At 43.1% G+C, this 57,671-nt stretch carries 49 protein-coding genes (2 of these 49 running past the window's edge); 5 read left to right on the top strand and 44 right to left on the bottom strand.

All coding sequences use genetic code 11. The features are described 5' to 3' along the window. The 23 genes from ACOAOT_RS11090 to ACOAOT_RS11200 all read right to left on the bottom strand — a co-directional run. A protein-coding gene (locus ACOAOT_RS11090; protein WP_420217017.1) for an FAD-dependent oxidoreductase crosses the window boundary here: on the bottom strand, positions 1–463 show its 5' end (the start). Its footprint begins 1,181 nt before the window's first position; the window shows 463 of its 1,644 coding nt (coding positions 1–463); it begins with the start codon at positions 461–463; its stop codon lies beyond the left edge, outside the window. Between the two features lie 12 nt (positions 464–475). Next, positions 476–1,039 carry an alkyl hydroperoxide reductase subunit C gene (gene ahpC / locus ACOAOT_RS11095; RefSeq protein WP_104438460.1) on the bottom strand — a complete coding sequence of 188 codons (564 nt, stop codon included), beginning with the start codon at positions 1,037–1,039 and terminating at the stop codon, positions 476–478. Between the two features lie 226 nt (positions 1,040–1,265). Then, on the bottom strand, positions 1,266–1,508 hold the full coding sequence (locus tag ACOAOT_RS11100; protein ID WP_420217018.1) for an RDAC family protein: 243 nt from the start codon (positions 1,506–1,508) through the stop codon (positions 1,266–1,268). Between the two features lie 8 nt (positions 1,509–1,516). Next, entirely contained in the window at positions 1,517–2,608 is a 1,092-nt protein-coding gene (gene trpS, locus ACOAOT_RS11105; protein WP_420217019.1) for a tryptophan--tRNA ligase, read from the bottom strand. Positions 2,609–2,675: 67 nt separating this feature from the next. Continuing rightward, positions 2,676–5,114, bottom strand: coding sequence for a homocysteine S-methyltransferase family protein (locus ACOAOT_RS11110; protein WP_420217020.1), 2,439 nt, complete (start codon positions 5,112–5,114; stop codon positions 2,676–2,678). A gap of 30 nt (positions 5,115–5,144) precedes the next feature. Then, positions 5,145–5,786, bottom strand: coding sequence for a vitamin B12 dependent-methionine synthase activation domain-containing protein (locus tag ACOAOT_RS11115; RefSeq protein ID WP_420217021.1), 642 nt, complete (start codon positions 5,784–5,786; stop codon positions 5,145–5,147). Between the two features lie 71 nt (positions 5,787–5,857). Beyond that, entirely contained in the window at positions 5,858–6,715 is an 858-nt protein-coding gene (gene metF / locus ACOAOT_RS11120; protein WP_170823365.1) for a methylenetetrahydrofolate reductase [NAD(P)H], read from the bottom strand. Between the two features lie 84 nt (positions 6,716–6,799). Beyond that, entirely contained in the window at positions 6,800–7,669 is an 870-nt protein-coding gene (hflC, locus tag ACOAOT_RS11125) for a protease modulator HflC (protein ID WP_420217022.1), read from the bottom strand. Next, the gene (hflK, locus tag ACOAOT_RS11130) at positions 7,666–8,643 is read right to left on the bottom strand and encodes an FtsH protease activity modulator HflK (protein ID WP_420217023.1); all 978 of its coding nucleotides are present in this window, start codon (positions 8,641–8,643) and stop codon (positions 7,666–7,668) included. Before hflK ends, hflC begins: the two co-directional genes overlap by 4 nt. Positions 8,644–8,878: 235 nt before the next feature. Further along, positions 8,879–9,817, bottom strand: a complete 939-nt coding sequence (locus tag ACOAOT_RS11135; protein ID WP_420217024.1) for a hypothetical protein — start codon at positions 9,815–9,817, stop codon at positions 8,879–8,881. 18 nt (positions 9,818–9,835) lie between these two features. Continuing rightward, positions 9,836–10,162, bottom strand: a complete 327-nt coding sequence (locus ACOAOT_RS11140) for a helix-turn-helix domain-containing protein (protein ID WP_420217025.1) — start codon at positions 10,160–10,162, stop codon at positions 9,836–9,838. Between the two features lie 56 nt (positions 10,163–10,218). Next, the gene (gene ftsZ, locus ACOAOT_RS11145) at positions 10,219–11,535 is read right to left on the bottom strand and encodes a cell division protein FtsZ (RefSeq protein ID WP_420217026.1); all 1,317 of its coding nucleotides are present in this window, start codon (positions 11,533–11,535) and stop codon (positions 10,219–10,221) included. A 118-nt stretch (positions 11,536–11,653) separates the two neighbouring features. Then, positions 11,654–12,382: a cell division protein FtsQ/DivIB gene (locus ACOAOT_RS11150; protein ID WP_420217027.1), complete on the bottom strand. Its 729-nt coding sequence runs from the start codon at positions 12,380–12,382 to the stop codon at positions 11,654–11,656. Further along, positions 12,379–13,629 carry a UDP-N-acetylglucosamine 1-carboxyvinyltransferase gene (gene murA / locus ACOAOT_RS11155; RefSeq protein ID WP_104438448.1) on the bottom strand — a complete coding sequence of 417 codons (1,251 nt, stop codon included), beginning with the start codon at positions 13,627–13,629 and terminating at the stop codon, positions 12,379–12,381. The genes ACOAOT_RS11150 and murA overlap by 4 nt, the downstream gene beginning before the upstream one ends. 68 nt (positions 13,630–13,697) lie before the next feature. Then, complete coding sequence (locus ACOAOT_RS11160) at positions 13,698–14,849, bottom strand: FtsW/RodA/SpoVE family cell cycle protein (protein ID WP_420217028.1); 1,152 nt, start codon at positions 14,847–14,849, stop codon at positions 13,698–13,700. A gap of 41 nt (positions 14,850–14,890) precedes the next feature. Further along, positions 14,891–16,237, bottom strand: coding sequence for a UDP-N-acetylmuramoyl-L-alanine--D-glutamate ligase (gene murD / locus ACOAOT_RS11165; protein WP_420217029.1), 1,347 nt, complete (start codon positions 16,235–16,237; stop codon positions 14,891–14,893). Positions 16,238–16,249: 12 nt separating this feature from the next. Next, positions 16,250–17,218 (bottom strand): phospho-N-acetylmuramoyl-pentapeptide-transferase, encoded by a 969-nt coding sequence (gene mraY, locus ACOAOT_RS11170; RefSeq protein WP_104438445.1) that lies wholly within the window; start codon positions 17,216–17,218, stop codon positions 16,250–16,252. Positions 17,219–17,293: 75 nt separating this feature from the next. Beyond that, positions 17,294–19,054, bottom strand: a complete 1,761-nt coding sequence (locus ACOAOT_RS11175) for a peptidoglycan D,D-transpeptidase FtsI family protein (RefSeq protein WP_420217030.1) — start codon at positions 19,052–19,054, stop codon at positions 17,294–17,296. Between the two features lie 73 nt (positions 19,055–19,127). After that, entirely contained in the window at positions 19,128–21,392 is a 2,265-nt protein-coding gene (locus tag ACOAOT_RS11180) for a peptidoglycan D,D-transpeptidase FtsI family protein (protein WP_420217031.1), read from the bottom strand. Continuing rightward, positions 21,370–21,849 (bottom strand): FtsB/FtsL family cell division protein, encoded by a 480-nt coding sequence (locus tag ACOAOT_RS11185; RefSeq protein ID WP_104438442.1) that lies wholly within the window; start codon positions 21,847–21,849, stop codon positions 21,370–21,372. Before ACOAOT_RS11185 ends, ACOAOT_RS11180 begins: the two co-directional genes overlap by 23 nt. An 18-nt stretch (positions 21,850–21,867) precedes the next feature. Next, positions 21,868–22,806 carry a 16S rRNA (cytosine(1402)-N(4))-methyltransferase RsmH gene (gene rsmH / locus ACOAOT_RS11190; RefSeq protein ID WP_420217032.1) on the bottom strand — a complete coding sequence of 313 codons (939 nt, stop codon included), beginning with the start codon at positions 22,804–22,806 and terminating at the stop codon, positions 21,868–21,870. Next, positions 22,803–23,228 carry a division/cell wall cluster transcriptional repressor MraZ gene (gene mraZ, locus ACOAOT_RS11195; RefSeq protein WP_420219414.1) on the bottom strand — a complete coding sequence of 142 codons (426 nt, stop codon included), beginning with the start codon at positions 23,226–23,228 and terminating at the stop codon, positions 22,803–22,805. Before mraZ ends, rsmH begins: the two co-directional genes overlap by 4 nt. Before the next feature lie 338 nt (positions 23,229–23,566). After that, a complete protein-coding gene (locus tag ACOAOT_RS11200) occupies positions 23,567–24,121 on the bottom strand; it encodes a helix-turn-helix domain-containing protein (protein ID WP_420217033.1) in 555 nt (184 codons plus the stop codon). A gap of 135 nt (positions 24,122–24,256) precedes the next feature. On the opposite strand from ACOAOT_RS11200, the gene ACOAOT_RS11205 reads away from it, so the two are divergent. Next, entirely contained in the window at positions 24,257–24,853 is a 597-nt protein-coding gene (locus ACOAOT_RS11205; protein ID WP_420217034.1) for a LysE family transporter, read from the top strand. A 117-nt stretch (positions 24,854–24,970) separates the two neighbouring features. On the opposite strand, the gene ACOAOT_RS11210 is transcribed toward ACOAOT_RS11205, so the two are convergent. The 9 genes from ACOAOT_RS11210 to ACOAOT_RS11250 are packed head-to-tail and all read right to left on the bottom strand — an operon-like array spanning position 24,971 to position 37,744. Continuing rightward, entirely contained in the window at positions 24,971–26,545 is a 1,575-nt protein-coding gene (locus ACOAOT_RS11210) for a hypothetical protein (protein WP_420217035.1), read from the bottom strand. Further along, the gene (locus ACOAOT_RS11215) at positions 26,542–27,837 is read right to left on the bottom strand and encodes a glycoside hydrolase family 125 protein (RefSeq protein WP_420217036.1); all 1,296 of its coding nucleotides are present in this window, start codon (positions 27,835–27,837) and stop codon (positions 26,542–26,544) included. Before ACOAOT_RS11215 ends, ACOAOT_RS11210 begins: the two co-directional genes overlap by 4 nt. A gap of 22 nt (positions 27,838–27,859) precedes the next feature. Continuing rightward, positions 27,860–30,988 carry an alpha-mannosidase gene (locus ACOAOT_RS11220; protein ID WP_420217037.1) on the bottom strand — a complete coding sequence of 1,043 codons (3,129 nt, stop codon included), beginning with the start codon at positions 30,986–30,988 and terminating at the stop codon, positions 27,860–27,862. After that, complete coding sequence (locus tag ACOAOT_RS11225; protein ID WP_420217038.1) at positions 30,978–32,351, bottom strand: family 4 glycosyl hydrolase; 1,374 nt, start codon at positions 32,349–32,351, stop codon at positions 30,978–30,980. Before ACOAOT_RS11225 ends, ACOAOT_RS11220 begins: the two co-directional genes overlap by 11 nt. Then, positions 32,352–33,302, bottom strand: a complete 951-nt coding sequence (locus ACOAOT_RS11230) for a carbohydrate kinase family protein (protein WP_420217039.1) — start codon at positions 33,300–33,302, stop codon at positions 32,352–32,354. Between the two features lie 25 nt (positions 33,303–33,327). Continuing rightward, entirely contained in the window at positions 33,328–34,248 is a 921-nt protein-coding gene (locus ACOAOT_RS11235; protein WP_170823385.1) for a carbohydrate ABC transporter permease, read from the bottom strand. Between the two features lie 35 nt (positions 34,249–34,283). After that, positions 34,284–36,032, bottom strand: a complete 1,749-nt coding sequence (locus ACOAOT_RS11240; protein WP_420217040.1) for an extracellular solute-binding protein — start codon at positions 36,030–36,032, stop codon at positions 34,284–34,286. A gap of 28 nt (positions 36,033–36,060) precedes the next feature. After that, a complete protein-coding gene (locus ACOAOT_RS11245) occupies positions 36,061–36,966 on the bottom strand; it encodes an ABC transporter permease (protein ID WP_420217041.1) in 906 nt (301 codons plus the stop codon). Position 36,967: 1 nt separating this feature from the next. Next, the gene (locus ACOAOT_RS11250) at positions 36,968–37,744 is read right to left on the bottom strand and encodes an endonuclease/exonuclease/phosphatase family protein (RefSeq protein ID WP_420217042.1); all 777 of its coding nucleotides are present in this window, start codon (positions 37,742–37,744) and stop codon (positions 36,968–36,970) included. Between the two features lie 174 nt (positions 37,745–37,918). Between ACOAOT_RS11250 and ACOAOT_RS11255 the strand changes: the two genes are divergently transcribed. Then, on the top strand, positions 37,919–38,410 hold the full coding sequence (locus ACOAOT_RS11255) for a DUF6669 family protein (RefSeq protein ID WP_420217043.1): 492 nt from the start codon (positions 37,919–37,921) through the stop codon (positions 38,408–38,410). After that, entirely contained in the window at positions 38,403–39,344 is a 942-nt protein-coding gene (locus ACOAOT_RS11260) for a CehA/McbA family metallohydrolase (protein WP_420217044.1), read from the top strand. The genes ACOAOT_RS11255 and ACOAOT_RS11260 overlap by 8 nt, the downstream gene beginning before the upstream one ends. A 10-nt stretch (positions 39,345–39,354) precedes the next feature. Here ACOAOT_RS11260 and ACOAOT_RS11265 read toward each other — a convergent pair whose 3' ends face one another. The 4 genes from ACOAOT_RS11265 to lgt form a co-directional block, all read right to left on the bottom strand. Continuing rightward, complete coding sequence (locus ACOAOT_RS11265; protein ID WP_420217045.1) at positions 39,355–40,959, bottom strand: response regulator transcription factor; 1,605 nt, start codon at positions 40,957–40,959, stop codon at positions 39,355–39,357. Positions 40,960–40,970: 11 nt separating this feature from the next. Beyond that, complete coding sequence (locus ACOAOT_RS11270) at positions 40,971–42,737, bottom strand: sensor histidine kinase (protein WP_420217046.1); 1,767 nt, start codon at positions 42,735–42,737, stop codon at positions 40,971–40,973. Between the two features lie 117 nt (positions 42,738–42,854). Further along, positions 42,855–43,007 (bottom strand): Spo0E family sporulation regulatory protein-aspartic acid phosphatase, encoded by a 153-nt coding sequence (locus ACOAOT_RS11275; RefSeq protein ID WP_170313481.1) that lies wholly within the window; start codon positions 43,005–43,007, stop codon positions 42,855–42,857. 1 nt (position 43,008) lies between these two features. Beyond that, a complete protein-coding gene (gene lgt, locus ACOAOT_RS11280) occupies positions 43,009–43,887 on the bottom strand; it encodes a prolipoprotein diacylglyceryl transferase (RefSeq protein ID WP_420217047.1) in 879 nt (292 codons plus the stop codon). Positions 43,888–44,093: 206 nt separating this feature from the next. Here lgt and ychF point away from each other — a divergent pair, with 206 nt between their 5' ends. Continuing rightward, on the top strand, positions 44,094–45,191 hold the full coding sequence (gene ychF / locus ACOAOT_RS11285) for a redox-regulated ATPase YchF (protein WP_420217048.1): 1,098 nt from the start codon (positions 44,094–44,096) through the stop codon (positions 45,189–45,191). 152 nt (positions 45,192–45,343) lie between these two features. Continuing rightward, the gene (locus tag ACOAOT_RS11290; RefSeq protein WP_420219415.1) at positions 45,344–45,997 is read left to right on the top strand and encodes a formate/nitrite transporter family protein; all 654 of its coding nucleotides are present in this window, start codon (positions 45,344–45,346) and stop codon (positions 45,995–45,997) included. A 65-nt stretch (positions 45,998–46,062) separates the two neighbouring features. Here ACOAOT_RS11290 and ACOAOT_RS11295 read toward each other — a convergent pair whose 3' ends face one another. The 8 genes from ACOAOT_RS11295 to rpoD form a co-directional block, all read right to left on the bottom strand. After that, on the bottom strand, positions 46,063–46,908 hold the full coding sequence (locus ACOAOT_RS11295) for a 2-oxoacid:ferredoxin oxidoreductase subunit beta (RefSeq protein ID WP_420217049.1): 846 nt from the start codon (positions 46,906–46,908) through the stop codon (positions 46,063–46,065). After that, the gene (locus ACOAOT_RS11300) at positions 46,909–48,576 is read right to left on the bottom strand and encodes a 2-oxoacid:acceptor oxidoreductase subunit alpha (RefSeq protein WP_420217050.1); all 1,668 of its coding nucleotides are present in this window, start codon (positions 48,574–48,576) and stop codon (positions 46,909–46,911) included. Between the two features lie 252 nt (positions 48,577–48,828). After that, positions 48,829–48,984, bottom strand: coding sequence for a 4Fe-4S binding protein (locus ACOAOT_RS11305; RefSeq protein WP_420217051.1), 156 nt, complete (start codon positions 48,982–48,984; stop codon positions 48,829–48,831). Between the two features lie 23 nt (positions 48,985–49,007). Continuing rightward, entirely contained in the window at positions 49,008–50,495 is a 1,488-nt protein-coding gene (locus tag ACOAOT_RS11310; protein WP_420217052.1) for a glutamate synthase subunit beta, read from the bottom strand. A gap of 12 nt (positions 50,496–50,507) precedes the next feature. Continuing rightward, a complete protein-coding gene (gene gltB, locus ACOAOT_RS11315; protein WP_420217053.1) occupies positions 50,508–55,067 on the bottom strand; it encodes a glutamate synthase large subunit in 4,560 nt (1,519 codons plus the stop codon). Between the two features lie 445 nt (positions 55,068–55,512). Beyond that, positions 55,513–55,779 (bottom strand): HPr family phosphocarrier protein, encoded by a 267-nt coding sequence (locus ACOAOT_RS11320; RefSeq protein WP_349667399.1) that lies wholly within the window; start codon positions 55,777–55,779, stop codon positions 55,513–55,515. A 120-nt stretch (positions 55,780–55,899) separates the two neighbouring features. Continuing rightward, on the bottom strand, positions 55,900–56,535 hold the full coding sequence (locus ACOAOT_RS11325; RefSeq protein ID WP_420217054.1) for an epoxyqueuosine reductase QueH: 636 nt from the start codon (positions 56,533–56,535) through the stop codon (positions 55,900–55,902). Between the two features lie 74 nt (positions 56,536–56,609). Next, positions 56,610–57,671 carry the 3' portion of an RNA polymerase sigma factor RpoD gene (gene rpoD, locus ACOAOT_RS11330; RefSeq protein WP_420217055.1) on the bottom strand. It continues 81 nt past the right edge of the window, so the window shows 1,062 of its 1,143 coding nt (coding positions 82–1,143); its start codon lies beyond the right edge, outside the window; it ends in the stop codon at positions 56,610–56,612.

Raw genomic sequence — 57,671 nt, forward strand, 5'->3', positions numbered from 1 at the left:
CTGCAAATCCACCTCCAATTACAAACACATCCATTCCGGTGAAAAATTCACCGTCGCAGGTTGCACAGTAAGCCACTCCTCTGCCTTTGTATTCCCGCTCTCCTGCAAACCCCAGCATTCTGGGGTTTGCACCAAGAGCAAGAACAATTCCAAGGGTCTTAAAATCACCTTTATCGGTTTTCACAATTCGCATATCTCCGGAAAAATCAAAGTCTGTCACTTTTGCTATCTGAAATTCAGCGCCAAAGCTTTGTGCCTGGGCCCGCATCTTTTCTGTCAGCTCTGTGCCGTCTATTTTCTCGATTCCGGGATAATTTACTATTTCCGATGTAATGGTAATCTGACCACCAATTTTTTCCTTTTCCAGCACCAGAACCTTAAATCTGGCTCTGGCTGCATAAATGGCTGCGGAGAGACCTGCAGGACCTGCGCCTACAATAATTACGTCATAAAATTCAGCCATAGCATCCCGCCTTTACAGAAGCCCTACTAAATCCAGACTGGGCTTTAATGTCTTTTCACCAGGTTTCCATTTTGCAGGACAAACCTCATCTCCGTGTTTGGCAACAAACTGGGATGCCTCCACTCTTCGAAACAGTTCTTCTGCATTTCTTCCTACGTTGCCGGCAATCACTTCATAAGCGACGATAACTCCTTCGGGATTCACAACGAAGGTTGCCCGCTCCGCCATGCCTGATTCCTCAATCAGAACATCAAAGCTTCTTGCCAGTGCGCCTGTAGGATCCGCAAGCATGGGATACTGAATCTTTTTTATTGTCTTTGAAGCATCATGCCAGGCCTTGTGCACAAAATGGGTATCACAGGATACACTGTAAATTTCACAGCCCGCCTTTTTAAAATCCTCATATTTATCTGCAAGATCTTCCAGTTCCGTGGGGCAGACAAAAGTAAAATCCGCCGGATAAAAAAAGAATACGGACCACTTACCCAGAACATCCTTTTTAACAACTTCCTTAAATTCTCCATTTATAAAACTCTGTACTTTAAAATCACTGATCTCTTTTCCAATGAATGACATACAATATATCTCCTTTCCTGATGGCTATACTCAATTAATATGGCTTGTTTCGATTAAATTTATGAGTTAGTTGCTCCTAATTCATGGTATAATCATAGCATAGATTCCCAGAAAATTCAATAAACAATATTGATAATAATTATTATTTTATTATTAAGTAAAAAAAACCGGAGAAGCCCAAAGTTTTTTCTCCTTTGCAGCCACTCCGGCATTCCAGTTTCCGGAGTTAAATCATCCAGAAGTTTGTCTTATCTTCATTATACTCCAGCTGAAAACGCAGTTTCTTAAAGTACCCTTCCAGTGTCTCGTAAAGCGCCTGATACTCTGCTATTCCATTGCTGTCACTAAGGGATTCCACAAAGCAGGACTGTTTCCCGCAGGCATCTCTTAAATGAATCTTAAATTCCAATCCGCTGTCTTTTAGAAGCTGATTGCATTCCAGTATCTCATGAATGGACACGATCTTCATGATAACCCCTATTCCTGGCCTTTAAACCGCTTTGCCTGTTCTCCGATCAGTTCCACATCGTCAAAATAGTTGATTTTCATCGCTTCCTTCACCTCTTTTAAGGTAGCGGCAGCGGCTGCTTCTGCTTTCTGGCTTCCCTCTTTTAAGATCTGATATACATAAGGGATATCTGCTTCGTATTCTTTTCTTCTCTTTCTGATGGGTTCTAACTCTGCCTGCAGCACACTGTTTAAAAATCTCTTTACCTTAACGTCTCCAAGTCCGCCTCTCTGATAGTGCTCTTTTAACTCATCAAGGTTCTTGTAATCCGGTAAATATTCTTTAAAATCCTCTTCTTTGCAAAATGCATCCAGATAGGTAAATACAGTATTGCCTTCCACCTGTCCGGGATCGGAAACCATCAGGTGATTGGGATCGGTGTACATGCTCATTACCTTTTTCTTAACCTCATCTTCTGAATCGGATAAGTAGATGCAGTTGCCAAGGGACTTGCTCATCTTTGCCTTGCCGTCTGTTCCTGGAAGACGTAAGCACGCCTGATTATCCGGAAGCAGAATATCCGGCTCCACTAAAGCCTCTCCATAAACGGAATTGAACTTCCGTACGATCTCCCTGGTCTGTTCAATCATAGGTTCCTGATCTTCTCCTACAGGGACAGTGTTGGCCTTAAATGCCGTAATATCAGCTGCCTGACTGATTGGATAGGTAAAGAAGCCCACGGGTATGCTGGTTTCGAAGTTTCTCATGGCAATCTCAGATTTTACAGTAGGATTGCGCTGCAGCCTGGAAACGGTAACCAGATTCATATAATAGAAGCTAAGCTCTGTAAGCTGTGGTATCTGAGACTGGATGAACAACGTACTCTTACTGGGATCCAGTCCGCATGCGAGATAATCCAGCGCTACCTCAATAATGTTCTGACGAACCTTTTCCGGATTGTCCGCATTATCCGTTAATGCCTGGGCATCCGCTATCATAATAAAAATCTCGTCAAATTCGCCGGAATTCTGCAATTCCACCCTGCGCCTCAGCGAACCCACGTAATGTCCGATGTGAAGCTTTCCGGTGGGTCTGTCCCCCGTTAAAATTATCTTTCCCATTTTGTACCTCCAGATATATTATCAAGTTTTATTGTACCATTCATTCGTTATTTGTCAATGAGGCACCTTATTTTACTTCAAATATATCCTCGGCATAATTGACAGATGCCATGGCGTCCCGGCAATACTGGTCTGCACCGATTGTCATTGCGTACTCTTTTGTGAGAACTGCCCCGCCAACCATAACCTTTGCAAAAGGCGCCTGGATCCGAAGCTGTCGGATGGTCTCTTCCATGCTTGGAACCGTGGTTGTCATAAGAGCACTTAACCCCACCAGCTTTACATTCCGTTCGATGGCCGTTTTTACAATGGTTTCAGGCGGAACATCCTTTCCAAGATCCAGTACTTCATAGCTGTAATTTTCCAAAAGCACCTTTACAATGTTTTTGCCGATGTCGTGAATGTCTCCTTTTACGGTTGCAAGTATTACGGTTCCCTTTTTCTTTTCCTCTGCACCGCTTTGTGCCAGTTTCTCCTTAATAACCTCAAAAGCTGCCTTTGCCGCCTCTGCGCTCATCAGGAGCTGGGGAAGAAATACCGTTCCCTTCTCAAACCCTTTTCCAACCTCATTGAGGGCGGGAATCATTTCCTCATTAATTATGGTAAGGGGTTCCCTGTTTTCCAGAAGTTCGGAAACTGCAGCATACGCTCTGTCCTTTAATCCTTTTTTTATGCTCTCCCCTAAGGATAAATCTGTTCCGCTTATCCCGGCTGCTTTCTGATCCCCGGCCTGTCTTTTTACCTCACCAAGAACTGCCACATTTCCGCTGTAGATGTTGATATAATTGCTGCACTGGGGATCTAGGTCTGCAAGCACACGGAAGCTGTAGTAGGAGCGCATCATGGCCTCTGAGTTTGGATTTATAATGGCAGCGCTTAACCCGTTTTGCAGAGCCATGGTAAAGAATGCTGCATTGACAATCTCTCTCTGGGGTAGACCAAAGGAAATATTGGATACTCCAAGTATGGTTTTTCCCTGTAATTCATCCCTTACCCGTCTCACCGTCTCAAGGGTTGTAATGGCGCCTTTGTTGTCAGAGCTCACGGTCATACACAAAGCATCAATGATGATATCTTCTTTTCCGATCCCATATCCGGCTGCAGTATCATAAATCTTTTTCGATACTGCAATTCTTCCATCAGCTGTTTCCGGAATACCATCTTCGTCAAGAGCAAGAGCCACTACCACTCCTCCGTACCGCTTCACAAGAGGGAAAATGGCCTCCATCACTTCTTTCTTTCCGTTAATGGAATTGATAAGCGGCTTACCGTTATAGATTCTCATGGCACGTTCCATGGCAGTCATATTAGAGGTATCTATCTGTAAAGGCAGGTCAATGATACTTTGCAGTTCTTTCACCACCTCTACCATCATGGCCGGTTCATCAATCTCAGGAAGTCCCACATTCACGTCAAGCACATGAGCTCCGTTATCCTGCTGGAGAACACCTTCTTTTAAGATATACTCCAGATTGTGCTCCTTTAACGCCTGCTTAAATTTAGCTTTTCCCGTCGGGTTAATCCGTTCTCCAATAATAACCGGATCCCGATCTATCACAACAGCCTGGGCATAGGAGGAAATCACCGTCCGGTTCTTTCTTTCCGGAAGTCTGACCGGCAGATCCTTACACAGCGCTGCCATTTTTTCAATATGCTCCGGCGTTGTTCCGCAGCAGCCGCCGATGATACAGGCTCCCGCCTCCACAATCTCCTTCATGACTCTGGCAAATTCATCGGCATCAATGTCATAAACCGTCTTTCCGCCTTCACTTCTTGGAAGTCCGGCATTGGGATTTACAATAACAGGAAGAGAAGCCACCTTCATGATATCTTTCAGAATGCCTTTCATCTGAACAGGACCAAGACCGCAGTTAATTCCCAGGGCATCCACTCCCAGCCCTTCTAAAAGAGCAACCGTAGACTCCACATTTCCCCCGGTTAAAAGCTTTCCCTTGTCATCAAAAATCATTGTCACAAAAACTGGCAGGCTGCTGTTTTCTTTTGCAGCCAGAACCGCTGCTTTTGCTTCATAGCTGTCGCTCATGGTTTCAATGAGAATAAGGTCTGCCCCTTCCCGTTCACCAATTCTTACCACCTGGGAAAACAGCTCATAGGCATCTTCAAAATCAAGATCTCCAAGAGGCTTTAGAAGTTTGCCTGTAGGACCGATATCAAGGGCTATTGCACCTTTTGACCTTCCAGGGGTATATGCGGCAGTATCCACTGCCTCTCTGGCATTCTTCATGGCAGCAGTCACAATCTGCTCTAAATCAAATTCCTTGTCCTTATTATATTTTAAACCATTCGCACCAAAGGTATTGGTTTTAATCATATCTGCACCGGCTTCCAGATATTCTCTGTGAAGCTTTACGATTAAATCAGAATGGGTTACATTCCAGGTTTCCGGCAGTTCACCGGGTTTTAAGCCATTGGCCTGTAAAAGGCTGCCCATGCCGCCGTCAAAAAGTAGGATTCTTTCTTTCAATTTCTCTAAAATCGCAGTCATACATTCCTCCATCTCCACTCAGTTTCTATCTTATCTCCGGTATGCACAGTCCTTTTTCCCACAGGATTCACACCCTTTTATCTCACAACGGTAAGGCTTCTTACTGACTCCCATCACTGCCGTCACGGATTTGGAAGGAGTCATTAGCAGGCTTTCCGTAAGCATAATGCCAATCCGCTTGGGTGTTTCCAAAACTGTTGTTATATCTTTTTGACATTCCAGCGAAAAATCACCGTAGCCAGGACTGAATCTTGGTCTTAAATAAAAGCCCTTGTCCTCATATTCCTGTTTCAGTTTGCGGTTTTCCTGGTCGCAGTATTCTTCGATCACTGCAGCGGACGCCGCCTGCATAATGACAGCCCTGCTCATCTGCAGTCTGGTGTATTTATGAAGCAGCACATCCACTCCGGTTCCCAGCGTGGCCGCAAATAATATAACTTCCTCACAATCCGCCAGATTTTTACTCAGATTCCGGCTTCTTGTCCGAAAGACCGTAAAATCAATCTCATTCTCAGGAAGAAGTGTTAACGGAAATGCCCTGTATATACATTTGGGTGATGCTGCAGCCAGAAGTTCTTCCAATACTTCCTCGACCAAAGCGCTGATCTGCTCATCACTTTCTTTATTTCCATATCCTAAATATCTAAGAATCTCCTTCCGGCTGATCTCCATCCTTATCCCTCCGATTTTTCCTGATAAAACAGGTCCGCTCTTTTACAGAAACGGACCTGCTGCTTTACGGATTACAGTATCTGAGAAAGATTTTCCTTGATCTTTAAGGCCACATCAGGCTTATTCATAGAATAAACATGAATGGCATTGACACCGTTTGCAATTAAATCAATGATCTGCTCCGTTGCATAGGCTATTCCTGCCTGCTTCATGGCTGCCGGATCTTCCCCAAACCGGTCAACGATCGCTTTAAACCGGGTGGGCAGATAGGTTCCGGACAGCTGGCAGCTGCGTATGATCTGCCTTACATTGGTTACAGGCATAATCCCTGCAACAACCGGGACTGTAATCCCCTTTTCCCGTATCCGGTATAAGTAATTATATAAGATGTTATTATCGAAAAACATCTGGGTGGTTACAAAATCGCATCCTGCTTCCACCTTCTGCTTTAAGTAATCCATATCAATGGTTTTGTTAGCTGATTCCACATGGCCTTCCGGATAACAGGCAGCTCCGATGCAGAAATCACCGGTTTCCTTAATCTCCCGGATCAGCTCTGATGCATAGTTGTATTCCCGCTTATCCGGGGCATCTGCCGGGATATCACCTCTTAATGCCAGCACATTCTCTATCCCTGCTTCCTTTAGCTCCCCTAACACCTGACGCACCTTTTCTTTCGTTGAAGATACACAGGTCAGATGGGCCAAGGCCGTAACATGATATTCATGATGGAGGGCAGAAGCGATGTCTACGGTATACTTACTGGTTCCTCCGCCGGCGCCGTATGTGACGCTCATAAAGGCAGGTTTTAGTTTTGCTATCTCAGCAGCCGCCTTCTCAACAGAATCATACTTATCCTCTGTCTTAGGCGGAAACACTTCAAAAGATAAGGTCGGCTTTCCCTGGCTCAATATATCTGTAATCTTCATTCTGTCAATCTCCTATCCTCTGCTTCTTTTTATTTTAACACTTTACCATAAAAAACTTTTTATCGCAACAGAGTATTCCAAATTTTACTGACCGGTAAATATCCTGGCAAGGGGAGAGCCTCCCGGAAGGATTAAAGTATTCCCATTTCCTGCAAGAGATGTCTTAGCTGCTTCCAACGACCGTACAAAGGAATAGAAATCTGATCTTTGAGGATCATGATAAGCCTCCTCCATAATTCTCATATATTCTCCTTCTCCCTCTGATGTGATTGATGCCGCCTTTGCCTGAGCATCAGAAATACTGATTGCTATTTCACGATCTGTTGTATTTTGTATCTTTTTCGCCTCTGCCTGGCCTTCTGCTGTAAACGTGGCAGCTATTTTGGCACGCTCCGAAATCATTCTTTCATACACCGCTGTTTTATTATCTGCCGGAAGATCCAGGCGCTTTGTTTCCACTGCCAGAAGTCGGATTCCATACTGGCCCATGTTTTCTCCTACATTATCCATAATCGCCTGAGAAAGCTCCCCATCACGACTGCTTATTACTTCATTCTGGGCCATACTGCTGATCACATTCTTCACTGAGTTATAAACCACCGTATCAATTCTGCTCTCTGCACCAGAAAGTGATGAATTCAGTGACTGGGCAAATTTCAGTGGATCTTCAATCCGCCAGAGCACGTAGCTGTCACTGAGCATGGTTTTTTTATCCATTGTAATCACATCGGAAGCTGCAAGATCATAAATTAAGATCTGCTTTGGCAGGGTATCTGCTGTCTGGATCAATGGTATCTTGTAAGAGATACCAGGAGAATCAATGACTCTTTCCACTCTTCCAAACTGTCTGATCAGCTTAAATTCATTTTCCTTTGTTACCACTACCCCTCCGGAAAGCACCGTTACGGCAACTGCCGCAATCACAATTCCTATGGCTGTTTTTATCTTCTTCATTGCTGATTCTCCTTCTTTTCACTGGCCGCTCCTCCGGTAAAGCTGTCAAGGGGGAGGATGGTACTGGTCTGGTCCGTACCGTCAATAATCACTTTCATGTTTGGAAGCACATCTTCCATTGTTTCATAAAACATTCTTTTTTTGGTCACTTCCGGGTTTTTCACATATTCCTCGTACATGGCGTTGAACTTCGCCACCTCTGCACTGGCCGCATTAATCCTTTTTGCCTTGGCAGACTCTGCTTCCTGAAGAATCTGATCTGTCTGGGCGGTTGCCTCCGGAAGCTTTTCATTGCGGTACTTATTTGCATTGTTGATCGCTGTCTCTTTTCCCTGTTTGGCTGTCTCCACTGCCTTAAAGGCTTCCATTACCTCCTTTGTCGGCGGTTCTGAATCCTGTATGGTGACATTGATCACCGTAAGCCCTACATTGTGTTCTGCCAGCTTTGACGTGATCATTTCCTTAACTTTTGACTGAATCTCATTTTTTCCATTGGTCAGCACAGAATCCACATCGTAACTGCCGATGACTGTTCGGATGCTGCTTCTTGATACATTCTGCAAAATAATCAGGGGATCCTTAGAAGCATAGATTGCCTTTACCGGATCTGTAACTTTATACTCCACAAAAAAATCAACGTTTACAAAATTATAATCCTTTGTAATCATCAGGGAATCCTCTTCCTTGCTCTCATTGTCACTGGGATCGTAGCCGACGGCAAATCCCTGTATGGTGGTATTCACCTTATTCACATTCTGAACAAATGGGATCTTAAAATGCAGTCCCGGTTCTGCAACCGTTCTTGGAATCCCTAACGTGGTCACTACCGCCTGCTCCTGCTCCTGCACATTATACACAGAGCCAAATGCAATTACAGGAACCGCAACAGCAAGTAAAACCGCTATTCCGGATTTCTTTATCACTTTCCGGATCTTTCTTAACTGCTCCGTTCCTTTTGGGTTAACTGTTTCCATCCTTTATTTCCTCTCTTTCTTTTTGGGGGGTCTCTCGCAAAAAAGGATATAAAAAAAGACCTTTGCCGGTACCTGACGGTATCAGTAAAAGTCTTGACATTTCATAAGAATGCGGATAAATCTCTTTATCGTTCTGACGCACACTTATCCAGCCTTTCGGTGGAAGCTACTCCCTTTTGCGATTGGGATTATTATATCAGAATGATTATTTTCTGTCAATAGCAGGTTTTAGTGGTTAAGTTTCCTGATTTATTACAGTCTCAGGATTGTTAAAGGATACATAAACCTGTATCCTGTCTTCATAGATATAGATGTTTACATCAAAGATACCTTCCAGGATGTAGGCTCCTTCCCGCTGGTTAATCCTTGCCTGTGCCTGTTCTATAATCGAGTCAGCGCTGCTCTGGTCTGCCTCAACCATACACCCTGCTTCTGTATCCAGTAAGAACTGTTTCAGAAATGCCAGAGTCGCTTCCTGATCCTCCAGATAGGAAACATACCGGTGGAGTTCCCCCGTAACCGTATCATAATTAATATCCACGTACTCATACGAATCCACATCAGTACCAGCTTCTTTCGCTGCTTTAGGAATCATATAAACGCTTTCCACAGTCTCATAAAAAGTCAGCGGATCGCCGTCCTGTTTAAACTCATAATTATCCCCATAAGACTCCTGGGAAATGATAGTATAGCCATACTCCTCTTTTTCCATAAACTGGATCAAAGACCTGGAAATTTCTCTTCCGTCCGTATCAAAGTGATCGAATCCGCTGCAATGCTCTCCTGCGGCCATTACCTCCGATTCATTTAAATCCCGATATCCATAGTCATCATATCCCACTGCTGTGTCAAACTTGCTTTCCAAAGAGGTGGCATTCACAGCACAGCTGATTATCACACTGGCCAGAGTCGTGATCACAATAAACAGAATCACAACAAACAGCAGTACATTGGATTTTCCCTTCCCAGGCGATGGGGTATGGACAGTCGGTTGATTTACCGGCGCTGTGGAGGCAGACGGCTGACCTACCGGCATAGCTGTCTGGCTTCTCTTCTCATTTAATATATAGTCTGCATTCCAGTAAACAGGCTTTTTAACAACACGCCTGCATCTGGGACAGTAATTGATCTCATTTACCGGCAGATCACAAACCGGACAAATCTTTCTCATCATCTTTTGTTTCCCCCTAATTTAACCCAGAACCAAATGAGCCACTGCGATCTCGTCATCCTCTCTGAAACCCTGTGCGCAAACCTGGATGTCATAAACGTATTTTTCATCCAAACCTGTTAATTCAGCGATTTTCTCGATGCTCATTCCATCTTTTGCCAGTGCCAGAACCTGATGCACATCTTCAATGGTCTTTTTAAGTAGTTCGTCAGACTGGGGGGAAATATTAAGTGAATTACCATCTAAATCCGGTTCTGTAATGAAATCTTCCAAAGAAAGCTTTTTCTCACTGTCCTGTTCCGTATAATAATCTTCTGATAATTCCCAGTCTTTTTCCTCTTTTAACATAAGGCGCTCCTTTCAAAAAGAGGCAGGTTCATGAGAACCTGCCAGTTATGTATCTATTATCTTTTATTTCTTAAAAAGTCAGGAATATTGATCTGTACTTCTTTGTTCACAGTCGGACGGTAAGGCTGTCCATTCCCCTGTGGTGCAGTCTGGGGAGTTCCCTGTCCGTAATTAGGCTGCTTATTATAATTTGGATTGTTATAATTGGGATTGCTGTAATTTCCGGCATTCTGGTTATTGGGATAAGGCTGTCCGGAATAGTTATTGGCATTGTTATAATTCTGGTTAAAGTTCTGATTGTATGCAGGATTTGCTGCAGTTGTCGCTGCTGCTTCCTGACTTGCTGCCTGTGGTGCTGCTTTGGGCTGCTTATAGTTTGGATTGGAGAAGTTGGTCATAACCTTGGCTACCGGTGTTTCATGCTGCATATCAAGTCCGGTTGCAATTACTGTAATGCTTGCTTCATCCTGAGCATTCTCATCATACATGGCACCAAAGATAATATTGGCATCATCTCCTGCCATCTCCTGAACATAGCTTGCTGCCTCATTGGCTTCAATCAGGCTGATGTCTCCGGAAATATTAATGATTACATGAGTTGCTCCTTCAATGGTTGTCTCAAGAAGCGGACTGGAAACTGCCTGTTTCACTGCTTCTAAAGCCTTCTCATCGCCCTTTGCATGACCGATACCAATATGAGCAATTCCTTTGTCAGTCATAACAGTCTGAACATCAGCAAAATCCAGGTTAATCAGTCCTGGTACATTAATTAAATCCGTAATACCCTGAACTGCCTGCTGAAGTACTTCATCTGCTTTCTTTAAAGCATCAGGCATGGTGGTACGCCTGTCCACAATTTCAAGAAGACGGTCGTTAGGGATTACAATCAGTGTATCAACGCTTTCTTTTAAACGTTCAATACCGTTCACTGCATTGGACATACGTGTTTTGGCTTCAAAACGGAATGGCTTTGTAACAACACCAACAGTTAAGATTCCCATATCTTTCGCAATCTTAGCCACAACAGGAGCTGCACCAGTTCCTGTTCCGCCTCCCATACCGCATGTAACGAATACCATATCGGCACCCTTCATGACCTGAGCCAGCTCGTCCGCATTCTCTTCCGCTGCCTTTTCGCCAATTTCAGGTTTCGCACCTGCACCAAGTCCCTTGGTCAGTTTCTCACCGATCTGCATAGCTGTAGGGGCCTTGCAAAACTGCAATGCCTGCTTGTCCGTATTGATTCCAAAAAATTCCACACCAGCTATATTCTCATCAATCATGCGGTTCACTGCATTGTTTCCGGCACCGCCTACACCGATTACCAGAATTCTAGCAGCGTTATCCGCCTCATTTATTTTAATCTCTAACAAGATTATATCCTCCTTTAACCATATACAGCTTACTGTATAAACCTATTTAATATAATATTTTATTTTGTAAAAAATATCAACCATTTTTTTAACAAAATTCCAGACAAATTATGTAAATTCACTTATCCTTCACAAACCGATAAGAAGTGACAGTTTCCGCCTCGTCATATGTATCCAGATACAGAGTGCCAGCCAGACCGCCTAAAACCGGAAGCTGATCATTCAGTTCTGAGATCTTTCCGTTCATCTGGTCATTGCTACCAAGGTACACCCTGATGGTTCCCATAACAAGAGTTGCATTGCCGCTGGAATCATAACGGATCTCATCCACTGGGATTTTGTGGGTTGATAAAAGCTGGGTTAGTGTTAAGATCTGGCCAAATACTTTGGGATCCTCCACGGGGAGGGGCTGGTGCAGAGCGATGTGCCCATACTTAAGCCCCGTAATCCATGGAATTCCTGTCAGTTTTCCGCTGGAACTTTCCACAATAATCCCGTCTTTATCAAAGTACATATAGCTGCCCATATAGGAAACATAACCAACCACGGATTTTTCATATACAATCACTTCTATACTGACCGGGCTTAAGAATACGATTTTGTAGTCTTCCACGAAAGGGATCTGTTCGTGTTCCCGAAAACGATCCTTATAAAAACAGGTAATCGCATTCCTATCCCAGCCATCTTTAAATAATAAGTCTATGATCTGATCTGAAGTATATTTCTTGTTGCCGGTTACAGTAATGTTTCTGATCTGCAGTGACAAAAAAGCTGCCGACCCGGCCAGAAGGAATACTGCTATGATTGCAACGATCACTTTTCTTCTGCTTTTTTTGAAGTTTCTCATTCCTTACCTCTGATTGCAGCTCCAAGACTGCTTAAATCCCGGCAAATGTCCTCATACCCCCGTTCGATATGGTGGCATTCAGAAATCTCCGTCACGCCTTCGCCTGCAAGCCCGGCTACCACAAGGGCAGCTCCGCCTCTTAGATCAGGAGCAGTTACACAGTTTCCTTTAAGAGGATACAGCCCGTGTACAATGGCCCGTTTGCCCTCTATAACGATATCTGCCCCCAGTTTCTTAAGCTCATTTGCTGCGCCGAACCTGCCTTCAAAAATCGTTTCCTCCACTCTGCCCCAGCCGGATCCCGATGCCATCACTGCCATCACCTGAGATTGAAGATCGGTTGGAAAACCCGGGTAAGGTTCGGTTACAACATTCACACAGTCAGGACGGCCTCTCATGGAAACCTCCAGCTGATTTTTATAAAGCTTTAATTCAGCTCCCATCCGTTCCGCCAGAGAGAGAGCTGCAGTCAGATGACCCGGACGGATTCCATCCAGAAGTACATTTCCTTCCGCTGCCATCACTGCCGTTAAATAAGTACCTGCCACTATCCGGTCTCCTGCGACAATAAATTCAGAATCGTGTAGACCTGTCACTCCGGTCACAGCAAGCCTGGAGGTTCCAGCCCCATGAATAATTGCTCCCATGTTGTTTAGGAATTCACAAAGAGAAGTGATCTCCGGTTCTTTTGCTGCTCCATGTATGACAGTGATTCCTTTCGCATAAACAGCTGCCATCAGGGCATTCTCCGTAGCTCCCACACTGGGAAACGGAAAGTAAATATCGGCGCCCACAAGTGTCTTCGCAGATGCACACAGTTTCTCATCCTTTTCCTCTATCACTGCGCCAAGGGTGCGGAATGCAGCCAGATGCAGGTCGATGGGTCTCTGCCCGATGGAGCAGCCTCCAGGAAAGCTGGTAACTGCATCACCAAGCCTCCCTAACAGGGGACCTGATAATATAATAGAAGAACGCATGCTCTTTATATACTCTTCCGGAATCTCTGCACATTTGATGTCAGAAGCATCAATGGTCAGCGTATGTCCGTCAAGACTGTAAATACACCCGATACGCTCAAGTATCCCCAGCATACAGAACACATCCTGTATCCTGGGGACATTATGAATCACTGTAGTACCTTTATGGAGAACCGCCGCTGCCATAATCGGCAGAACAGCATTTTTGGAACCCTGAATTTTTATCTCACCTTTTAAGGATCGTAACCCCTGGACCTGTATGACTGACAAACCGGTACCTCCCATGGTTTCTTATATACTATCCTATGTTATAAGTGAGAGAATGGTTTCATATCCAGCTATTTTTCCAGTTTAATCTGATTGGAAACACTTAAAACCATGCCCATTTCAGCCATAAGAAACAGGACCGAGGTTCCCCCGTAACTGATAAAGGGCAGTGTGATTCCGGTATTAGGTATGGTATTGGTTACAACGGCGATGTTTAGGATAACCTGTATGGCTATGTGTCCCATAACGCCTACCACTAAAAGTGCGCCGAACAGATCCGGTGCATTGTCTGCAATCAGCATGAAACGGTATATCATGAAAAGAAAAATAAGTATTACGGATACCGCCCCAAAAAGTCCAAGTTCCTCACAGATTATGGAAAAAATCATATCATTTTGTGCCTCAGGCACAAATCCCATCTTCTGTATGCTCTCTCCCAGGCCTCTTCCTACCAGGCCCCCGGAGCCGATGGCATAAAGTCCCTGTAACACCTGATACCCTCCCGTAGAAGGATAAGCCTCCGGTTCCAGCCAGACAAGGATTCTTCCCAGCTGATAATCATGGAGAATGTTTAACTTCTCAAGAACCGTGGCAATGGGGCCGGCAAACGCCAAAAGCCCTACTCCTGCAAAACCGCAGGCAAAAAACGGCCATTTCTTTTTACACGCCACAAACAGCATGACAAACGCAATTCCCACAATGATGATACCGGAGCTTAAGTTGTTTGCAGCAACAATTCCCGCAATAGGAATGGTTGTTACAACGATCAGCGCCACACCATTTTTCGTGTTGATGTTTTTGCCCATCTGTACAATCATAACAGCCAGCATAACAATAAGAGCTATTTTTACAAACTCCGTAGGCTGAAACGTCAGGCTTCCTACTCCCAGCCATCTTCGCTTTCCGTTAAACTTTTTACCAAACAGAGAGACGGCGATCATCAAAATATAAGAAAGCACGTAGGCAAACACCGCAAATTTCCCATACCAGTGGTAATCCATCTTCGAAATAATGATCATCAGGATAAATCCGCCCAAAGCGATCTTTGCCTGCTTCATCATAAAAAATGAGGCATTGCCAAACTTTAACTGAGCGGCATAAGAGCTGGAGCTGTATATCATAATCAAGCCGAAAACAGACAGAAATATAACCGTGAACAGCAGACTGTAGTCATAAAAACGGCGCGGCCTGTTTTTTTTCACTACTGGCCTTTTTTCCGCCATACCATTCCTCCTCGCCATTCAAATTCCAATGCCCATTCAGCTTAAAGGCTGCGGACACATTCTTTAAAAATCTCTCCCCGCTCTTCGTAACAGCGAAACATTCCCCAGCTTGCGCATGCAGGTGAGAGCAGTACGTAATCTCCTTTGTTTGCATAGGAGGCACAGACCTTTACTGCTTCCTGCATATCCTCCGCATACATCACATTGGTAAAGCCATGTCTTGCCGCGCATTCCGCGATTTTCTCCCTGGTCTGGCCAAGAAGCACCATATGTTTCACTTTTCCGTCAAAAGATTCAATCCACTCATCGTATTCGGAATTTTTGTCATATCCGCCTGCGATTAAAATGGTGGGTCCGGGCATGGCTTTCACTGCCTGGATTGCCGCATCGGGATTGGTCCCCTTGGAGTCATTGTAATACTTCACTCCTGCTTTCTCAGCAACAAACTCAATTCTGTGTTCCACTGCCTGAAACTCACAGACAGCCTTTTTAATTACTTCCATGGGAACATTCAGTTCGGATGCTATGGCAATGGCTGCCATTACATTCTCATGGTTATGGCGCCCCAGAAGATTTAATTCGTTAATGTTTACAATTTCTTGCCGATTTCCTCTGTGATTGCGTATAATCACATCTCCATCAATACAATAACCCTCATCAAGAGAATTCCTGCTGCTGAAATAGATTGCGCGGGGTTTCATGGACTCTCCAAACTCCCGTAATACAAGGTCATCATAATTTAAAACACAGCAATCCTTTTCTGTCTGGTTTACGGTGATGCTTTCTTTCACTTTTATGTAGCATTCCATGGTTTTATGACGGTTTAAATGATCCGGCGTTATGTTTAAAATCGCGCTGACATTCGGATGGAAATCAGTAATGGTTTCTAACTGAAAGCTGCTGACCTCTGCTACCGTAACGGAATCTTCCGTAGTATTCAGCGCCTCCTGGGTGTAAGGAATTCCAATATTTCCCACCACATAGACATGCTCATAAAATGCTTTCATGATCTCGCCTGTCAGTGCCGTTGTAGTGGTCTTTCCATTGGTTCCCGTAATAGCAGCCAGTTTCCCTTTTGCATGATGATATGCCAGCTGTATCTCACTCCAGACAGGAATATTCTCTTCCTTCAAAACTGATACAAACGGTGCATCAAGTCCGATGCCCGGACTGATTACACAAATTGAAATATCTTTTAAATCCTCTTTTTTCAGTTCTCCAAGAATTACGGAGATTTTATCTGTTTCACCAAACTGACTTAACAGCTCATCCTTTTTTAAAGCATCATTGCTGTCATATAAAACAGCTTCATCGCCGGTTTTTAAAATCATCCTGGAGGCGGCGATCCCACTTTTTCCACTTCCTGCAACTAAAATTTTCTGACTCATATGGTTTCTCTCCTATAATCCAAGATATGCCAGCAGGCAAAGAACTGCTGTAATTATGGCAAATACAGCAACCACCCTTGTTTCAGACCATCCGCAAAGCTCGAAATGATGGTGGATGGGAGCCATTTTGAAAAATCGTTTTCCGCCTGTTCTTTTAAAATATGTCACCTGAATAATGACTGATAATACTTCAAGCAGATAGATAAATCCGATGATCGCGATAAAAATCGGCATCTGCATCATAAACGCGCTGGAGGCCACAAAGCCTCCCAACCCCAGTGAACCAGTATCCCCCATAAATACCCGGGCAGGGTAAACATTAAAAAGGAGAAATCCTAAAAGGCTTCCCACTACCGCTCCGGTAATGGGACTGATTCCGGTTCTTTCCCCTATTGCTACTACTGTTAAAAATGTTGCGACCAGTATGGTAACACTGGTACACAAACCATCAAGACCATCTGTAAAATTAACACCATTGTCTGTTCCAATTACAATGAAAAAGACTGCCGGTACAAATAAGATGCCAAAATTTAAATAAATGCCATTCTTAAATCCACCTGTAAATGGAACCAGCATTTCAGTTCCCACATCTTTGGAATGAAGCAGATAGAAAGCAAAAATTCCTGTGATAACCAGCTGACCTGCCATCTTCTGTACAGGGGTTAATCCTTCTGATCGTTTCATTACGATTTTAATGTAATCATCAAGAAAGCCTACGATACCAAATCCCACCGTCACAAACAGTACCGGGATAATCTTCGGATAATCTTTTACGTAAAACAGAGACGTAATGATAATACTGGTTAGAATAATCAGTCCGCCCATGGTGGGAGTTCCCTGTTTTTTCAAATGGCTTTCCGGCCCTTCCTTGCGGACCTCCTGACCAAATTTTAATTTGTGCAGAAACGGAATTACTATGGGACACAGCATTGCGCTGATGGCGAAAGCTATGATGATTGCCAAAATCGTTTCGTTAATCATGTCACACCTCAATCATTTATGTATTTGTATATCAAAAGTACACAGTTAGTAGTATACGTCTTTTTGCCTGAATAATCAACCACTGATTCGAAACGTAGAAACAGTTTTTTCCTCTTCTGGCTCTATTCCCAGATAAGGAAAAATGTTCTTAAAAATATCAGCAATCACTGGTGCGGCAATGGTTCCGCCATAGTAAATGCCCTGTGGTTCATCAATGGTGATAAGGGCAATTACTTTTGGATTATCCGCGGGAGCGAATCCGATAAAGGATGAAATATACTTCTTTAAACTTCTTGGAAGTTTTTCAGAGGTTGCAGTTTTTCCTCCGATCCGGTATCCTTCTATCTTTGCTTTTTTCCCGCTTCCCTCGCTAACAACCTGCTCTAAAATATAGCGCATGGTTTCACTGGTTTCTTTTGATACAATCCCCTCCTTAACCGGGTAGTTAAACGTATGCACGGATTTTCCGTCCGAACTTACTGTACTCACGCCAAAATGAGGAGTAATGCGGTTTCCTCCGTTTACAAGAGAGGAAGCCGTTGTAATTAACTGCATGGGGGTGATCTGAAATGACTGTCCAAAGGATACGGTTGCCAGTTCTACCAGTCCCATATCTTCTTTTTTATGCATGATCGTGGAGGCCTCGCCAGGCAGATCAATTCCGGTTTTTCCTTTCAGGCCAAACTGTTCAAAATACTTGTAGTAATTATCCACACCAAGCCTCTGCCCCACATCAATGAGTACAGGGTTGCAGGAATTCATCATGCCCTGAAGGAAGGTTTCTGATCCATGACCGCCCACTTTATGGCATCTGATTTTTCTGTCCTCTACCACTCGGAATCCGGGACAGGAAAACTGATCCGTAAGCTTTACGACTCCAGCCTCCAGTCCGGCCGCAGCTGTTACAATCTTAAAAGTAGATCCTGGCTCGTAAGTGTCGTTGATGCATGGATTTCTCCACATCTTATTTAACAGATCCTGCTTTTCTTTCTCATTTGTAGGAGCTGCTGTTGTAGTATTTAGTGTAAAGGGATCATTTAAATTAAATTCTGGTGCATTCACCATTGCCATAATTTCCCCGTTTTGAGGATTCATTATAATGATGGATACTCGCTTTGCACCTTTTTTCTCCATTACCTGATAGGCCGCCTGTTCACAGTAGCGCTGAATATTTACATCCAGACTGATATGCAGATCCTGTCCTGCAATTGGTTCTATCCGGTCTTCTGCCGCATTCTCAATTTCAATCCCTGCTGCATCTGACATGGTTAAAATCTTACCGTTCAGTCCTTTTAAGTACTGCTCGTATTTCACCTCCAGGCCAATGATTCCCTGGTTGTCTCCTCCTGTAAATCCAAGTACGGTGGATGCAAGGGTATCGTAAGGATAATACCGTTTGTAGTCTTCATCTACCTTGACTCCTTCCAGATGATAGGACCGGATCTGGTCTCCCATAGCCTTGTCTACATTCGTCTTAATAATTTCCCTGGAACTGTACTTTTCCACTTTCTTGCGAATCTCTGCTTCATTCAGCCCTAACTCCTTAGACAGAACCGCAACCACCTCATCCGGCTTTTTTACCTGATTATGGATGACCGATATGGTGCAGACGGTGCGGTTTGTAGCAATGACAGTCCCACTGGCGTCAATAATATTACCTCTTGCAGCTTTAATGGTCCTCTCTCTCTCATGAAGATCGGAGGCCATGGCGCTGTAGTGCTCAGAGCGAAAGATCATTAGAAAAATAAGCCGTCCCATTAATCCTGTCATGGCAAGAAACAACAGGAAAAACAGGAGGGCTATTTTCTCTCTGTGATGTGTTTTATTCGAATTCATAAGCTGCTCCATCGTCATCATTGTTACAGTATATGAATTTCGGCTTTTTTTATGAGTCAGTTTGCCTTAAAGTTTATTCTGAAGCCTGGGTTTCCTCCCCTTGTGTAGTATCCTGAGAGGCACCATCGGTATCTCCCGGAAGGGCTGCCGGTAAATCCGTGTCTTCGCCTTCCTGACGGTTTACGTATTCCTCAGTGGGATTTAGCAATTCATCTGGAACCTTTTCTCCATTTTCCATGGTTGGTGTTTCTTTGGTAGGCTCTTGTTCCGTCGTCTCTGCTCCAGCCTCCCCACTTTCAGAAGATGGCTGTGTCTCCGTGGTAATGCCCTCCTGCTGGGGAAGGGTAGCTGCATCTTCGGAAGAAAGTGACCCTTGTGTATCTGTATCTGGAAATACATTTAAATAAGGAAGAATCTCCGTCATAATTTTTTGAAAAATCTGGCTGGCATATGTGCTGTGAGGCTGATCCTCAACATGAGGTTCATCAACAACCACATAAACCAGTACCTGTGGATTATCGGATGGTGCGTATCCGCAGAAGGATACTACATAGTTTGTTTTATCTCTTGGAATTTTCTCTGCTGTACCAGTTTTTCCGGCAACCTTATATCCGGCAATTCTGGCAGCGCCGCCTGTTCCGCCCTCAGCATTGACTGTCTTAAATAATGCCTCATTAATATACTTGGTGGTCGACTCAGAAACAGTCTCACGTACCAGTACGGGATCGACTTTTTTCATAACAGATCCCTGTTCATTTAGGATCTGCTTTACCACATGGGGTTCGTAATAGGATCCCCCGTTTATAACGGAACAGTAAGCTGCTGCCATCTGAATCATGGTACAGTTAAAGTTCTGTCCGAAGGAGTTGGTTGCAAGATCCGTAGGACCTGCGGTATCTGCTGTATACATAACGGTTTTATTATCCGCTTCTCCCGGCAGATCGATGCCGGTCTTTGAACCGAATCCAAAGATCTGCTGGTATTTATAGAATTTCTCTTTTCCCATCTGCTGGGCAATCCGCATCATAACTACGTTGCAGGACTTCATAAGACCTTCTTCTACCGTAATGAGTCCGTGTCCGTATCTGCTGACACAATTGATCTTATGTCCGCCTACTTCCAGAAACTTATTGCATTCATAGGTTTCTTTTCCTGTTATGGCGCCTTCCTCTAATGCTGCAGAGACCGTAAATATTTTTTCTGTAGATCCTGGCTCGTAGCCATCACTGATGCAGAAATTACGCCAGGTCTGATTCCACGCTACCTGAGTGCCAAGAGATATGATCTGTTCATCGGAATAGTGCTGGGATACTGTCTCAGGTGTGAGAGGCTGTGCATCCTTATTCTTCCTTTTATAATCATCCATGGCTTCTTTTATCCCCAGCTGTCTGAGCACATCTGTGGTAAATTCAGGACGCAGTTCACGGGGGTTATTTAAATCGAAGGTCTTGTTATCTGCCATGGCAAGAACTTCCCCGTTATTGGGATCCATTACAACTACACCTACCCGCTTGCTTCCGGTCTGTGCTTCCCACTCAGCTATGTATTTTTCTACTATCTTTTGTACATTGACATCTACGGTTGATACAACCGTATTACCGTTTGAAGCTGGTTTTATTACCCTCTCTAAATTGGAATCATCATTTAAATAACCGTATTCTCTTCCGTTGACTCCCATGAGAGTGGTATTGTAAAACTGCTCTATTCCTCCGGTACCATCCATACCGTCCCCGTTGGCAAAACCGACCAGCTTGCTTGCAAGGGAATTATAGGGGTATACACGCTTATACTCATCTTCAAACCAGATTCCCTTTATGGCTGCTTTAACTTTTTTAGCTTTTTTAAATTCTTCCGTTTTTTCCGTTTTGTATTTTTCGTATTTATCCTTATCATCAAAAGTCAGCTGCTTTGCATAACGGACATAATGCTTGTCCTTCTTTTCCTGAATGAGATTCATAATTTCAGTCCGGTCATATCCAAAGCATTCCGTTAAGGCATTGACTGTTGGTTCCAGATAGGAATCCGGATCACTCATGATCTGCTTGGGATCAAGGATTAGATTGTATACTTTCTCACTGGTCGCCAGGTAAGTACCATTTCGATCCAGCACATCTCCCCTCTTAAAAGGGATTACTCTGCTGTCATATTGCTGCTGAGACAGCACAATCTGGTTATAATCTTCTTTTTTCTTCGTCATCATGTTATAAAGGACCATGACCAATGCAAACAAAGCCAGCGTTATCACCAAAACCGTAATCGCCAGCTTTTCCTGCATATAACGAGGAAATACTTTATTTCTTTTGCTCCTGTTTTTATTATTGTTTCGGAATGTCCTCATTCTGCCTTACATACTCACTTTCCGTTTTATCATAGTGAAGGATCTGGTCTTTGTTTGCATAGACCATACCCAGTTCCTCGGTGGCAACTTTATACACATGATCAAGATCAACGGAAGTGTTAATGCTCATCTGCAATGCATCGTTTTCGGTTTTCAGTTTTTCCAGCTGTACTTCCCTGTCAGAAATTTCATGAATGCTGGCAGTTATTGAGGACTGTAAATGCAAATAATTTACACACAAACAAAGGGTAATGACTGCAGCAATCGTCAGCATAATTACATAAGGCAAATCCATCTGTAATGCTTTCTCGCGGTTCCGTCTTACATGATGGGGCACGGGACGGCGAATTTCATCCGGTGTAGAAACCGGTCTGCTGACCGGCATGGTTTTACGAACCGTATTCCCCTGCACATAGGCAGAGTTCCGATAGGAATGCACATTTCTTCTTGCAGCCACTCTTTTTTTCCTCCCTTTTTAGATTCGTTCAAACACACGAAGCTTTGAACTCTTTGAGCGTTTGTTTTCTGATAATTCTTCTTCTGATGGTAAAATAGGCTTTCTTGTGATGACTTTACCCATACTTTTTCTTCCGCATACGCAGACCGGAAAGTTATGCGGGCAGATACATGGATCTTCATTATCCTTGAATCTGGTCTTTACAATTCGGTCTTCCAGTGAGTGGAAGGTAATGATGGAAAGCCTTCCTCCAGGATTTAAAAGCCCGATCATGGTATCAAGAGAGTTTTTCAACACATCCAGCTCATGATTGAGTTCAATTCTGATTGCCTGAAAGGTTCGCTTAGAAGGGTGCCCCCCTACCGCTCTTATCTTGGCAGGAATTGCGTTTTTAATAATCTCTGACAATTCTCCCGTAGTTTCAATTGGCTTTACAGCCCTGGCTCTTACAATGTGTTTTGCAATATTCTTTGCAAATTTATCTTCTCCGTAATCCCGTATAATCCGATACAAATCAAATTCGCTGTACTGATTAATAATATCGGCGGCTGTCTGTGGATTTCTCTGATCCATTCTCATATCAAGAGGGGCGTCCTCTTCCCGGTAGGTAAAGCCTCTCTCCGGCATGTCCAGCTGATAGGAGGAAACTCCAAGATCCAGATAAATTCCATCCACTTTTTCAATTCCAAGTTCTGTTAAAACCCCATGTATATTTTCGTAATTGCTTCTGACCACGGTTACCTTGTCTTTATATTCTTTCAGCCGCTCAGTTGCTGCAGCAATGGCATCCGCATCCTGGTCAATTCCGATTAATCTTCCGTGTTCCCCCAGGCGTCTGCATACTTCTAAAGCATGTCCTCCGCCTCCTAAGGTTCCATCAACATAAATCCCGTCTGGTTTTATATTCAGGCTGTCGATGGTTTCATAAAGCAGCACCGATTTGTGTTCAAACATCATATACCTAGTCCTTCCATAGCTTCCGCGATTTCTTCCATATCATCATAGGTATTGGCTGCCGTCCATGCATCCTTGCTCCAGATCTCAATCCTGCTTCCAACTCCTACTAATACTGCGTCTTTATCGATTCCGGCGTGTTCTCTTAATACCGCCGGAAGCAGAATTCTTCCCTGCTTGTCCACTTCACAGGAACTGGCTCCTGCCAGAAAAAATCTGGAAAACTTTCTGGCATTGGTGTTAGTCAGCGGCAGGCTTTTTAATTTTTCTTCCAGGGCTTTCCACTCATCATTGTCATACACAAATAAACAGCCGTCCAAGCCCTTCGTCACGACGAATTCTTCTCCTAGCTGCTCTCTGAATTTGGATGGGACAATAAGACGTCCCTTCGCATCGACCGTATGATTGTATTCACCCATGAACATACTAATCACCTGCATGTACTGGCAGCATGGGGAAATCAGACCACTTTCCCACCATTTTCTACCACTTCGTACCACTTTCCTCCACTTGTACTCTAATTCTAGTACATTTGATTCAAAAACGCAAGGATATTTTCGAATTAATTTCAATTTAATTTGGCTTATTTACTAGGGTTTACGGACTTTTTCCATAATATTCCATAAATCGACAAAAATGGTAATCACACCAGACACTGCTGTTTTACAGGGTTTGGGTGATTACCATTTTCAATTACAAACTGTTTTTATGCCGTTTTTGCTACGTTTTACGGTAACTTTTTTACAACTTAAAATGGGTAAACTTAATCCGGATAATAAATAACCATATCAAGTTTACACATTGCCCCTCCTGTGTTTTCATAGCTATGGGGTTCATCGGCTTTGAAACGGATTGCTTTCCTTTCATTGACAACAAAACTTTTTCCGCCTATCGTGACTGTCACTTCACCGCTAAATACGGTCAGAAATTCTTGTGTACCTTGTAAATGAGGCTCTGTTGATAAATACCCATCCGTTTGAAATTCCACAGAATATATCTCAACCCGGCGAGTGCTGTCAAAAGAAAACGTCGGATAAATTTTTACCCTTCCTTCATCTTCAAGCAATGGTTCAAGACTGTTAATGTCTATTAATTCAATATTTGTTTCTGCTTGGTTGATCAACCGGGAAAAGGAAACTTTTAAACCATTGGCAATTTTCCACATAGTTGATACAGTTGGGTTTACTTCACAACGTTCAATTTGACCCAGCATACTTTTACTCACGCCCGAAAGCTTTGCCACCGTATCAAGACTCAACTTTTTCTCTTCTCTTACTCTTTTCAGGTTTTCAGAAATTACAAGGCTAAGATTATCCAAAAAAATACCTCCCATGATTTGACATTATACTGCACATATGATAGTATTATCCTGCACGTACAGTATAATACACATATTGTATGATATACAGTATATCATGCTGTAATTCCAGAGTAAAGAGAGGTAACATGATTAATGGCAAATCTACTGCAACTTTTATCATATGTTTTTGTTTCAAATATTTCCCCAGGGCCTAATGCAATTATATCAATGTCCAATGCCAGAAAGTTCGGGTTTAAAAAAAGTATCCTGTTTAATTTGGGCATATCTACGGGGGCGTTCATTGTATTATTGGGGAGCAGCCTTTTTAGCTGGATCATATTTGATATTTTCCCTGCCTTTCAGTTGATTATGGTTTGGGTTGGTGCTGCATATATATTGTGGTTAGCCTGGGTTACACTCCAAAGCAAACCCGCCGGAGAAAACAAGTATAATAAAGACAGTGGCAATTTATTTTTGCAGGGGGTAGTCTTGCAGTTTGTAAACCCCAATACGATTTTATATGGGATAACTGCTTTTTCATCTTTTATTCTGCCACAATATCAATCGCCTTTGATTTTAATCTTATTTTGCATTCTGCTTTCTTTCGCTTCCTTTTTCTGTACATTATGTTGGACTGTGTTCGGTGCTGTATTTCAGATGTTTATTGTAAAGCATACGAAAATTGTTAACATTGTTTTAGCAGTATTATTAGCATATTGCGCTGTTACCTTAGTTATAAAAACGCTTTAAATACATGGATGCATAAAGAGCCTTCCAGTGGCAGTAATGCCATTAGAAGGCTCTTTATGGGTAACAGACCTGATTGTAAGCTATTAAAGAAACCTGTCACATTACTGTGGCGGCTGGCTATAGCAAAAGATTATGATGCCACTGTCTGATGGTAACCGTATGATTTATAAAATGAAATATAAACCGAACTACAGTATTATCATTTAATACCGAAATAAAACCTTTATTAGAAGATCCACTTCTGGGATAAGTATCATGGCTGTATGTTGCCGACAATGTTCCATAGGTTGAAACCGCATAATCATATTCTCCCGCAAAGGGAATCACAACGCTGAGTGCATAGGTGTTCTCTCCTATATAATACATCCGGGTAACTTCGCTGTTAGAATCATTTTTTACCGCCCCCACATAGGGCTGGAAACTGCCATAAACAACCACTCTCTCCGGAAGTTTCATTCCGGTTTCCTCATCGTAAACATCTTTTGCCCCATAGTCAGAGGAATTTTCCGGGTTCGTTTCCACCTCTTTCAAGGCTTCCTCCCATTCCCATATTCTTTTTATGGTCTCCTCCTGGCTAAATCCCATGGGGCAGTCCGGACTTTTCTCATTGATCTGATAATAATCCTGCACGTCCATCTGATCGTTGTCGCTCCGCTTCATAGTTACGGCTGCCGCATCTAAGGAACGGCGGAAGGGTATTTCAAAAAAGGCGTGATTAACAGCAGACCATAAAGCAGTATATTCCAGGAATTTACCCTGGGCTTCTTGGGATTGGTTGGCAAACCAGCCAATCTGATCATATCCCCACCAGTCACTCCATGCCCGTTCCTCTTTTGACACACTGGCAAAGTCATTTATCACCTTTCCTCCCCAGTTATCATACTCCATGAGATATGGCATGGATTTTAATTCAAACCCATTTGGATTGAATCCGCCTTCACTAAACCCTTCCTTCACCAGTACCAGTCTGTCCCCCTCCCGGTCTGTCACCGGATATCTGGTGTAGGGCATGGCGTGATAATCCAGCAGTAGTTTTCCTCTTATGCTGATGCCATGGCTGTGTGCATCCAGTAACACCAGGTGTCTCCTGGCATTTTTTCTGGCGTAGGTCCGGATCATATCCATTAATTCACCCATTTTCACCATTCCGCGATCATCTGCTGTGTATAAATGAATCTGACCCATGTGAAGTGCTTCATAGCCCGCGTCAATATACTGGACTGCACGGTAATAAAACCACAGTCTCGTCTCCAGCTGGGTGATATCCGGGAGAGCACCATTTTCTTCCCACCAGAACCCATCCGGAGCCTTTGGAAAACGCATCCGTTCGAAAGAAAAGCATCTGTTTTCAGATTCCAATCCAAAAGCCTCAAAAACATAGGCTGGAATGGGAATTGTTTCTAAAGGTCTGTAAACTGCCTCAAAAATGCAGGCCTGCAGAATGATCTCCGGATCAATTTCATGAACCTTTTCCGCCAGCTCCTCTGATTTTTTAAAATGTTCTTCTTCATCCGAATCCGGATACCAGTAACCAGATGCCCTGCCAAGAAACTTGATACCCAGATTTTTAATGGCTCTTAAATCATCACTAAGTGTTTTGGTATGAATTAAAAAAGCTGCCGATGCCGCTCTGGAAAGATAGTTTTTAAGCACTTCCAGTTCAATTACCGTATCAAAGGTGTAGTTTTTCATAATTCCACCCCGTAGTTCTTCATCACGAACAGTGCAAAAAGTGAATCGGCCCACGCAAACCAGTCTCTGGTATATTGGGACGGATCGTCACAAAAGAAGCTTTCATGCATGACTCTGGTTCCGCCGCGGGTATTTAAAATATCGGATAGAAGTGCTTCTCTTTTTATGGGATCCTTCTCCGTCAGACCTTCCATAATTAATGCAATATGCCAGATATAGCGGTCCGGCGTATGAGGACTTCCCACTCCCTGTCCATATGTTCCTTTAAAATAGTACGGATTCCTGCTGCTTAACAGAAATCTTCTTGTATTCTCATAGATTTCACTTTCTTCTGTTTCATACTTCAGCCACGGAATAGAGAGGAGGCTGGGAACATTAGCATCATCCATCAGGTTGTAATTACCATAGCCGTCTGTCTCATATGCATAGATGTCTCCGAATTCAGGGTCTTTCACAATACCAAACTTTCGGATTCCCTCTTCTATTTCATGTCTAAGCCTACGGGCAGAATCTGCAAGATCTAAATCCCGATATATGTTTATGGAATACTCCTCTATATGTTTTAGTACCACTGAAGCAAACATATTAGAAGGAATTAAATAACCGTATCTGCATGCATCATCACTGGGGCGAAAACCGGACCAGGTCATACCTGTATATGCGGTAGGTGTACCTTTTCCGCCTTCCGGGAGTGTATCCGAAGGCGGGCAGTTTCTTCGTTCAAAGCGGTACGTAGAGTCTTTGTCATGATTCTGCTCTCTTTTCCATATAGAAACAATCTGCAAAAGCCCTTGCTTCACCTCATTTGAAAATATCTCCTGGTCTCCTGTCATTTCAAAATACTCATGAAGCAGCCATACCGGATAACAGAGAGAATCCACTTCGTATTTTCTTTCCCAGTTCCAGGGTGTGGAGTCGGTAATATCCTCATCCCAACAGTTCCCGTTTGCTTCCTCATTAAACGCATTGGCATATGGGTCGATGAGAATATAACGGAACTGCCTTTTTATCAACCCCCGTACCAGTTCAGCCAGTATGGGGTATTTCTTCAAAAACGGCAGATAATGAATCACCTGAGCGGAGGAATCCCGAAGCCACATTGCATGAATGTCTCCGGTTATTACAAACACTTCTCCATTCTCCAAAAATCGGACTGTTGTTTTGGCTGTAGTCTGAAAACATTTCTCGAATGTCTGAAGTAAATCCTCATTCACAGGCAGCTTATTTTTAATAGTTTCGGCAATCTCTTCCACCGCTTGGTTTAATAATCTCTGTTTTTCTTCCAGCTTCATACTGCCTCCTGTCCTATAGTTGTTAATTAAATCTGACTAAAATAGTTTTTATTTCGTAAGGCGTAAATTCCAGGCTGACCGGTCCGCTTTTAAAATCTTCCTTGGGCCGTTCCATTAAATCACACTGGCACCAGGAAGAGATATTGAGTGCGCTTGTCAGTACTGCGCTCACTCTTGCCCCTGCAAATTCATGAAACCGTAAGACGATATCCTGAGAATGCTCTGCCTGTTTGATGCAGTCTGCGACAATATAGTCACTATCAAGATGAAACAGACTTCCTGCCGTGATTTTTGGTGCACCAGAGACTGCTGTAATGGGATTATTTAAATCAAAGGACTCCTGTTCCAGTCCGGAGTCGTACCATTCTTCCCTATGAGGATAGAGAGAATAGGTAAATTCATGCAAGCCTAAATCTGCGGCATAATCGGGATCTGTTGCCGATTTAATTAAAGTTAGGCGCATGGTATCCTCATAGATATCGTGGCCATACTTGCAGTCATTTAAGAGCGCCACTCCATATCCCGTTTCACTGAAATCCACCCACTTATGGGCAACTACTTCAAATCTGGCGGCTTCCCAGCTGTCATTTCTTGTTATTCTGCGTCTGATGTTTCCATACTGAATATCAAATCTGGCGTCTATGCTTCTGATGCCTACAGGAAATGCCGTCTTTAACAGTTTCTGGCGTTCTTCCCATATGATCCTGGTTTTAAAGTCAATCCTTTTCTTTTCATGGTAAAGACACATGGTTTGTGAGATTGTGGATTTGTGATAGTCCCAGGAGAATGAAATCCAGATTCCAAGCGGATTTACTTCTGTACGAACCTCCTTTAAATCCCTGATTTCTTCCATCTTATTTCCATACGTCGGTTCCAGTTCCCATGCGTCAAAGCATCTTGGCTTGTCTTCAAAGACCTGCAAGACATTGCCCCTCTTCCCTTTTGAAAGAATATCCCTGCCTGCTTCTTTATCATAAATTTCCGTCAGCTGCCCCCACTCATTCCAGACAACGCGGTAATATCTGGTTTCTGCCTGGCGGGAACTCTCTTGTGTACTTATATGACTGGAATCCTGACTGGCATAATCCACTTCCAAAGAAGCCGCAACCCGGTACAGAGTCGTAAAAGAAAACGGAGCCATGTCCTTAACCAGAACCTGTGATACCCCATCCTTTGTATAACTGTCAAGAAGCTGTCCATTTTCATCCTGGAAACGGTCACCGTCCGAGGTTTCAGAAATCGTGACAACAGAGGTTCTCTTCCAATTTGAATTATTCCATACCGAATAAACTCCTGGTTTTTCCACATACAGCGCCTGACTGATCTGGTTTTCTACCTCAGCTAGAAGCCGACAGGCCTTTTCGTATTCCACATGGCTGTCCTCATACACTTCCCTGATAGAGGAACCAGGCAGAATATCATGAAATTGCTGGCAGAGAACGATTTTCCAGGCCTTTTGCAGTCTTTCTCTGTCATAGGCAATACCTCCCCACTCGTTTGCCAGAACAGAGCGTATCTCTGTGTCCCGAAGGTAAAATTCCATCTTCCGGTTCATTTTCTTATTGTATGCCTGGGAGGTGTAGGTTCCTCTGTGAAACTCCAGATATAGTTCCCCATCCCAGACCGGGAGGTTTCCTTCCATTTCATTTCGTTCTACAGTTTCTCTCAGCCTTCTGAAATACTCCGTTGCACTCTCAAACTGTACTTTGGGAATCCCGGGAATCTTATTCAAATGTTTCAGTGTCTCTATCATATCACGGTTTGGACCGCCGCCGCCATCTCCATATCCATATGAAATAAGAAGATCCCGGTTTAAGTCTTTATTTTTATAGTTATCCCATACCCCCTTGACAGCATAGGGTCTGGTATCTCCATTGTAGGTGTAGGAATCGGAATCCTGATCGGTAGTGGTGACGAAATGAGCTGTAATCTCAGTCCCGTCAATTCCCTTCCAAAGGAAGGTGTCAAAGGGCAGACGGTTGGTATCATTCCAACTGATCTTGGTAGTCATGAATGCCTCCACTCCTGACTTTTTCAGAATCTGGGGAAGTGCCCAGGAATACCCGAAGACATCCGGAAGCCAGAGGAATTCACTCTCATATTCAAATTCATCCTGAAAGAAATTTTTACCTACAAGGATCTGTCTTACAATGGACTCGCCGCTTGCCAGGTTACAGTCGCATTCCACCCACATGGCTCCGGCAGGTTCCCATTTGCCCTCTTTTACCCGTCTTTTAATGGAATCATAAATATCCGGATAATCCTCTTTGATAAATTCATAAAGCTGAGCCTGGGACTGGAGAAAATGATAATGGTCATAACGATCCATCATGCGATTTACCGTGGAAAATGAGCGGGCTGCCTTTTCTCTTGTATGGCGAAGCCTCCACAGCCACGCCACATCGATGTGGGTATGTCCCAGCATACTGACCTGTATGTCCGGTTTTCCCTGCCCTTTCATCTTCCCGTTTAAGTATTCATATGCTTTCCTGATGCTATCATAAAAGCGTTCCGTACCCGGTTCTGTATAATCAACAAAATCAAAGGCTTTAACAAGCATATTCAGCATCCATTCTCTATACTCGTTGCCAGAATCTAAAATATCATAAGTTTCCAGCACATTCCTTGCCAGAAAGTAAAAATCATCGGTATCATGGTCAAGCACCCCGTACTGGGCACGAACCAGTTCCATAGCCATATCTTTCGGAACTCCTCCTCCGTTTAAGCCAGACCAGAGACGGAATTTTAAATCAAGAAAAGCTCCATTTTCTTTCACCTGAAAAAAGACCTCTTTGTGGTTTCCATCCACTCCCTGATATGGATTGCCGTTTAAATAAAGAAGGCTTTCAAAATGGCTGTTATTACCGGTCCCTTCCGGAACGCCAAAATCAAAAATGCCGACTACCTCTTCATCCATAAGTTCTGCTGGTACCATAAGTCTGGTACAGAGCCAGTTATACTGATCCCAGCCTTTCCACCTAAAACCCTGTTCAATTTCCACTGGTTCACCCATGGGCATTCTATTTCCTGTTGTTCCATTGTCCTCGTACCAGAAAATATGGTCAAAACTATGCAGATTTTTATAACGTAACTCTGCCAGTTCTTCAATGAGATGGCAGATCCGGTCTCTGTTGTGTAAATCAAACGCCATGGCAGCCTCCTAAAATTCCTCCGTAAGCTAAGTCGTATTCCTCAACCAGTATCTTTGCCAGTGAATAGGAATTAACCAGCGGGTGTAATGTGAGTGCCCTGACTGCGGTTTCCTTTGAATGGTTTTTAATCGCTTCTACCGTCAGTTTTTCATACATTTTAATCAGCCTGATCAGTAAATAGCAGTGCTCCGGAACCTTTCCTACAGGCACAGGTATGATCCCATTTTTTGATACATGGCAGGTCACCTCGATGACGTCCTGATCCTCCAGTCCTTCAATACAGCCATTATTCTGGACAGACAGTACCAGTTCCCGCCCTTCTTCGCTTTGTAGACCTTCAATACAGTCCAGCATAACTCCGGCATACCCCATTCCATCCGGCACTTCCAGTTCCCCTTTTTTGATGGGTTCCTTTTTATCGTGTCCGGTTTCAATGCTCATATAGGATTCTTCCCTCAGTGCCATGTAATACAGAAATACCTGGAGTGCTTCCTCCGGTTCCTTTTCTATATCCATTTGTTTTAGTTCTTCCATCATTCGGCAATTTACCGATTCAATAGACTTTCCTCTGGTTTCACCAGACTTTTTGATGTTATTAAGAGCCTTTTCCCTGTGATAATAATAGTAGAGATACTCATTGGGCAGATACCCCATTGATCTTAAAAGCTCAGGATCAAAGATAGAAAATTCCTGCACACTCTTTAAAAATGATTCATCAGACAGAAGTTCCTGCAAAATCTCCCGTCCCTCCACTTTCACACTCTGTATCCATGATAAATGATTCAGTCCGAAAAATTCCACAGAAAGCTGATCCTGAGTCACACCCAGCTGCTTTGCCATACGGAATTTGGTGCTGCTGGGAGCATCGCAGATTCCTATGATCCGCTCATATCCTGCATTTTTTAAAGCCTGTGTCACCAGCCCGGAAGGGTTGGTAAAATTAAAGATCCATGCATGGGGAGCATGGATTTTAATCAGCTCGCAGTATTCCATTAAAACAGGAATGGTGCGCACAGCCATGGAAAAACCTCCGGCTCCTGTTGTTTCCTGACCAATAACCCCGGAATTTAAGGCAATTTCCTCATCAACTACTCTGGAATGATCCCCGCCTGCCCTAATTGTAGTTACGATATAATCCGCTCCCGTAATTGCTTCAACTGCATCAAAAGAAGTGCTGATTTTTAACCCCTGTCCCCGTCTTATCACAACATGGCGGCACAAACGGCTTATGATCTCCAATTTTTCCCTGTCAGTATCATATAACAATACTTCATCTATATTTAATTTCTTATAACGATCAAGAAGACCATTAATAAAAATGACTGTTCTTACTCCCGCTCCACCAATTACTGTGATTTTCATTTAATCTTCCTGCCTTTCATCCTGTTGTTTTATAAAATGATACAGCTCCTCTTTCGTTGGAAAGGCTGTATTGCCTCCATATGCTGTGACAGACATGGCACCGCAGGCATTGGCAATCCTCAGACATTGTTCCATGGTCTCGCCCTTTAAAAATCCATAAACAAAGCCTGCATTAAAGGAATCACCGGCTCCGGTGGTATCAACTGCACTTACTGTATAGGGGTGAGACTTGGTGAGCACACCATTCTTCCCACCAATGGACCCGCTCTTTCCCAGCTTGATTACTGCCATGGCGCAGTGCCTTGAAAACTCCAAAGCAGCCTCTTCGGCATTCAGCCCTCTTGTATAATGAAGCGCTTCCGTTTCATTCATAAACAGGATATCTATGAAAGGAAGCAGTTCAAAAATACCCTCATACCACTCCCCTGTTTCATCCCAGCCCACATCAAAGCTGACTGTGGCAGAACTGATTTCCCTGATCTTTTTAAGAAGCATTTTAAATTGATGGTGATTGCGGCTGCCGGCATAAGAAGTCAGGTGAATATGCCCCGCATCTTTTACTCCTTCAAAATCAATGGCCTCTAAGTTCCATTCCTCATTGGTTCCCCTGTATGTGAGAAAGGAACGATCCTTTTCATTGGTAAAACTTAAAGAAATTCCTGTTTTATTCTTTTGTGACGTACCCAAAAAGGTACAGTCTACGTGACTGCGTTTCAACTCCTCACGAAGCCAGTCTCCATGGCAGTCCGCTCCCACACTTCCCTGAAAAGCCGGGGTCAACCCCAGCTTTCCAAGTCCTAAAGCAAACAGTGCCGCTCCGCCGCCCGGATAAACATTCATGTCTTCTACCACATGCTCCTGACCGGCGCCGGGAAACTGTTCCACTCCCGGTATTACAATATCCACATTTATATCTCCATAAATAAATACATCCCACTTTTTTCCTGTCATGGAATCCTCCGTCTGTCAGCCTGATTTACTCTTTTACAGCTCCGATCATGGCCCCTTTTGTAAAATACTTCTGCGCAAAGGGATATACACATAAAATGGGAACTGTTGTTATGATAACTGCCGCCATCTTAAGAGAATCTGAGGTGACAGAATTGGTATTCTGGGCAATTGCCTGAGCCACCGAAGTTACCTCTTTGTTCGCCATGGCTCTGGTCAGCATTTGCTGTAAAACGGTCTGTACCGGCCACAGCCGGCTGCTTCTCATGTAAAACGCTCCTGAGAACCAGTCGTTCCAGTGATTGACTGCCGTATATAATCCCACAACTGCAATAACCGGCTTGCTTAAAGGCAGTACAATTCTGGTGAAAATCCCAAAATATCCACAGCCATCAAGCTTTGCAGATTCTTCCAGGCTCTCCGGTATGCTCTCAAAAAAGGTTCTCATCATCAACAGGTACGTAACGCTTACCAGACCAGGAACAACATAAACACTGAAATGATCCACCAGTCCCAGTCTGTTGTACTGAATATAAGTGGGGATCATCCCTCCTCCAAACAGCATGGTAAAGGTTATCAGCATAGTAAGAATTTTTCTGCCCGGCAGTTCCTTCTCCTTTAACGCATAAGCGGCAAAGGAGGTCACGGTTAAGCTGGCAGCCGTTCCAATTACAGTTCTTGCTATGGTAATCATATAAGCCTTGGTTATGGTTCCATCCTTGAATACCTGTTTATAATTATCCAGGGTAAACATTCTGGGCCAGAAATAAATGCCTCCTTTTGCCGCATCCTTTCCGTCATTAAAAGACAGAGCCGCAATGTTTAAACAGGGCAGGATGATGGCAAGGCACAGTCCTATGACCACGCAATAGATTAAAACCTGAATCACCTGTTCCGATCTGCCTGATTTTATTTTACTGCGTCTGTTCACAGCCTCTTTTGCTTTCATGTCTGAGCACCCTGCCCTTTCGTTCTCACTGGATTTTATTTTTTGTCAAAGTCGATGGCTGAAGGATCTTTTTTGTAAAGCTCTGTTAAATATTCCACGAACTTGTCATTACCAGCTGCTTTTAACTGCTGGCGGAACGATTCCACAATCTTTTTTGCCTCGTCGTCTGTTCCTGCATAAACTGCCTGAACGATCATTTCCTTATAGTTAAGGAGAGACATCTGTGCTTTTACTTCTGCCATGGAATCGGCTGATAAATATCCGGTTGCATCCAGTCCTGGAACCAGTCTGTAGGTAATTGGATAATCCTTTGCTACCTCTACCGCACGTTTAAAGGTTGTGCTGGAATTGGAACCTGGCCGGTTTTCGCCGAAATTATTCATGTTGTCTAAATTGGTCAAAGCAAAGCTGAAGAATACGCAGCCTGTATATCCAAAGCCGGCGCCGATGTTGTTAACCAGGTAATCCTTGTCACCATCATTTAATTTCTTTAACGCTTCATCAGTCAGTACCGGTTTTCCATCCTTCATCTCATAGCTTTTTCCCTCTACGCCGTACTGGCAGAGAAGCTGGCCTTCCGGAGTGGATAAATAATCAAAGAATTTTAAGATTTCTTCCGGTTTCTTTGCATCTGCAGAAATGGCCCACACGCCGTTCTGTTTTTTTCCATGAACTACTTTCGCATTATTACCAGTAATATCGTCTAACGGTCCAAGGGGAACCCAGTCTTCAGAAGCGTATATAATATCCTGATAATTGTGTACATCTGCCATAATTGCGGAATTATGAGATCTGGACACTTCTTCCGCTCTGGTTCCATCCATGGTGAAGAACTCGGGATTCATCAGGCCTTCTGCCAGCAGTTTTCTCAAGTAATTGATTTTTTCAAATACGTAATCCGTATCTGCCTCGTGCTTAATCACGCCGTTACTGTCTAAGTTGTAGCCATCACTGACACCCCAGGTAAATCCAGGTACAATGTACTGCAGTGTATCAGGAGATCCTCCCCAGTATTTCGGTCCAAGGGGATAAACAGGATTTCCGTTGTCATCTTTAAAATCTCCGTTTTTAATCTGTACCAGCAGGTCATAGAACTGCTCCTGTGTTCTGATCTTAGACGGATCAATTCCAAGCTTATCTACAATTGCTTTTTGAATGTACATCCCGCCTCTGTATGCAGTCTGTGGATCATAGATTAAAGATCTGTCCTCGGAATCAACCGATAAAGGCAGAATATAAGCTGCACCTTTAAAATCTTCCCGGAAGGTAATGTTTTTCTTTGAATCATCGGGTAAATATTTATCTTCCAGGTAATGGCTGTAAACTTTTGTATCCTTTAACAATCCGGATACATCAGCAAACATACCTTCCTTTGCTGCCTTTAAAAGAATAGGAAATTCTTTTCTCGTGGAATCATCCATATAAGAGAAAATCACATCCGGAATGGTTCCAGATGCCAGCTGGGCTGCCATAACATTGGAATCCTTATCACCAGGAGTATACTGGATATCCAGTTTAATACCCGTGCGCTTTGTAAGCTCCTTCATAACCTCTGTATTGGCCAGATCCTTTGGCAGACTGTTTCCGATATCATCAACGTAAGCCTGCACCGTAATGGTCCGGTCTGCAATCCATGTATCCGGTTTCCCGGAATTGTCAGAAGTTTTGCTCTCTTCGCCTTTTGTCCCCTCATTTGCTTTCGAGCTGCAGCCTGTTACTCCCGCTGCGCCCATTGCCACCACTAATACTCCCGCAAGCAGCCGCTTTCCAATACTTTTCCTCATAAAAATACCTCCTCTTTTCATCTTTTATTTACCAGAGACTGACTCCTGTAAATCGTTTTGATAACCGGTTACACACAATTACCAGAATAAGTCCTACAATACCCTGAATAAGTCCTACCGCTGTGGCATAACCAAACTGTCCATTCATAAGACCCATCTGAAGAACAAAGGTATCAAGTGTATCTGCAACCGCCATGTTGCCGGGAGTCCGCAGTAAGTATATCTGTTCAAATCCGCTGGACAAAAGTCCTCCCACTCCCATAATGAAAAGCAGACCAATGGTACCCCGAATTCCTGGCAATGTAATATGCCAGATTTTTTTTAACTTGGAACAGCCATCAATGCTTGCTGCCTCATAAAGAGCCGCATCTACGCCGCTGATTGCTGCCAGATATATAATGGAATCCCAGCCGATATTTCTCCATAAATCCATGGAGAATAACAGCTGAAAGAAATACTTTGGTTCCATTAAGAAAAATGTACTGGAATCCCCTCCCAGTTTGCCGATAAACTGGTTTAACACACCGATGTTGGGTGCCAGGATCCTCTGAAGCATGGTCACTATAATAACTGTGGATAAAAAATGTGGCAGATACGTAATGGTCTGGCTGATCTTTTTGAATTTCTCATTTTTAAACTCATTAAGCAAAAGTGCAAGAATAATTGCAAAAGGAAATTCCAGAATACATTTAATAAATCCCACAATCAGTGTGTTTCTTAATAATCTGGGAAAATCGTAGCTGGTAAAAAACATGCGGAAATAGCGAAATCCAACCCAGGGACTTCCCCATATCCCCTTCCGGAAGGAATAGTCCTTAAATGCAAGTATGACTCCTCCCATTGGTATATAACAGATGAGAACATAATAAATGATGCAGGGCACCAGCATGAGATACAAAGGCCAGAACCGGATCAACTTCTTTGTTATGGACATATTAACTCTCTCCTTTTTCTTCAGCCGCAAATTTAAGTCTTACGCAAACCGGGTAATGATCAGAAAGATAAACGCCCTCCCAGGATTCATCCCAGATGGTTACTTCCCGGCAGATCACTTTCCTGTCCCCAAAAATATAGTCGATCTTTTCCGGTTCCTGCCTTCCATAATCATGAAAGGTTCCAGCTGTTCCTGCTGTAAAATCAATAAATTCCTCAGCCGTATTCATGACTTTCATTTCCGGCGAATCCGGACAGGCATTAAAATCTCCTGTAATGACAGCCGGGGCGTCGCAGTGACGCCAGTCATCTTTGACTGTTTTCAGAATCTGCATGAGAGCTGCCTCTCTCGCTTCTTTGCCTTCATGATCCAGATGAGTATTATAAATGCGAATCAGCTTTCGTTCCTCAAGACTCCACAGTACAACCTTTGTACAGGTTCTTGGACACATGCTTTGATTTTCATAACGGGAGCCAAAAACCTGAGGCGTATTGGAAAGCCAGAAAACCTCCAGTCCCAGTAGATCAAATTTCATTTTCCGATAGGCAACTGCAGTCTGCTCATCCTCTAATTCTTTCCCTCTCCCGCAGCCTACAATGTTGTAATCCGTTAAATTTTCTTTCAGCCACAGCGCCACATGAGGCAGAACTTCCTGAAAGCAAATTACGTCGGGAGACTCTTTTTCAATTTTTTGTAAAATATACGGTTTGCGGAAACAGAAGCTGTTTTCCTCGTCCTGACCATAATCGCACCGGATATTAAATGTAACCAGTTTCACTTGTAAACACTCCCTTCCTGGTATCTGATATAAGGATATCGGAAAATTCATTTCTCCACAATGGACATTTCTCCGCTTATCAGTGGATAATTGTTAAACTTTAACTACCTGTATTGCGTCCTGATTGCAGCAGTAGTATAGTGTGCTTAACACAGAAGAAAATGGAGGTTTTTTATGGAATTAATCTATGAAACAGGGGGAATTTTAAACGAAGGTTTCGTAGGACAGATCTCTTATACTGTCTGTCTGGACAAAGTTTACGACGCTATGGACATTGAATTTACCTTTGACAAACAGCATTATGAGACTATCACAAAAGAAATGGAAAAAAAAATCAGAGAGTCCTGCAATGGCACTGAATACGAACATGCTTCGGAGGAAGAACTCATGGATGCCATGAGAGGAATGAAAACTGAGATACATACCATTGTAACCATGAATGATACCTTTATTGGGGGCGTACATAAACAGCTCACTACAAGACACATGGTTTTTTCAGAGGATTTCACCAGTGACGGCTGCATCCCCCAGGAACAGATTTCCGGAGTAATTAAGGTGACTCTGGCAGTCTTTAATGTGCTTCTTGACGGAACAAACTACCGCCTGAAGTTAACCGCAGGAAATCAGGAAAAGCAAATTTCATCAGATGGAGGTGCCTATGTATAAGCGACTGGAGCTTCACAACCACACCACAGAATCAGACGGTACAATGACCCCCTCCCAGCTGATCCAGTTTATGGAGGAGAATCTTGTAGATGGGTTTGCAATTACAGACCACAATACCATTTCCGGCCATAGTAAAATCAAAGGACTGCTGAAACAGAAAAAAAGCAGTATCTCTTCCATTTATGGAATGGAGTATACCACCTATTACGGACACATCCTGTGCCTGAATTTAAAAGAATACCTTTCCTGGGAATCCATAGATTACCATCGACCGGAGCGATTGTTTCACAGTCTGAAAGAAAAAGGAGCCCTGGTTGGAGTTGCCCATCCATTTTCCTATGGACACCCATTTGCCAGAGGCTGTCGGTTTGATATGACAATTACAGATTTTAATTCCTTTGATTTTATTGAAATATTTAATAATCCGGAACCCCTTCACCAGGTAAATGAACCCGCACTTTTATGGTGGGAAGATCTTATATTAAAAGGATTTCCACTGTCCGCCACCTGCGGTATGGATTTACACGGCAGGTGGGACATGAACAATCAATATGCCACCTTCATAGAAGGAGTGGACGGCGGCAATGTTGAAAAAGAACTGGAAGATGCCATACGGCATCAAAAAACCTGGGTTTCCAGAGGACCGATTTTAGAATCCCAATATAACCCCCAGAAGCAGACAATCTTATTCACCATCTGCGAGACAAAAAAACCGGGATTCATTCACTCAGACAGTGACCGTTATATCCTCTCCCTTCGAAGTATGACAGGAACTGTTGTAAAAGAATTCCCGGACTGCCGGTCTTTGGAAATCCCGTTCAATGAGCTGTATCGGGATTCCAATACCCGGTCTGTTCTCATCCCAAAGCTGTATCAAAACGATACAGCCATTGAAAATCTGGTGGCTGTGGCACCTGTCATCGTACCAGACTGATCATTCGTAATTATCTGCGGTGGGCTTTGCGGTACTCCAAAGGAGTCAGGCCAGTAGTCTTTTTAAAGACACGAAAGAAATACTGGCTGTCCTCATAGCCCACCTCTTTGGATATATCAGCGATACTTTTTCCCGTATTCACTAGATAATCACAGGCTTTATTTAAACGCAGCTCCTTAATGTAATTAACGGTGGTCTGCCCGGTCTCCCGCTTAAATATGGTGGAATAGTAATTGGGACTTAAGGAATACTTTTCAGCCAGTTCATTGACCGAAATATCCCTGTTGTAATTATCCCTGATGTATTTAATGCTTAATTTCACCTTGTTTTTTGCATTGCCATCCGGGTCGGCATCTGCATTCATACAGTCCATGATGAGCAGGTAAAGATGTCTTCGTAAATCCTCTAATGAGCGAAAGGAAGCAAACAGTTCCGGCTTCATTACCAGCTTTTCTATCTTATCCGGATCCATGGCTGCCGAATTAGAAAGACTCAATATCATGTTTGTAATTCTGGTCCATAGAATCCGCACATAAGAAGTATTGTATTTCTTTATGTTCTCATCTGAAAATATATCCTGGATCATCACTTCAATATGCTCTGGATCATGACGCTCAATATACCGGCGCAGCATGTTCAGTTCCGATACAGGAAACTGGTCTGCAGACAAAACCCTGATATCATCATAAAAATACAGATTGGAATTTCCGTGAATGACTCTTTGGGCCAGGCTTTCTCTCGCCTCTTCCACCCCGTTTTTCACTGTTTCCAAAAGAGCCGTGCTGACACCAACCGTAAGAGAAATCCGAAGCTTTTTACGCATCACATTAGAAAATATGGTAAGGAGCCGTTCTGTTTCCAGGCGAAGCTGATTTTTATTTTCATGACTGGTTAACCCGTAAAGCTGGTTGCTATTGCCCAGATTGCTTACGATCAGCTTCCCGCAAGGGGAAGAAATCTCCATAAATACATTTTTAATAGAAAACTGGATTAAATCAATGTCTTTACATTCAAAATAACTATGGTCATAGCTGTCTCCGTCAATGTGAATTATCATCACCATCACATAACGGTTAAGAAGAGGAAACTTCTGAAACACTGCTGTTTCCTGGGAATTGCCTGCGCCAATGGCTTCCTGGTTTAAAAGCAGATCATTCACTGTCTTTTCAAACAGATAAGTCCGGTTCTCCTCCATAGAGCGTATGCCCTTTTGTATCATCTGCCTTTCCTTCTTCTTTTCATCAATCCGTTCTGCCACTTCTTCTACCGCTTTTTTTAATGCCTCATTGGATATTGGCTTTAAAAGATAAGCTGTCACCCCCAGCCGGATCGCCTGTTCCGCATATTCGAATTCCGCGTAGCCGCTTATAATAATAAAATGGATATCAGGTAAAAATGATTTCACCCTTCGAATCAGGGTCAGACCATCCATATCCGCCATACGGATATCTGTAATAACAATATCCACTGGTTGATTTTTAAGTATTTCAATTGCCGCAAGTCCGCTTTCCGCCTCATACAATTGCACAGGCTTCAGATTCAAATACTGAAGTCTGGCAATCATCCCCTGTCTGATTAAGTCTTCATCGTCTACAATTAAAACCCTTTTATCCATTTATGCCCCTCCTATTGCATGAAAGGCAGACATATGGTGAAAATGCTGCCCTTATTCTCCCCGCTTTCAATGGTGATTCCATATTCCTCACCATAAGTAAGCTTAATTCTTTGATTTACATTCTGTATCCCGATACTCTGCTTTTTCCTCTCCTCATCGCCCCTGATTTCAATGTGATCCCTGATCTCCTCCACCAGCTCTTCCGACATGCCGATTCCATCATCTGCAATCTTAATCATCAGATAGTCATCTTCCTGGTAAATGGAGATTTCCAAAGTTCCTGTCTGTTCCATCACACTCAGACCATGAACTATGGCATTTTCCACAATGGGTTGCAAAATAAACCTTAAAACCAGATTTTTCTCCAGTCCCGGTTCCACATTGTAATACGCTTCGAATTTATTTCCAAAACGGGTTTTTTGTATATAAATATAATTCTGAGTATGGGAAAGCTCCTGTTCCACAGTAACAAATTCCCCGTAATTTCTGCCCAGACTGTAACGGAAATTCTCACCCAGCTTTTCGCAAAGATCACAGATAAGAAAAACTCCGTTTACAGCAGCGATGGAACTGATGGTCTCCAGAGTATTGTATAAAAAATGAGGATTAATCTGCAGCTGAAGATTACGCACCTGGCTTTCCTTGTTTTCCAGCTGCTGAACGTAATTTTTCTTAATCAGACGGTCCAGTTTTAAAAGCATCTGATTAAACTGCTTATCAAGGACTGCAATCTCGTCACTGCCCTTAATCTCCTCATTAATGGTAAGATCCCCGGTTTCCGCAATTTTTATCTTATCAATTAATCGTGATACACGTTTTGCAAAGCTTCTGGTAAATAAAAAAGCGGTCAGTGCAATAATCACCATAACCAGCACCAGTACCGGCAATATGGAGTTTTGTATTTCCTGCCGTTTGTGATCCAGCTGGCTGTTGTTAAAGAGAAAAATCAGCTTCAGCCCGTAATACTCCTCTGTACTGGTACCGATCATGGTATTCTTGCCATAATTCCCCTTCTGTTTCAGCTCTTCAAAGGATTGTTCCTCTATGATGTCATTGTACGATGGATTAGAAGAATATACAATCTGATTTTTCCGATCCAGCACAATCACGTCATAGGCATAAGAATAATCTTCTCCGATTGCTGGTTCAAACAACTTTTTCGTATACAAGTCCAGTTTTACAAATCCCACGTATTTGCTCTCATAATTGTTCACATCTACATCTACAATATTTTTAATCAGAGACAGTACCTTGCTTTTCTTACCGTCTCCAGTGGCATAAATAAAATAATACTGGTTGGCTGCTTCCTTGCTTATATACCAGATCTCCCTGCTGGCCTCTGTAATCATGGCAACTCTGGTTCCATAAATTTTATTATCCAGATTATTTGAATAAATCATGCAATTCCGGACTTCATATCCGTCCAGATGAAAGGATTTATTCACCTCAATACTGACATCATTCCCCATGACGTAGGGGTTTTTCTCCCCGCTTCTCCCCTGTAGGGTATTTAAAACAATGGTATTATTGGACAGCTGCTTCAAACTGTACTGATACTGATTTAATTTACTCTCAAGAGACGTTGTATACTGGGCAACCAGCTGGTTATGTGAGGCAATCAGTTCCTCTGTTATCATATGGCTGATCTTTCGAAGCATCAGAGAACTGATAAAAAGGATGGGGACGATACTTACAACAGCTGTAAATGTAACAAGCTGGGTAAATATGGTGCCTGAATGAAACAAATGTCGAATAACGCTTTTAAGCCTGTTTTTCATAATCCACCTCATTAAATTAACGAAAAGTAATAAGCCAAAAAAGAACAGGATATGTATCTCTACACATTCTGTTCTCCAAAAAAACTCGATTTAAAACAATTGCATTCTATTCGTTCTTCAATATCCTGCTTCGATATATTGTTCAATTAATTTATCCAACTCCACGCTTCTAAGATAAATCACTTCGCCATCCTCGTGATCAATACTTGTATTTAATCTTTCCCTTGCAACTTCAATATTCTGAATTAACTCTTCTTTTGACATTATCATTTCATGATTCTCCTTTGCTCTTTATTCGTATCTGTCTGTGTTTGCAGAAGAGCACAAGAGTAGATATCACTACCAAAATCAATGACAGCGCCTGAGACACCGGTATGCCAGTACTAAAGAAGATCAGCTGATCCGTACGGAGTCCTTCGATCCATACTCGTCCCAATCCATAGCCCAGCAGGTAGATAAGAAGCATTTCACCATCGAACTTTTTGCGTTTCCGATACCAAAGCATAAAAATCAAAACGCATAAATTCCACATTGATTCATAAAGAAATGTGGGATGAACCTGAATAAATTCCACACCGTCTTTTACAATTAAGTGGCTTAAAAGCTCCTTAGATATCATATTCTCATTAACAAGCGCCCTTCTGATTCTCATAGCAAACAGGCCGTCTGTATATCCGCCGAACGCCTCGCAATTAAAGAAGTTTCCCCATCTTCCTATAATTTGCCCGGTAATTAATCCCAAGCAACCAGTGTCCGCCAAAGAAAAGAAGGAAAGTTTCTTCACTCTGGTGTAAACCGTGAGGGTAATGACAGCTCCTATGACGCCACCGTAGATTGCCAGCCCTCCTGCTCTGGTATTGAAGATCTGAAGCAGATCATCTTTATAAGTGTCCCAGTCAAAAACCACATAATAGATACGGGCCCCCATAATAGAAATAATGATTGCATACAATGCAAAATCCAGATAAATATCCGGGTCCTGCCCTCTGCGTTTTGCATCGCTCGTCGCGACCCAAAGACCTGCCAAGATTCCAATTCCTATGATAATACCGTAAAATGCAATTCGGAATCCAAATATCGAGATACTGTTTTGCAAATGGTCAATGGTGATTCCCAAATGCACAAAACTAATATCTGCCGTATTTGCCATTCGTCTTCTCCTTTCGATGTTTTCTTTATTTTACCCCGCTAAAACACAAAAATCAAACATTATCGCCCGACATATTCAACTATATTTCGACAAGCCCTTTGTTCTTTTTGTTTTTCTCTTTTAATTTCGTGGATAATATGATATTCTATATTAGTTGTAGATAAAAATCAACCATGAATATAAACAATATTAGGAAGGTATTTGATATGAAATTAGGTATTGTCGGCTTGCCGAACGTAGGGAAAAGTACTTTGTTTAATTCGCTCACAAAGGCTGGGGCAGAATCTGCCAACTATCCTTTCTGTACCATTGATCCAAACGTAGGAGTTGTTCCTGTTCCGGATGTACGTTTAGGACAGCTGGCCGCATTGTATGATTCCGCTAAAATCACACCTGCAGTCATCGAATTCGTAGACATCGCAGGCCTTGTAAAAGGAGCATCCAAAGGAGAAGGACTTGGTAACCAGTTTCTTTCCAACATCCGTGAAGTTGATGCCATTGTCCATGTGGTACGCTGCTTTGAAGACCCCAATGTCATTCACGTAGACGGAAGCGTAGATCCGCTCCGGGATATTGAGACCATTGATTTAGAGCTGATTTTCTCTGATCTGGACATCCTTGACCGCAGAATTGCCAAATCCACAAAGGGTGCAATGAATGATAAATCACTGGCCAAAGAATTAACCATCTTAAAGAAAATCAAAGCCCACCTGGAAGACGGTAACCTTGCCAGAAGCTTGGAAACAGAGGATGAGGAAGAAGCTGCATTTATCAACAGTCTTAATCTTCTTACTTATAAGCCGGTAATTTTCGCCGCTAACGTATGCGAAGATGACCTTGCCGATGACGGTGCTTCCAATGCTTATGTGGAAAAAGTCCGTTCCTTTGCAAAAGAAAACAACAGTGAAGTTTTTGTCATCTGTGCTCAGATTGAACAGGAAATCGCAGAGCTGGAAGAAGACGAAAAAAAGATGTTCTTAGAAGATCTTGGACTGACTGAATCAGGTCTTGAGAAACTGATTGCTGCCAGCTACCAATTACTGGGCTTAATCAGCTATTTAACAGCCGGCCCTACCGAAACCAGAGCCTGGACCATAAAAGAAGGTACTAAGGCACCTGGCGCAGCTGGAAAGATCCACTCCGATTTTGAACGGGGATTTATCCGCGCTGAAGTTGTTAATTATCAGGATCTGCTGGATTGCAAAACCTATCCCGCTGCAAAAGAAAAAGGTCTGGTACGATTGGAAGGAAAAGAATACGTGGTAAAAGACGGAGATGTAATTTTATTCCGTTTCAATGTATAAATATGTTACTGCCGCCGGCATGAAACCGGCGGTTTTTTTATGCAAATTCTGATAAATTTTGTCAAAATGTTAATTGCTCTTGTAAACTCTTTTTCTTATGTTATAATATGACATGGCTCTGAAATGACAGACAGAAAACGAAACACAACAGAATACAAAAGGGAGTTACCGCACAGATGAAAACATTAATTAAAGCAGTAATTGCAGGGATCGCTATCAGCACGGGGGGCATTATTTATTTAACCCTGGAGAACCATATTGCAGGTTCTTTCTTATTTACCATCGGGTTATTTACCATATACACCTTTGGCTTCCATCTATTTACAGGCAAGGTATGCTATATTGTGGATGAAAAACCTTCCTATCTTCTGACCGTTCTCCTGGTATACATAGGTAACTTTGTGGGAACCACAGGGATGGGAACCATATTCAGACATACAAAACTCTCCAAGTTAACAGCCCACGCTGCAGATATTGTCAGCTTGAAGCTTTCAGACACCTTATTCAGCACCTTTATCATGGCCATTTTTTGCGGCGTGATGATGTGCATTGCAGTCATCGGTTTTCAAACCATTAAGGATGGAGTTGGGAAATATTTTGCTCTGGTTCTTCCAGTCATGGTATTCATCCTTTCCGGATATGAACACAGTATTGCAGATATGTTTTATTTCACCATGGCAGGTGCCTGGAGTGCCAAGGCATTCTTATATATTCTGGTGATATCTGCCGGGAACTTAACAGGCGGCTGTCTGATTCCCATGGCAAAGAAATATTTAAAAGAAGAGGGATCACCTGCACATTCCTGACAGGTATGATTCCCATAGAAACAAGGGCAGAAATCCCAATTGTATGGATTTCTGCCCTTGTTTTATTATATAAAGCTGCCAATCAGATCCTTAAGAACCTGATCTTGTGTTTCTCGTCTTATCAGAGGAGTGCCGTCATTTAAAATTCCGTTCTTCCTGTGAAAATCCAGCTTATCTTCCCGATACAGAATGCCGGTTGGGATTTTTTCACTTACTTCCATTGACATTCTGATGGCTTCCAGCCGATTGGTGGGGTCATAGTCATCTCCAAGGGGTGCTGCCATATTTTTGTAGTAAGCAAAGGTATTTACTTTATTGAAGGTGATACATGGCTGAAGAATATCCACGAAAGCATATCCGGGATAAAGGATTGCCTCCTTCATAATACTTACCAGCTGTTTAGAATCACCGCTAAAGCCCCTGGCTACAAATCCTGCACCTGAAGCAATTGCCAGAAGTACTGGATTTAAAGGGGTATTTAAGTTACCATCGGTCTGAACTGGTGTAACAAAACCTTCCCCGCTGGTGGGTGATGCCTGCCCTTTGGTCAGACCATAGATCTGATTGTCATGAACAAAATGAGCAATATTTACATTTCTTCTTATATTGTGAATAAAATGGTTGCCTCCTTCGCCGTAAGAGTCACCGTCTCCGGAATTCACTATAACAGTAAGCTCCTCATTGGCGATTTTAGCAGCAACTGCGGCCGGAAGCGCCCTTCCATGAAGCCCGCAGAAGCTGTTGGTGTTTAAATACTGGGGCGTCTTCGCCGCCTGGCCGATTCCTCCCACCATTAATACTTTATTTGGTTCAATGCCCAGTTCCTCCAGCGCTGTTTTCAGGCTGTTTAAAATGGAAAAGTTTCCACACCCCGGACACCATGCTGTTTCATAAGTTTTGAATTTATCCATCTACCTTAAACCTCCTTCCAGCACTTTTTTTGTAATTTCTTCACCTGATATCTGCCTGCCGTCATATTTTAAAATACTCTTATGGCACTCAATTCCTGTCTGCTCTCTGATCAGGGAAGCCAGCTGGCCTGTGGCATTTTGTTCTACGTTGATTAACGTCCTGCCTTCTGCATAAAATTTTAATTTCTCCTGAGGAAGGGGATAAATATCTCCAAACACCAGGGCTCCATAGCTTCCTTTCCCATTTTTATTAAGAAGAGAGACCGCCTCTTTGATGGGGCCGTAAGCAGAACCCCAGCCAAGTAACAGTGTATCGCAGTGCTCCTCTCCCACAAACTCTGGTTCTGACAGTTCTTCTATCAGACCCTCTAATTTTCTCATCCGCTTATCCACCATCTGGATTCTGACCTCTGCAGATTCCGTGATCCATCCTCTTTCATCATGTTCATCACTGTCAGCAGCAACAATATGATCTGTAAGTCCAGGAATCAGTCTGGGGGAGATTCCATCTTCCGTGATCCGGTAACGCAGATACTCTCCTTCTGCCTCCGTTGCATGGCTGACCTGTTTCAATCCCGATATGTCAAAGGGCTTCACGCAGGCTGTTGAATCTCCAAGATACTGGTCACTGAGCAGTATAACAGGGATCTGGTATTTTTCTGCCAGATTAAGAGCCCGGAATGTCTGGTAAAAAGCATCCTCCTGATTTCTTAACGCTATTACAAGTCTGGGGAACTCTCCCTGGGATGCGGAAATAACAAATTTTAAGTCACTTTGCTCTGTGCGGGTGGGCAGGCCGGTCGCCGGACCAGGCCTTTGCACATCTACGGCTACAAGAGGAATCTCTGCAATACCGGAAAATCCCAGCGCCTCCACCTTTAAGCAGAAGCCGCCTCCGCTGGTTCCTGTCATAGCTCTTGCGCCGGCAAAGGAAGCACCCAGTGCCATGTTAACTGCAGCAATCTCATCTTCTGCCTGTTCCACCACGATTCCTGCCTTGTGTCCTACAGAGGCCAGATATTCCAAAACTGCCGTAGATGGAGACATAGGATAGGCAGAATAGAATTTAAGTCCTCCGGCCACTGCTCCAAGCCCTAAGGCCTCACTGCCTGAAATAAGCATGTAATCTTTATATACGCCTTCCAGATGGTTAAATTTTGCTTCCACGGCTGCGTATCCTGCTTTGGCTGCATTTAAATTAACCTCAAGAATTTCCTTCTTCATGACATCAGCCATGATTTCCTCAACATATGTAAATGGCTCACCGAAAAGCTTCAATATAGCTCCTACTGCCACACTTGCAGAGGCTTTCCCATTCCCAAGTTCTTTTGCAATTTTGTTCATGGGAAGTTTCATGACTCTTAAGTCTGTATCCGGATAATCAAAACTACTGTCGCATAAGATAAATCCTTCTTCCTTTAATTCATGCTTATGTAAATCAATGGTCTCCTCATTCAATGCAATGATTCCATCCAAACGGTAACTGTGGGAGGTAATGACCTCCGTCCCAAAACGCAGAAGAGAAAAGTTATGACCTCCCCGCACCCGTGACATGAAATCTCTGGTTGTATAGATATAATAGCCGGAATGTTTCAGCAGTTTTTCTAAAATTGAGACTGTGGTATCGATGCCTTGACCGGCAGCTCCACCAATCAGAATATTATACATAGGTTTTCCTCCTTTTAAATTTTGACTAATTATAACTTATAATGTCATTATTTTCAATATTTATCGTGTTGTTTTTAAAATTTTTATATTTTATTGTTAAATATTTAATTATTACAGCGAATTGATTTGAAATTAACAGATTAATAAATATTCAATTCATATAATGATCCGCCAGATATGACCCTCTAAAATTTGACCCCCTTTATTCTTCAGAAAACCTCCGTGTTTTCTATATGATAAAATATTACTACGCTATGAAACCCATACCCAATAATTGGAAATAAAATAATTTATCCGTTTTTTCTGCATGAGAATTGGTTCTTCGCCCTTACTGGGTAGTTGATCTTGCAAAGCACCAAATGGACATATGCACCCACACCATGCTACACAAAAAAGGAAGAGAGGCAAATACTGTCTCTCTTCCTTCTTAATTATACCAGATTTGTATAGCCCATAAGGCTGATATCTACTTCTTTCGCTACTTCACGGCCTTCTCTGATTGCCCAAACCACAAGGGACTGGCCTCTGTGCATATCTCCTGCCACAAAAACCTTATCCACGTTGGTTTTGTATCTGCCCTCTTCAGTTTCAACATTACTTCTGCCGTTTAACTTCACACCGAACGCATCTGCAACATAATTCTGGGCGCCTAAGAAACCGGCTGCTATAAGAACTAAATCCGCAGGAACTTCTTTTTCGCTGCCTGCCACCGGCTCCATGCTCATCCTTCCGGTTTTCTCATCCTTTTTCGGCTCAAGGCTCATTAAAACTGCTTTTACCAGCTTGCCGGATTTATCTTTTATGAATTCCTTCACAGTCGTCTGATATACTCTTGGGTCTTTGCCAAACACAGAGATTGCCTCTTCCTGACCGTAATCAGTTTTCAGCACTTTTGGCCATTCCGGCCAGGAGTTATCCTCTGTCCTTGCTTCAGGAAGCTTTGGCATCATCTCAAGCTGAGTCACTGAGGCACATCCATGGCGTAGTGACGTACCGACACAGTCATTCCCTGTATCTCCGCCCCCGATTACAATCACATGTTTTCCCTTTGCAGATATATACTGATTATCCTGCAGGTCAGAATTTAACAGGCTTTTTGTTGTGGATTTTAAGAAATCAACTGCAAAATAGATTCCCTGTGCATCTCTTCCGGGAACATTTAAATCTCTGGGATTTGATGCTCCGCAGGCAAGAATAATGCGGTCATACTCCTTTAAAAGGTCTTTCGCCTTCTGATTCTTTCCAACATCAGCATTGGTAAGAAACTCGATTCCCTCTTCTTTCATGATCTCAACCTTCCGGTCAATCACATGCTTTTCCAGCTTCATATTGGGAATTCCATACATCAGAAGTCCGCCTGCACGGTCTTCCCGTTCCAGGACAGTTACGCTGTGTCCCCGTTTATTCAACTGATCTGCAGCAGCCAGACCGGCAGGACCGGATCCAATGACTGCAACCTTCTTTCCAGTACGGATTTTAGGAGGTCTTGGTCCTGCAATTCCGGAAGCATAGGCACGTTCAACAATGGCATACTCATTTTCCTTAATCGCAACCGGATCACCGTTTAATCCGCAGGTACATGCCGCTTCACAGGGCGCCGGACAGACCCGTGCAGTAAATTCCGGAAAGCTGTTGGTTTTTTTCAAACGGTTATATGCCTGCTGCCAGGTACCGGAATAGACAAGATCATTCCATTCCGGTATTAAATTGTTTAAGGGGCAGCCAGAAACCATTCCATTTAAAATAACTCCTGACTGGCAAAATGGTACACCGCAGTCCATACACCGCGCACCCTGGCATTTTTGTTCTTTTTCAGAAAGGGGCAGATGGAACTCGTTATAATTTTTCAAACGGGTCTTGGGATCTACCGTTCTTCCTGTTTCTCTTTTATATTCTAAAAATCCTGTTGGCTTACCCATTTTCGCTCCTCCTTACTTCTTTGTATTGGCATAAAATGCTTCAATCTGTGCCTGCTCGCTGCTTAAACCCTTTTCTTCCATCTGAACAATGGTATTCATCATGCGTCTGTAGTCATGAGGCATGATTTTCTTGAATTTAGGCAGATATTCTCCAAAGTTGTCGAGGATTTCCTTGCCCTTTGCGGAGTTGGTATAAGCCACATGTTCCTTGATCATATCCTTTAATTCCAAAACATCGTATTTGTTGGTAACTTCTTCAAAAGAAACCATTTCCTTATTGAGGCGTTTGTATAAATCTCTCTTTTCATCTAATACGTAAGCGATTCCGCCGCTCATACCTGCCGCAAAGTTCTTGCCTGTTGATCCAAGTACCACCACGCGGCCGCCTGTCATGTATTCACATCCGTGGTCACCAACACCTTCTACCACTGCTGTTGCGCCGGAGTTTCTAACACAGAACCGTTCTCCTGCTACGCCGCAGATAAAGGCTTTTCCGCTGGTTGCTCCGTAAAGAGCCACATTACCGATGACAATATTTTCTTCCGGTTTAAATTTAATTCCCTGAGGAGGATAAACCACCAGCTTTCCGCCGGAAAGTCCCTTGCCAAAGTAATCGTTGCTGTCACCGATCAGCTCCAGTGTCAGACCCCTTGGAATAAATGCGCCGAAGCTCTGACCGCCGCTTCCTGTACAGCTGATGGTAAAGGTATCCTCTGCCAGTCCTTCCGGATACAGTCTGGTTATCTCTGACCCGAATATGGTTCCCAGTGCACGGTCGGTATTGGAAACATCAATCTGAAGTCCCTTCTTCTGACCGGCAGTGAGGGCCTGCCTTAATTTCTTTAAAATAATCTTCTCGTCAATGGTTTTATCCAGCTCGAAGTCATAAACCTGCTTTTTGTCATAGCCTGCTACTTTTCCGCCCACATATGGGTTGCCTAAAATTGCAGAGAAATCTACTTTCTTTGCTCTTTCATTGGATATCTGATCTTTTTTCTTCAAGAGATCGGTTCTTCCAACCAGCTCATCCACTGTGCGGACTCCAAGCTTTGCCATATATTCCCGAAGCTCTCTTGCAATAAAGTACATGAAATTCACAACATATTCCGGTTTTCCCTTAAAGCGCTTGCGAAGTTCCGGATTTTGAGTGGCAACTCCAACCGGGCATGTATCTAAGTTGCAGACTCTCATCATAACACAGCCCAGGGTTACAAGAGGCGCTGTTGCAAAGCCGAATTCCTCAGCTCCAAGCATACAGGCAATGGCCACATCCCGTCCAGTCATCAGTTTTCCGTCTGTTTCCAGAATTACTTTATCACGAAGCCCGTTCATAATCAGGGTCTGATGAGCTTCCGCCACACCAAGTTCCCATGGAAGTCCTGCATTATAGATGGAGTTTCTTGGTGCTGCACCGGTTCCACCGTCAAATGAGGAGATTAAAATAACCTGGGCACCCGCTTTGGCAACACCGGCAGCTACCGTTCCCACTCCCGCTTCAGAAACCAGCTTAACGGAAATTCTGGCACTGGTATTGGAATTTTTCAAATCGTAAATCAGCTGGGCAAGATCCTCGATGGAATAAATATCATGATGAGGTGGTGGCGAGATTAATCCCACACCAGTTGTGGAATGTCTTGTTTTGGCCACCCATGGATATACTTTCTGTCCTGGGAGCTGTCCGCCCTCTCCTGGCTTTGCGCCCTGTGCCATTTTAATCTGAATCTCTTTTGCACTGACTAAATATCTGGAAGTCACGCCAAAACGACCGGAAGCAACCTGTTTAATAGCAGAACAACGGTTAACTCCATCTGGTCCTGTTGTCAGACGCTCCAGGCTTTCGCCGCCCTCACCGCTGTTTGATTTTCCGTGAATCCGGTTCATTGCGATGGCAAGAGCCTCGTGAGCTTCCTGTGAAATGGAGCCATAGGACATGGCACCTGTCTTAAAACGTTTTACAATGGATTCTACACTTTCCACTTCTTCAACCGGAACTTCTTTGGTCTTTGCGTAATCGAAGTCTAAGAGACTTCTTAAATTGACCATCTGGCCTTCCTGGGTTAACGCGTGTGTGTACTCCTTAAATGTCTCATAACTGCCTGTTCTGGTGGCCTGCTGCAGGAGATGAATGGTACGTGGATTGTAAAGGTGCTCTTCCTGTCCTGCTCTTTCCTTATGACTTCCCACGCTGTCCAAGGTTAAGTCCACATCAAGACCAAGGGGATCAAATGCTGCGGAGTGAAGTGTATCCACGTCATTGGCAATATCCTCTAAGTTGATGCCTTCCACCCGGCTTACTGTATCGGTAAAATACGTATCGACCACTTTCTTTGAAATACCAATGGCTTCAAAGATCTGCGCTCCCTGATAGGACTGCACGGTGGAAATACCCATTTTAGAGGCAATCTTTACAATGCCATGTAAAACGGCAGAGTTATAATCCTCCACAGCTGCGTAATAGTCCTTATCAAGCATGCCATTTTCAATTAGATTATGAATGGATTCCTGAGCCAGGTACGGATTGATTGCGCAGGCTCCATATCCTAATAATGTTGCAAAATGGTGAACTTCCCTTGGCTCTCCACTCTCTAATATAAGGGCAACTGAAGTTCTTTTCTTGGTCTTTACCAGATGCTGCTGAAGTGCAGAAACTGCCAGTAAAGAGGGAATCGGCACATGGTTTTCATCAATATCACGGTCTGATAAAATAATGATATTAGCGCCATCCCGATGAGCTCTGTCTGCCTCTAAGAACAGTCTGTCAATGGCTTTTTCCAGTGAAGTGTTCTTATAATAGGTAATGGGAATCACTTCTACCTTAAATCCCGGTCTCTTCATATGTTTGATCTTCAGTAGATCCGTACAGGTAAGAATGGGATTATTCACTTTTAAGATCTTGCAGTTTTCTGCTTCTTCTTTTAGAATATTGCCCTCTTCACCCACATAAACCGTAGTGGAAGTTACGATCTCCTCACGAATGGAGTCAATGGGGGGATTGGTTACCTGGGCAAACAGCTGCTTAAAGTAGTTAAAAAGTGGCTGATGCTTCTTGCTTAATACTGCAAGAGGACTGTCTGCACCCATGGCTGAAACTGCTTCCGCTCCATTTAAGGCCATTGGCAAAATCATGGTTTTATATTCTTCGTACGTATAACCATAGGTTTTCTGCATTTTAGCGCGATCCGCCCTGGTCATGGCAGGAACGCCTTTATTGGGGATAGGGAGGTCCTTTAATTCAATTAAGTTGGAATCCAGCCATTCACCGTAAGGCTTTCTCTGGGCATAAGTTTCTTTTAATTCTTCATCGGTAATCAGGCATCCCTTTACCGTATCAATTAAAAGCATCTTACCTGGGCGAAGGCGTTCTTTTTTCACCACATGACTCTGCTCGATATCAATTGCGCCTACCTCAGATGCCAGAATCATATGATCATCATCGGTTATATAATATCTGGAAGGTCTGAGACCATTACGGTCTAACACAGCTCCTACCAAATCACCGTCACTGAACACGATGGAAGCCGGACCATCCCATGGTTCCATCATCGTTGCATAGTAACGATAGAAGTCACGGATCTCCTGAGGCATGGATTTATCATGCTCCCATGGTGCAGGAATGGTTACCATCACTGCCAGAGGTAAGTCCATGCCGCTCATCATCATAAATTCCAGGGCATTGTCAAGCATGGCGGAGTCAGAGCCTTCCTGATTAATAATAGGAAGAACCTTATGCATATCACTGCTGAAATACTCAGATTCCATGTTTTCTTCCCTTGCCATCATCTTATCCACATTACCGCGAATGGTGTTGATCTCGCCGTTATGTACGATGAGACGGTTTGGATGAGCTCTCATCCAGCTTGGATTGGTATTGGTACTGAAGCGGGAATGAACCACTGCAATCGCTGATTCATAATCTTTATCCTGAAGATCTGTAAAGAACTGTCTTAATTCCTTTACAAGAAACATTCCTTTATAAACAATGGTCCTGCTGCTTAAAGAAACTACATAGGTATTATCATTGCTCTGTTCAAAAATTCGTCTGGATACATAAAGTTTCCGGTCAAAATCCAGACCTTTCTTCACGTCAGCAGGCTTTTTAATAAAAGCCTGAGCGATATAAGGCATACGCTCCACTGCTTTGGCACCAATCAGTTCCGGATGAATGGGTACATCTCTCCAGCCCAGAAATTCAAGACCTTCCTTCTGTACAATAATTTCAAACATCTTCTTTGCCTGGTTTCTGGCAAGCTCATCCTGGGGGAAGAAAAACATGCCCACACCGTATTCTCTCTCTTCACCAATCCCGATGTTTAATGGTTTGGTCACTTTCTTAAAGAATTTGTGAGAGATCTGAAGCATAATACCAACACCGTCTCCAGTCTTGCCATCTGCATCTTTTCCTGCCCTGTGTTCTAAATTTTCCACGATATGAAGAGCTTGCTCCACTGTCTTATGGGTCTTTATCCCTTTCATATTTGCCACTGCACCGATACCGCAGTTATCATGCTCGAAGCGGGGATCATATAGTCCCGGAGTACCTGTTTTATTAGGGGATTGTAAACTCTTATCCATAATCTCTTCCTTTCCTGACTGCTCCTCTGCTTTGAGGTGCTAAAGTGTAACAGTAATTTTAGTTGATAATACTACATTTTTCGCACTTTGTAAATGTGTTTTATTTTTAAATTGTCAGATAATTAGACTTTAAATAATTAAAAAATAAATTATCTGTATTTTTAAATTATACGACAAAATATTTTATTGTTATAATACAATTCGTGTTGATTTTTCCTCGAGTGGTATAAATTTCTAATTTATTTAAGTCTTAGCTTATTATTATTAAGTGTATATTTTTTTCATTAAGCATCCAACTGGAAATTACCTTAATAACCTTTATTTTTATAATAGTTCCAGGGATCATAGAAACAATATATAAATTACTGCAAATAAAAAAAGACCCGGAATCAGCATCGATCCAGGGCCTTTCACTGTTGAATTTTATACGATAAACAGATACGGATTACATCTCGCCAAGACCGCTCTCAATTGCTTCGGTCATGGTTTTCATTGCCGCCTCTTCGTCCTCGCCGTCGCAGATCACATTGATCATAGCGCCGCATTTGATTCCGGCTGCCATTACGTTTAATACGCTCTTGGCAACAATCCTCTTCTCTCCGTATTCAATAATTATATCAGATTTAAATTTCATAGCTGTCTGAGACAGAACGCCTGCCGGTCTTAAATGAAGTCCGGATGGATTTACAACAGTCAGTGATTTTGTTAACATATAATTCACTCCTTTATCCTCAAATTTTTATACTCCACGCTGTTAATTTTATTACAATATCCATTTTGTGTCAAGCCAAACACACCATGTCTTTGAGATATTTCCAAAGTAAGGTCACAGTCAGCAGGAAGATTCTTTTGTCTGTCTCTCTCTTTGTGAAAACACACAGCCACAGTAGTCCTGCCTGTAAAGATCATGCTCCTTTGACAGTTCCACAGAGCGTTTATACCCGTTTTTCTTTTTAAAATCAGAAGGAAGATAAGCCACCCGGTATTCTCTCCCCAGCTTTTCACCTATTTCATTCAGCTTATCTGCATTTTTAAGAGGGCTGATGGACAAGGTAGTTGTAAAGTAATCAAATTTGCCCGCCTGGGCGATTTTGGCGGCCTCCTGAAGACGGAGTTCATAACATCGAAAGCACCGTAAACCACCCTCAGGCTCTTTCTCAAGACCTTCCACAATCCGGTAAAACTCCTGAGGTTCATACGCGCCAGTCTGTAAGGTAACCGGATGAGCAAAATTCATCTCCTGAATCAGCCGGTCCTGTTCCTCCACACGTCTCATATATTCCAGTGGAGGATATATATTGGGATTGTAAAAATAAACAGTAATTTCAAAATATTGGGACAAATACTCCAGTACATAACTGCTGCATGGAGCGCAGCAGCTATGTATCAGAAGCCTGGGAACTTTATTCTGTACTTTTATTTCTTCAATAATCTGATCCAATTCCTTCTGATAATTTCTTGGGTTCATGATGTCTTCCTCCCTGCCGTCTTCAGAAATGACAAAAAGGCGCAGATAGATACCAGCCGCGCCTTTTATTTGTCTTATAAGAAATCTCTGATTCGCTTGCTGCGAACTGGGTTTCTCAGCTTTCTAAGTGCTTTCGCCTCAATCTGCCTGATGCGTTCGCGGGTAACATTAAATTCTTTTCCCACTTCTTCCAATGTGCGCGGATGTCCGTCTTCCAAACCGAACCTCAATACAATTACCTGACGTTCTCTTTCCTTCAAATCACCTAAAAGCGCGTCGATATGTTCTCTTAACATGACAGACTCAACATTGCCTTCCGGTGTTACCACATTATTATCAGCCACAAAATCGCCTAAATTAGAATCATCTTCCTCACCAATGGGAGTCTCTAAGGATGCCGGCTCTCTGGCAATCTGCATGATCTCCATAACCTTGTCCTCAGACATATCAAGCGCTTCTGCAAGTTCTGCAACAGAAGGCTCATATCCCAGTTCCAGGGTTAATTTTCTCTGCATCTTGGACATCTTATTAATCGTCTCTACCATATGCACAGGAACACGGATTGTTCTTGCCTGATCTGCCAAAGCACGGGTTACAGACTGACGAATCCACCAAGTAGCATATGTACTTAATTTATAGCCTTTGGTATAATCAAATTTTTCAACACCTTTAATCAGACCTAAATTCCCCTCCTGTACCAGATCAAGGAAACTCATACCACGGCCTGTGTAACGCTTCGCAATGCTGACAACAAGACGCAGATTGGCCTCAATCAGACGTTCCTTGGCATCACCGTCACCATCCGCTTTTCTCTTGGCAAGACGCAGTTCTTCCTCTGCGTTTAAGAGCGGTACAGTGCCGATTTCTTTTAAATACATGCGGACAGGGTCTTCTGTGCCGATGCCTTCCAATAAATCAATGGCGTCTAAATCAATATCTTCTTCATCTACATCTTTAATAAAACCGTCATCAAGATCATCATCAAGGAGGAGATCTTCTGACATGAGCACATCATCAGTTAAAGTGGAATCATCCATGACCGGGATCACGTCAACGCCGCGATTCTCCAGGTACGTATAAATCTGATCCATCTGCTCTGCAGTCAGTTCTTCTCCTATAAAGAAGTTATTAATCTC

This window comes from Lacrimispora struthionigena, assembly GCF_048627165.1.
Lineage (GTDB): Bacteria > Bacillota > Clostridia > Lachnospirales > Lachnospiraceae > Lacrimispora.

Excerpts from the sequence above, each read along its gene's own strand:
- rsmH (WP_420217032.1), bottom strand. The coding sequence starts at position 22,806 with ATGATGTTTGAACACAAATCGGTGCTGCTTTATGAAACCATCGACAGC.
- ACOAOT_RS11230 (WP_420217039.1), bottom strand. The coding sequence starts at position 33,302 with ATGACAGGAAAAAAGTGGGATGTATTTATTTATGGAGATATAAATGTG.
- ACOAOT_RS11255 (WP_420217043.1), top strand. The coding sequence starts at position 37,919 with ATGGAATTAATCTATGAAACAGGGGGAATTTTAAACGAAGGTTTCGTA.
- trpS (WP_420217019.1), bottom strand. The coding sequence starts at position 2,608 with ATGGGAAAGATAATTTTAACGGGGGACAGACCCACCGGAAAGCTTCAC.
- ACOAOT_RS11175 (WP_420217030.1), bottom strand. The coding sequence starts at position 19,054 with ATGAATTCGAATAAAACACATCACAGAGAGAAAATAGCCCTCCTGTTT.
- ACOAOT_RS11205 (WP_420217034.1), top strand. The coding sequence starts at position 24,257 with ATGGCAAATCTACTGCAACTTTTATCATATGTTTTTGTTTCAAATATT.
- ACOAOT_RS11320 (WP_349667399.1), bottom strand. The coding sequence starts at position 55,779 with ATGTTAACAAAATCACTGACTGTTGTAAATCCATCCGGACTTCATTTA.
- mraZ (WP_420219414.1), bottom strand. The coding sequence starts at position 23,228 with ATGTTCATGGGTGAATACAATCATACGGTCGATGCGAAGGGACGTCTT.
- ACOAOT_RS11265 (WP_420217045.1), bottom strand. The coding sequence starts at position 40,959 with ATGGATAAAAGGGTTTTAATTGTAGACGATGAAGACTTAATCAGACAG.
- ACOAOT_RS11210 (WP_420217035.1), bottom strand. The coding sequence starts at position 26,545 with ATGAAAAACTACACCTTTGATACGGTAATTGAACTGGAAGTGCTTAAA.
- metF (WP_170823365.1), bottom strand. The coding sequence starts at position 6,715 with ATGAAGATTACAGATATATTGAGCCAGGGAAAGCCGACCTTATCTTTT.
- ACOAOT_RS11240 (WP_420217040.1), bottom strand. The coding sequence starts at position 36,032 with ATGAGGAAAAGTATTGGAAAGCGGCTGCTTGCGGGAGTATTAGTGGTG.
- ACOAOT_RS11160 (WP_420217028.1), bottom strand. The coding sequence starts at position 14,849 with ATGGCGGAAAAAAGGCCAGTAGTGAAAAAAAACAGGCCGCGCCGTTTT.
- ACOAOT_RS11180 (WP_420217031.1), bottom strand. The coding sequence starts at position 21,392 with ATGAGGACATTCCGAAACAATAATAAAAACAGGAGCAAAAGAAATAAA.
- ACOAOT_RS11220 (WP_420217037.1), bottom strand. The coding sequence starts at position 30,988 with ATGGCGTTTGATTTACACAACAGAGACCGGATCTGCCATCTCATTGAA.
- ACOAOT_RS11300 (WP_420217050.1), bottom strand. The coding sequence starts at position 48,576 with ATGTATAATATTCTGATTGGTGGAGCTGCCGGTCAAGGCATCGATACC.
- ychF (WP_420217048.1), top strand. The coding sequence starts at position 44,094 with ATGAAATTAGGTATTGTCGGCTTGCCGAACGTAGGGAAAAGTACTTTG.
- hflK (WP_420217023.1), bottom strand. The coding sequence starts at position 8,643 with ATGGAAACAGTTAACCCAAAAGGAACGGAGCAGTTAAGAAAGATCCGG.
- ACOAOT_RS11275 (WP_170313481.1), bottom strand. The coding sequence starts at position 43,007 with ATGATAATGTCAAAAGAAGAGTTAATTCAGAATATTGAAGTTGCAAGG.
- ACOAOT_RS11245 (WP_420217041.1), bottom strand. The coding sequence starts at position 36,966 with ATGTCCATAACAAAGAAGTTGATCCGGTTCTGGCCTTTGTATCTCATG.
- ACOAOT_RS11225 (WP_420217038.1), bottom strand. The coding sequence starts at position 32,351 with ATGAAAATCACAGTAATTGGTGGAGCGGGAGTAAGAACAGTCATTTTT.
- ACOAOT_RS11215 (WP_420217036.1), bottom strand. The coding sequence starts at position 27,837 with ATGAAGCTGGAAGAAAAACAGAGATTATTAAACCAAGCGGTGGAAGAG.
- lgt (WP_420217047.1), bottom strand. The coding sequence starts at position 43,887 with ATGGCAAATACGGCAGATATTAGTTTTGTGCATTTGGGAATCACCATT.
- murD (WP_420217029.1), bottom strand. The coding sequence starts at position 16,237 with ATGAGTCAGAAAATTTTAGTTGCAGGAAGTGGAAAAAGTGGGATCGCC.
- gltB (WP_420217053.1), bottom strand. The coding sequence starts at position 55,067 with ATGGATAAGAGTTTACAATCCCCTAATAAAACAGGTACTCCGGGACTA.
- ACOAOT_RS11235 (WP_170823385.1), bottom strand. The coding sequence starts at position 34,248 with ATGAAAGCAAAAGAGGCTGTGAACAGACGCAGTAAAATAAAATCAGGC.
- ACOAOT_RS11295 (WP_420217049.1), bottom strand. The coding sequence starts at position 46,908 with ATGGATAAATTCAAAACTTATGAAACAGCATGGTGTCCGGGGTGTGGA.
- ACOAOT_RS11140 (WP_420217025.1), bottom strand. The coding sequence starts at position 10,162 with ATGTTAAAAGAGGAAAAAGACTGGGAATTATCAGAAGATTATTATACG.
- ACOAOT_RS11150 (WP_420217027.1), bottom strand. The coding sequence starts at position 12,382 with ATGAGAAACTTCAAAAAAAGCAGAAGAAAAGTGATCGTTGCAATCATA.
- ACOAOT_RS11110 (WP_420217020.1), bottom strand. The coding sequence starts at position 5,114 with ATGACTGCGATTTTAGAGAAATTGAAAGAAAGAATCCTACTTTTTGAC.
- ACOAOT_RS11310 (WP_420217052.1), bottom strand. The coding sequence starts at position 50,495 with ATGGGTAAGCCAACAGGATTTTTAGAATATAAAAGAGAAACAGGAAGA.
- hflC (WP_420217022.1), bottom strand. The coding sequence starts at position 7,669 with ATGAAGAAGATAAAAACAGCCATAGGAATTGTGATTGCGGCAGTTGCC.
- ahpC (WP_104438460.1), bottom strand. The coding sequence starts at position 1,039 with ATGTCATTCATTGGAAAAGAGATCAGTGATTTTAAAGTACAGAGTTTT.
- mraY (WP_104438445.1), bottom strand. The coding sequence starts at position 17,218 with ATGATTAACGAAACGATTTTGGCAATCATCATAGCTTTCGCCATCAGC.
- ACOAOT_RS11135 (WP_420217024.1), bottom strand. The coding sequence starts at position 9,817 with ATGATGAGAAAGATTTGTCCGGTTTGTGATCTGCCGGTAAATGAGATC.
- ACOAOT_RS11325 (WP_420217054.1), bottom strand. The coding sequence starts at position 56,535 with ATGAACCCAAGAAATTATCAGAAGGAATTGGATCAGATTATTGAAGAA.
- ACOAOT_RS11115 (WP_420217021.1), bottom strand. The coding sequence starts at position 5,786 with ATGGAGATCAGCCGGAAGGAGATTCTTAGATATTTAGGATATGGAAAT.
- ACOAOT_RS11100 (WP_420217018.1), bottom strand. The coding sequence starts at position 1,508 with ATGAAGATCGTGTCCATTCATGAGATACTGGAATGCAATCAGCTTCTA.
- ACOAOT_RS11260 (WP_420217044.1), top strand. The coding sequence starts at position 38,403 with ATGTATAAGCGACTGGAGCTTCACAACCACACCACAGAATCAGACGGT.
- ACOAOT_RS11270 (WP_420217046.1), bottom strand. The coding sequence starts at position 42,737 with ATGAAAAACAGGCTTAAAAGCGTTATTCGACATTTGTTTCATTCAGGC.